At 67.8% G+C, this 45,506-nt stretch carries 35 protein-coding genes and 2 riboswitches; of the genes, 17 read left to right on the top strand and 18 right to left on the bottom strand.

The genetic code is table 11. The features are described from left to right. The first annotated feature begins 69 nt into the window (after positions 1-69). From L286_RS37455 to cobU, 5 genes are read left to right on the top strand one after another with little or no spacing between them, the layout of a single operon-like run. Positions 70-633, top strand: a complete 564-nt coding sequence (locus tag L286_RS37455; protein WP_021223582.1) for a histidine phosphatase family protein — start codon at positions 70-72, stop codon at positions 631-633. Continuing rightward, complete coding sequence (locus L286_RS37450; protein ID WP_021223581.1) at positions 630-1,340, top strand: adenosylcobinamide-GDP ribazoletransferase; 711 nt, start codon at positions 630-632, stop codon at positions 1,338-1,340. Before L286_RS37455 ends, L286_RS37450 begins: the two co-directional genes overlap by 4 nt. Further along, positions 1,337-2,314, top strand: a complete 978-nt coding sequence (locus L286_RS37445; RefSeq protein ID WP_021223580.1) for an aminotransferase class I/II-fold pyridoxal phosphate-dependent enzyme — start codon at positions 1,337-1,339, stop codon at positions 2,312-2,314. The genes L286_RS37450 and L286_RS37445 overlap by 4 nt, the downstream gene beginning before the upstream one ends. Continuing rightward, positions 2,307-3,242: an adenosylcobinamide-phosphate synthase CbiB gene (cbiB, locus tag L286_RS37440; RefSeq protein ID WP_021223579.1), complete on the top strand. Its 936-nt coding sequence runs from the start codon at positions 2,307-2,309 to the stop codon at positions 3,240-3,242. The genes L286_RS37445 and cbiB overlap by 8 nt, the downstream gene beginning before the upstream one ends. Positions 3,243-3,247: 5 nt before the next feature. Then, the gene (gene cobU / locus L286_RS37435) at positions 3,248-3,751 is read left to right on the top strand and encodes a bifunctional adenosylcobinamide kinase/adenosylcobinamide-phosphate guanylyltransferase (RefSeq protein ID WP_020819524.1); all 504 of its coding nucleotides are present in this window, start codon (positions 3,248-3,250) and stop codon (positions 3,749-3,751) included. Positions 3,752-3,784: 33 nt separating this feature from the next. Here cobU and L286_RS37430 read toward each other — a convergent pair whose 3' ends face one another. From L286_RS37430 to L286_RS37420, 3 genes are read right to left on the bottom strand one after another with little or no spacing between them, the layout of a single operon-like run. Then, entirely contained in the window at positions 3,785-5,161 is a 1,377-nt protein-coding gene (locus L286_RS37430) for an efflux transporter outer membrane subunit (RefSeq protein ID WP_025160551.1), read from the bottom strand. Beyond that, the gene (locus L286_RS37425) at positions 5,158-8,301 is read right to left on the bottom strand and encodes an efflux RND transporter permease subunit (protein WP_021223578.1); all 3,144 of its coding nucleotides are present in this window, start codon (positions 8,299-8,301) and stop codon (positions 5,158-5,160) included. The genes L286_RS37430 and L286_RS37425 overlap by 4 nt, the downstream gene beginning before the upstream one ends. 12 nt (positions 8,302-8,313) lie before the next feature. Beyond that, positions 8,314-9,444, bottom strand: coding sequence for an efflux RND transporter periplasmic adaptor subunit (locus L286_RS37420; protein WP_021223577.1), 1,131 nt, complete (start codon positions 9,442-9,444; stop codon positions 8,314-8,316). Positions 9,445-9,686: 242 nt separating this feature from the next. Here L286_RS37420 and L286_RS37415 point away from each other — a divergent pair, with 242 nt between their 5' ends. The 6 genes from L286_RS37415 to L286_RS37385 all read left to right on the top strand — a co-directional run bounded on the left by L286_RS37415 (position 9,687) and on the right by L286_RS37385 (position 17,459). Then, a complete protein-coding gene (locus L286_RS37415; RefSeq protein WP_007686066.1) occupies positions 9,687-10,415 on the top strand; it encodes a response regulator in 729 nt (242 codons plus the stop codon). 18 nt (positions 10,416-10,433) lie between these two features. Then, the gene (locus tag L286_RS37410; RefSeq protein WP_020818037.1) at positions 10,434-11,804 is read left to right on the top strand and encodes an ATP-binding protein; all 1,371 of its coding nucleotides are present in this window, start codon (positions 10,434-10,436) and stop codon (positions 11,802-11,804) included. Positions 11,805-12,266: 462 nt separating this feature from the next. After that, on the top strand, positions 12,267-14,210 hold the full coding sequence (locus L286_RS37400) for a PrkA family serine protein kinase (RefSeq protein ID WP_020818040.1): 1,944 nt from the start codon (positions 12,267-12,269) through the stop codon (positions 14,208-14,210). A gap of 19 nt (positions 14,211-14,229) precedes the next feature. Continuing rightward, positions 14,230-15,537 carry a YeaH/YhbH family protein gene (locus L286_RS37395; protein ID WP_025160842.1) on the top strand — a complete coding sequence of 436 codons (1,308 nt, stop codon included), beginning with the start codon at positions 14,230-14,232 and terminating at the stop codon, positions 15,535-15,537. 13 nt (positions 15,538-15,550) lie between these two features. Continuing rightward, positions 15,551-17,092 carry a SpoVR family protein gene (locus L286_RS37390; RefSeq protein WP_020818042.1) on the top strand — a complete coding sequence of 514 codons (1,542 nt, stop codon included), beginning with the start codon at positions 15,551-15,553 and terminating at the stop codon, positions 17,090-17,092. A 163-nt stretch (positions 17,093-17,255) separates the two neighbouring features. After that, entirely contained in the window at positions 17,256-17,459 is a 204-nt protein-coding gene (locus L286_RS37385) for a hypothetical protein (protein ID WP_013053898.1), read from the top strand. A 48-nt stretch (positions 17,460-17,507) separates the two neighbouring features. Here L286_RS37385 and cobF read toward each other — a convergent pair whose 3' ends face one another. From cobF to L286_RS37360, 5 genes are read right to left on the bottom strand one after another with little or no spacing between them, the layout of a single operon-like run. Then, on the bottom strand, positions 17,508-18,254 hold the full coding sequence (gene cobF, locus L286_RS37380) for a precorrin-6A synthase (deacetylating) (protein ID WP_020818043.1): 747 nt from the start codon (positions 18,252-18,254) through the stop codon (positions 17,508-17,510). Then, positions 18,251-19,570: a cobyrinate a,c-diamide synthase gene (locus L286_RS37375; RefSeq protein ID WP_020818044.1), complete on the bottom strand. Its 1,320-nt coding sequence runs from the start codon at positions 19,568-19,570 to the stop codon at positions 18,251-18,253. The genes cobF and L286_RS37375 overlap by 4 nt, the downstream gene beginning before the upstream one ends. Continuing rightward, complete coding sequence (cobM, locus tag L286_RS37370; protein WP_020818045.1) at positions 19,567-20,349, bottom strand: precorrin-4 C(11)-methyltransferase; 783 nt, start codon at positions 20,347-20,349, stop codon at positions 19,567-19,569. The genes L286_RS37375 and cobM overlap by 4 nt, the downstream gene beginning before the upstream one ends. Continuing rightward, the gene (locus tag L286_RS37365; RefSeq protein WP_020818046.1) at positions 20,346-20,711 is read right to left on the bottom strand and encodes a cobalamin biosynthesis protein; all 366 of its coding nucleotides are present in this window, start codon (positions 20,709-20,711) and stop codon (positions 20,346-20,348) included. The genes cobM and L286_RS37365 overlap by 4 nt, the downstream gene beginning before the upstream one ends. Continuing rightward, positions 20,708-21,916, bottom strand: a complete 1,209-nt coding sequence (locus L286_RS37360) for a bifunctional cobalt-precorrin-7 (C(5))-methyltransferase/cobalt-precorrin-6B (C(15))-methyltransferase (protein ID WP_020818047.1) — start codon at positions 21,914-21,916, stop codon at positions 20,708-20,710. Before L286_RS37360 ends, L286_RS37365 begins: the two co-directional genes overlap by 4 nt. Between L286_RS37360 and L286_RS37355 the strand changes: the two genes are divergently transcribed. Then, positions 21,915-22,664 carry a cobalt-precorrin-6A reductase gene (locus tag L286_RS37355; protein WP_020818048.1) on the top strand — a complete coding sequence of 250 codons (750 nt, stop codon included), beginning with the start codon at positions 21,915-21,917 and terminating at the stop codon, positions 22,662-22,664. The two genes, L286_RS37360 and L286_RS37355, sit on opposite strands and share 2 nt — an antisense overlap. Here the strand turns inward: L286_RS37355 and cobJ are convergent. From cobJ to L286_RS37305, 10 genes are all read right to left on the bottom strand, one after another. Further along, positions 22,640-23,389, bottom strand: coding sequence for a precorrin-3B C(17)-methyltransferase (cobJ, locus tag L286_RS37350; protein WP_007686049.1), 750 nt, complete (start codon positions 23,387-23,389; stop codon positions 22,640-22,642). The two genes, L286_RS37355 and cobJ, sit on opposite strands and share 25 nt — an antisense overlap. Beyond that, positions 23,386-24,105: a precorrin-2 C(20)-methyltransferase gene (gene cobI / locus L286_RS37345; RefSeq protein ID WP_020818049.1), complete on the bottom strand. Its 720-nt coding sequence runs from the start codon at positions 24,103-24,105 to the stop codon at positions 23,386-23,388. The genes cobJ and cobI overlap by 4 nt, the downstream gene beginning before the upstream one ends. Further along, positions 24,102-24,731 carry a precorrin-8X methylmutase gene (locus L286_RS37340; RefSeq protein ID WP_020818050.1) on the bottom strand — a complete coding sequence of 210 codons (630 nt, stop codon included), beginning with the start codon at positions 24,729-24,731 and terminating at the stop codon, positions 24,102-24,104. Before L286_RS37340 ends, cobI begins: the two co-directional genes overlap by 4 nt. Further along, positions 24,731-25,795, bottom strand: a complete 1,065-nt coding sequence (locus tag L286_RS37335) for a precorrin-3B synthase (RefSeq protein ID WP_020818051.1) — start codon at positions 25,793-25,795, stop codon at positions 24,731-24,733. The genes L286_RS37340 and L286_RS37335 overlap by 1 nt, the downstream gene beginning before the upstream one ends. Before the next feature lie 172 nt (positions 25,796-25,967). Further along, positions 25,968-26,185, bottom strand: a riboswitch (cobalamin riboswitch). 87 nt (positions 26,186-26,272) lie between these two features. Next, positions 26,273-26,902, bottom strand: a complete 630-nt coding sequence (gene bluB / locus L286_RS37330) for a 5,6-dimethylbenzimidazole synthase (RefSeq protein WP_218847698.1) — start codon at positions 26,900-26,902, stop codon at positions 26,273-26,275. Beyond that, positions 26,899-27,504, bottom strand: coding sequence for a cob(I)yrinic acid a,c-diamide adenosyltransferase (gene cobO / locus L286_RS37325; protein WP_020818052.1), 606 nt, complete (start codon positions 27,502-27,504; stop codon positions 26,899-26,901). Before cobO ends, bluB begins: the two co-directional genes overlap by 4 nt. Continuing rightward, positions 27,501-31,313 (bottom strand): cobaltochelatase subunit CobN, encoded by a 3,813-nt coding sequence (gene cobN, locus L286_RS37320; RefSeq protein WP_020818053.1) that lies wholly within the window; start codon positions 31,311-31,313, stop codon positions 27,501-27,503. The genes cobO and cobN overlap by 4 nt, the downstream gene beginning before the upstream one ends. Continuing rightward, positions 31,313-32,353 (bottom strand): cobalamin biosynthesis protein CobW, encoded by a 1,041-nt coding sequence (gene cobW / locus L286_RS37315; protein WP_020818054.1) that lies wholly within the window; start codon positions 32,351-32,353, stop codon positions 31,313-31,315. Before cobW ends, cobN begins: the two co-directional genes overlap by 1 nt. Beyond that, complete coding sequence (locus L286_RS37310; RefSeq protein WP_020818055.1) at positions 32,350-33,423, bottom strand: HoxN/HupN/NixA family nickel/cobalt transporter; 1,074 nt, start codon at positions 33,421-33,423, stop codon at positions 32,350-32,352. The genes cobW and L286_RS37310 overlap by 4 nt, the downstream gene beginning before the upstream one ends. 152 nt (positions 33,424-33,575) lie before the next feature. Continuing rightward, a riboswitch (cobalamin riboswitch) is annotated at positions 33,576-33,802 on the bottom strand. A gap of 157 nt (positions 33,803-33,959) precedes the next feature. Then, positions 33,960-34,202: a hypothetical protein gene (locus L286_RS37305; protein ID WP_013053883.1), complete on the bottom strand. Its 243-nt coding sequence runs from the start codon at positions 34,200-34,202 to the stop codon at positions 33,960-33,962. 309 nt (positions 34,203-34,511) lie between these two features. Here L286_RS37305 and L286_RS37300 point away from each other — a divergent pair, with 309 nt between their 5' ends. The 5 genes from L286_RS37300 to L286_RS37280 all read left to right on the top strand — a co-directional run. Continuing rightward, positions 34,512-37,580: a CHAT domain-containing protein gene (locus L286_RS37300; protein WP_020818056.1), complete on the top strand. Its 3,069-nt coding sequence runs from the start codon at positions 34,512-34,514 to the stop codon at positions 37,578-37,580. A 5-nt stretch (positions 37,581-37,585) separates the two neighbouring features. Beyond that, the gene (locus L286_RS37295; RefSeq protein ID WP_025160922.1) at positions 37,586-39,625 is read left to right on the top strand and encodes an adenylate/guanylate cyclase domain-containing protein; all 2,040 of its coding nucleotides are present in this window, start codon (positions 37,586-37,588) and stop codon (positions 39,623-39,625) included. Beyond that, positions 39,612-40,355, top strand: coding sequence for a hypothetical protein (locus L286_RS37290; protein ID WP_013053880.1), 744 nt, complete (start codon positions 39,612-39,614; stop codon positions 40,353-40,355). The genes L286_RS37295 and L286_RS37290 overlap by 14 nt, the downstream gene beginning before the upstream one ends. Before the next feature lie 154 nt (positions 40,356-40,509). Beyond that, positions 40,510-42,294: a ShlB/FhaC/HecB family hemolysin secretion/activation protein gene (locus L286_RS37285; RefSeq protein ID WP_152520533.1), complete on the top strand. Its 1,785-nt coding sequence runs from the start codon at positions 40,510-40,512 to the stop codon at positions 42,292-42,294. Then, positions 42,294-45,506: beta strand repeat-containing protein (locus tag L286_RS37280; protein ID WP_021223573.1), on the top strand; the 3,213-nt coding region annotated here is incomplete at its 3' end. The genes L286_RS37285 and L286_RS37280, both read left to right, overlap by 1 nt.

Raw genomic sequence — 45,506 nt, 5'->3', positions numbered from 1 at the left:
CGTGCGATCCGCCCTGGCCGCGCATGGGGGCATGGCGAGCTTTGCCGAAGCGGCCGTGGCCGGCGCGCTGTGAATGCCTTTCCGCTCCACCTGATGCGCCATGGCGCGCCGCAGCTTGCCGGACGGTTGCTCGGCCATCTGGACGCTCCGCCGGAGGCGGAGGGGATCGCCCTCTGCGTCGATCGGGCGCGGCATCTGGATTTCGCGCGAGTGGTGACGTCCGACCTCGCCAGGGCGCGGACGCCGGGCGCGGCGATCGCGGCGGAGCGGGACGTGGAGTTGGGCGTCGACCCGCGCTGGCGGGAACTGCATTTCGGGGATTGGGAGGGCGCCAACCCGGCGCGCCTTCCGGCGGAGGATATTGCCCGCTTCTGGGACGATCCGGACGGATTTCCCCCGCCTGGGGGTGAAAGCTGGACCGACCTATGCAATCGGATCGGGGACGGGCTGGCCGCGCTGGGCGAGCCGGTTCTGGTGGTCTGCCATGCCGGGGCGATCCGGGCGGCGCTGTCTGTGCTGTGCGGCTTCGACGCGCGGCGCGGCTGGGCGGTGGACCTGCCTTATGGCGCGGTGCTGAGTCTGCGGATCTGGCCCGAAGGACCGTCGGGGCAGATTACGGGCCTGATCGCATGAAGAGGCTGGTGCTGGCCCTGCAATTGATGACGCGCCTGCCTTTGCCCGCGCAGCATGTCGATGAGCGGGATTTCGCCGCCGCCGTCCGCTGGCTGCCCGCAACGGGCATCGCCGTCGGCCTGGCGGTCGCGGGCGGAGCCGGGCTGGGCATGCGGATCGACCCCTGGGCGGGCGCTCTTTTCGGCCTGCTTGCCTGGGTGGCCGTGACCGGGGCGCTGCATCTCGACGGATTGGGCGACATAGCGGATGCGGCGGGGGCGGCGCATGGCGACCGGACGCGCCTGTCCGCCGTCCTCGCCGATCCGCATGTCGGCAGCTTCGGCGTGGTCGCCATCGGTCTGCAATTGCTGGCCAAGCTGGTGCTGTTGCGGCTGTGGCTGGAGAGTTTTTCGCCATGGATGCTGGCGGCCGTGGCGATGGTGGCGCGCATCGGGCCTTTATTCTGGACGCGCTGGCTGCCCCCGCTCCACGAGGGACTGGCGAGCCGTTTTCGGGCCGGATGGCGGGCGGAGGCGTTTATCCTCTGGTCGATGCTGGCTCTGGCGGCGAGTTATCGGGCGCCCGCCCTTTTCGCGGCGGTCCCGTTGATCCCGCTTTGGGGCCTTTGGCTGCGGTCCCGGATCGGCGGCATCTCCGGGGATGGGCATGGCGCCGGCATCGAATTGCTGGAGAGCGCCCTGCTGCTGGCGATGGTGGCGGCGCGATGAGCGGTTTCGCCTGGCATGGCGGCCGCCTGGCGGAAGCCCGCGCCGTCTATGGCGGGAAGGAGTGGATCGACCTTTCGACCGGAATCAGCCCCTTCCCATGGCCGGGGGCCGATCATCTGGCCGTCGACTGGCGGCATTTGCCCGATCCGCGCGATCTGGCGGCGATGGAGGCGGCGGCCGCCGCCTGTTTCGGGGTAGATCCCGACCATCTTTGCACCCTGCCGGGCAGCGAGGCGGGATTGCGGCTGGTGGGGCGGATGCTGGACATGCCCGCTCGCTGGCTCGTCCCCAGCTATCGCACCCATGCGGAGATTTTCGCGCAAGGGGCCCCGTTGCCCGATGGGGAAGAACCGCCTCGCGAAGCGGTGGCCCTGCTGCTGGCCAACCCAAATAATCCCGACGGCCGCATCCTGCCGCCTGCGCGCCTGCTGCAATGGCTGGCCGGGCTGGAAGAGGGCGGAGGATGGCTGATCGTCGACGAAGCCTATGCCGACGCTGTTCCTTCATGCAGCCTGGCGGGCGAAGTGGGTGACGGGCGGCGGCTGATCCTGTTGCGGTCCTTCGGCAAATTCTTCGGGCTGGCCGGCGTCAGGTTGGGCTTTCTGCTTGGGCCGCGAGAGGTCGTCGCGCGGGCGCGGCGGATGCTGGGGGAATGGCCGGTTTCCGCGGCAGCCATCGCGTTCGGCGGCGCTGCCTATCGCGACCGGAGGTGGATCGACGCGACAGTGACGGCGCTGGGGGAGCGAGCGGCGCAACTGGATGGCGTGCTGGCGCGCCATGGGTTGGCGGCGCGGGGCGAATGCCCGCTGTTCCGCCTGGTGGAGGCGGAGGATGGCTGGACCCTGTTCGACAGGCTGGCCCGGCGTTCCATCCTGACGCGCCCCTTCGAGGAGGACCGGCGCTGGCTGCGGATTGGCCTGCCTGCCGATGCGGCGGCGCTCGCCTGCCTCGACCGGGCATTGGCCGATGGGTGAGCCGGCGGCCCTGGCGGCGCTGATGCTGGATGCGGCGCTTGGCTGGCCGGGTTGGCTGCACGCCCGGATCGGCCATCCGGTCGGCGGTTTCGCCCGGATCATCGGCGCGGCGGAACGGCGATGGAACCGGGAGGCGTGGAGCGGCCGCGTGCGCCGATGGACGGGACTTGCCCTGCTGTTGCTGTTGCTGGGCGTGGGCGGGGGCGTTGGTCTGGCCCTGGAATGGGCGATCCGCCGCTGGGGCGGGGGCACGGCCTGGCTATGGCTGGCGCTCGCCGCCTGGCCGGCGCTGGCGCAGAACAGCCTCTATGTCCATGTCGCGCCGGTGGTTCGCGCACTGGCGAAGGAGGAAATGGATGCGGCGCGGCAGGCGGTGGCCCGAATCGTCGGCCGCGACACGGCCGCGCTGGATGAAGCGGGCGTTGCGCGGGCCGGCATAGAAAGTCTGGCCGAAAGCTTCTGCGATGGCGTCGTGGCGCCGTTGTTCTGGCTGCTGCTGCTCGGCCTGCCGGGCATATGGGCCTATAAGGCGGTCAACACCGCCGACAGCATGATCGGGCACAAGGAGGCGCCCTACACCGATTTCGGCTGGGCGGCGGCGCGCTTCGACGATCTCTTGAACTGGGTGCCGGCGCGGCTCTCCGGCCTGATCCTGTGCGTCGCCGGGGGTGGCGGATGGGCCGTGCTGCGGCGGGATCGCCGGAAGCATGCCTCGCCCAATGCGGGATGGCCGGAGGCCGCGATGGCCGGCGCGCTCGGCATCCGGCTGGCGGGGCCGATCCGCTATGACGGCGTGCTGCACGACAAGCCATGGATCGGGACGGGCGGGGAAGCGGACGTCCGCGCGATGAAGGCGGCGCTGCGCATCTATGTGTGCGCCTGCCTGCTGCTGTGGGGCCTCGCCGCAATCTGGGAGGGTATCGGATGAAGAGAATGCTGGTGCTGGGCGGATGCCGGTCCGGCAAGAGCCGCTATGCGCAGGAACGCTGCGAGGCTGTAGGGAACGGGAGCCTGGCCTATATCGCGACCGCGCAGGCGTTCGACGCTGAGATGAAGGAGCGGATAGCGCGGCACCGGATCGAGCGTGGAAGCCGCTGGCTGACCATCGACGCGCCCATGGACCTGCCCGCCGCCCTGTCCGAAGCGGCCTGTCGGGCGGAGGCGATCCTGGTCGATTGCCTGACGCTGTGGCTGACGAATCTGATGCTTGCCGATGCGGACCTGGCCGGGGCCAGGGCCGTTCTGGCGGAGGCGTTGAGGGCCTGTCCCGTTCCTGTCGTGCTGGTGAGCAATGAAGTGGGCCTGGGCATCGTGCCGGACAACGCTCTGGCCCGGCGGTTCCGGGACGAGGCGGGGTGGCTGAACCAGCAGATGGCGGCCCTGTGCGAGGATGTCATGTTGATGGCGGCGGGGTTGCCGCTGCGGTTGAAGGGTTAAGGACAGGCAGCGCGGGTTTGCCGGCCATGGCGATCACCCTTCCCGGAAATCCGCCCCGATGACCCGGTAGAGCAGGATGCGGTTCCTGATCATCGCCAGGTTCGTCGCGATCGCGCTCTGCTGCGCATTGTAAAGGCTTCTCTGGCTGGTCAGGCTGTTGAGGAAAGTGTCTATGCCGGCGCGATAGCGTTCCTCGGCCAGCTTGTAGCTCCGCTGGCTGGCGAGGACCAGCCGCTGCTGCGCGGCCTGCTGCTCGTCTATCGTGCCTTCGCGGGCGAGCGCGTCGGACACCTCCTGAAAGGCAGTCTGGATCGCCTTTTCATATCGGGCGAGGCTGAGGTCGCGCTGCGCCTTGCTGTAGGACAGATTGCCTCTGGCCGCGCCCCCGAAGATCGGCATGCCGGCGGAGGGCGCCGCCGACCAGGCGAAGCCGTCGCCCGTGAAAAGCGACGACAGGGCCGAACTGGCTACGCCGATGGCCGCGGTCAGGCTGATCCTCGGGAACATCGCGGCCCGCGCCGCGCCGATGTCGGCATTGGCGGCCTTCAGTTGATGTTCCGCCTGCAGCACGTCCGGCCGCTGGAGCAGCACGTCGGAGGAAAGGCCCGCCGGCACCTTCGCAACGTCGGCGGTGAGTTCCTGCAACGACCGGGGCAGCAGCGCATCTTCGACCGGCGCGCCGACCAGCAGGTCCAGCGCATTCCGGTCCTGCGCCACCTGGGTGAGGTTCGCGGCAATGTCGCTGCGCGCCTGTTCCACCGTGGTTTCGGCCTGGTGGACGTCCAGCTTGCCGATCAATCCCGCGCCGTTCAGCGACCGGGTGAGGGCGAGCGTGCGTTCGGCATTGGCCAATGTCCGGCGGGAAAGGTCCAGATAATCCTGATCGGCGGCCAAGGTCGCATAGGCCGTGGCCGTTTCCGCGATCAGGGCGATGCGGGTGGCCCGCGCCCCTTCCTCGGTCGCCAGATAGGATTCCAGCGCCGACCGGGTCAGATTCTTCACCCGGCCGAACAGGTCGATCTCGAACGCGCTGAAGCCGATGTCGGCGCTGTAGCTGTTCTGGCGGGCGTCGTTCCGCCGGGTAAAGCTGGCTGCCGCCTCGCCCGTGACGGCGGGCAGCCGTTCGGCGCGCTGCACCCGGTAAAGGGCGCGGGCGGCCTCCACATTGGCGAGGGCGGCGCGCAGGTCGCGATTATTGTCGAGCGCTCGCCCGATCACTGTCTTCAGGCCGGCATCGCCGATCAGCGCGGTCCAGGGCAGGCCGGGTTTTTCCGTCGCCGTCGCAGGCGCATAGGCCGGGCCGCTGGGGAGGCTGGCGGGCACCGGGGCGGCGGGCCGGACATAGGTCGGCGCCATGTTGCAACCCGACAGGGCAGCCGCCGAAGCGAGGGCGCACAGGGCGCGCCTCATGCCGGAACCTGCGCAGCGGGGGCGGTGGGGGAGGGCGGGTTCTTGCGGTTGAAGATGCGCACGATCGTCAGGAAGAAGAGGGGGACGTAGAAGATGGCGAGCACGGTCGCGGTCAGCATGCCGCCGACCACCGCCGTGCCGATGGCGACGCGGCTCTGCGCGCCCGCGCCGCTCGCGATGGCGAGCGGGATGACGCCCGCGATGAAGGCCAGCGAGGTCATCAGGATCGGGCGGAAGCGCAGGCGGGCGGCCTCCAGCGCGGCGGACATCGCGTCCTTGCCCTGGAGGTAGGCCAGCTCCGCGAATTCGACGATCAGGATCGCGTTCTTGGCGGCGAGGCCCATGGTGGTGAGCAGGCCGACCTGGAAATAAATGTTGTTTTCCAGGCCCCGCAGCGTCACCGCCAGCACCGCGCCGATCAGGCCGAGCGGAATCACCAGCAGCACGGCGAGCGGGATCGACCAGCTTTCGTAGAGTGCGGCGAGGCAGAGGAACACGACCAGCACCGACAGGCCGTAGAGCAGCGGCGCCTGCCCGCCGGATAGCTGCTCCTGATAGGAAAGGCCGCTCCAGGCATAGCCGGTGCCGGGGGGAAGCTGTTTTTGCAGCCTGACCATCTCGTCCATCGCCTCGCCCGAGCTGGAGCCCGGAGCGGCCTGCCCCTGGATTTCATAGGCGGACTGGCCGTTGTAGCGCGACACGGTGGTCGGCCCCATCGCCCAATGGGTGGTGGCGAAGGCGGAGAAGGGGACCATTTCCCCGGTCGCGGCGGAGCGCACCTGCCAGTTGTCGAGATCGGTAGGCAAGGCGCGGAAGGGCGCGTCGGCCTGCATATAGACGCGCTTCACCCGGCCGCGGTCGACGAAATCGTTGATATAGGTGCTGCCCCAGGCGGCGCTCAGCACATTGTCGACGCTGTTTTGGGTGAGGCCCAGGACCGCGAGCTTCTCGGAGTCGATGTCGACCTTGAGCTGCGGCGTGTCCTCCAGCGTGGCGGCGCGCACGCCCGCCAGTTTCGGACTGCCGGTCGCCGCCTTCATGAGCCGGTTGCGCATTTCGAGGAAGCGTTCGCGGCTGAGGCCGCCGGTATTCAGCAGTTCGAAGGTGAAGCCGTTGGACTGGCCCAGTCCGCGAATAGAGGGCGGCGTCGTCGCCAGCGCCTTGGCGTCGCGGATCGCGGCGAGTTGCTTCGTGGCGCGGTTCGCTATCATGGTCGCGCCGTTGGCCGCGCCCTTGCGCTTGTCCCAAGGCGCGAGGCTGACGAAGCCCTGCGCGGTATTTTCCCCCTGTCCGGCGAAGCTGAAACCCTGGGTCACGAAGATGAAGTCGACATTGTCCTTCTCGTCATTGGTGAAATAATTTTGGATCTGGTCGACGGCGGCGCTGGTGCGCGATGATTTGGCGCCGGCGGGCAAGGTGACCTGGACCATCACCTGGCCCTGGTCCTCCACCGGCAGGAAGCTGGTAGGCAGGCGCACGAACAGCAGCCAGAGCAGGCCGAGCATCGCCGCATAGCCGATCCAGAAGAGGGTGCGGCGGCCGATAAAGCCGTTCAGCCGCGTCATATAGCCATCGGTGACGCGACCGAACCAGCGGTTGAACCTGCCGGTCCAGCCGCGGTCGCGATGCTCATGCGAAACCGGCTTCAGGATCGTCGCGCAGAGCGCGGGCGAAAGGATCAGCGCCACCACCACCGACAGCAGCATGGAGGAGACGATGGTGATGGAGAATTGCCGGTAGATGACGCCCGTCGACCCGCCGAAAAAGGCCATGGGCAGCAGCACGGCGGACAGGACCAGGGCGATGCCGATCAGGGCGCTGCCGATCTCCTCCATCGACTTGATCGTGGCGTCCCGCGGGGAAAGCCCTTCCTCCTCCATGATGCGTTCGACATTCTCGACCACGACGATGGCGTCGTCGACCAGCAGGCCGATGGCCAGCACCATGCCGAACAGCGTCAGCGTGTTGATCGAATAGCCGAACAGCGCCAGCACGCCGAAAGTGCCGAGCAGCACCACCGGCACGGCGATGGCGGGCACCAGCGTCGCGCGCCAGCTTTGCAGGAAGACGAACATCACCACCACGACCAGCCCGACCGCCTCGATCAGCGTCTGGACCACTTCCTCCACCGACAGCTTGATGAAGGGCGTGGTGTCGCGCGGATAGGTGACGGTATAGCCATGCGGCAGGTCGGCCGACAGTTCCTCCACCCTGGCCTTGACCAATTCGGCGGTCTTGAGCGCGTCGGCGCCGGGCGCGAGCTGCAGCGCCATGCCGGAGGCGGGATGGCCGTTCAGCCGCGCAGAGGAAGTGTAGCTTTCATTGCCCAGTTCGACCCGCGCCACGTCGGACAGGTGGACGACCGATCCGTCGCTCTGCGTCTTGACGATGATGTTGCGGAACTGCTCGGGCGTTTGCAGCCGGGCGCGGGCGGTGACGGTGGCGTTGAGCTGCTGCCCCTCCGGCGCGGGATCGGCGCCGATCTGGCCCGCCGACACCTCGACATTCTGGGCCGCGATGGCGCTTTGCACGTCGGACGGCATCAGCTTGACGGTGGCGAGCCTGTAGGGGTCCAGCCAGACGCGCATCGCATATTGCGATCCGAAGATCTGGGATGAACCGACGCCGTCCACGCGGGCGATGGCATCCTGGAAATGATTGACCAGATAGTCGGAGATGTCGGCCTGCGACGCCGCGTCCGTCCTGTCGTAGAGGCCGACGACCATCAGGAAGTCGGTCTGCGACTTGGTGACGGTCAGTCCCTGCTGCTGCACGGCGTTGGGCAGCCGGCTCAGCGCCTGCTGCACCTTGTTCTGCACCTGCACCTGCGCGGTGTCGGGATCGGTGCCCTTCTTGAAGGTGACGGTGATCCGCGCCTGGCCGTTGGCCGTCGACGAGGAGGAGAAGTACATGAGGCCGTCTATGCCGGTGAGCTGCTGCTCGATCACCTGGGTGACGCTGGTCTCCACGGTTTCGGCCGCAGCGCCGGGATAGTTGGCGCTGATGTTGACGGACGGGGGAGCGATGTCCGGATATTGGGCGATAGGCAGGGTCAGCATCGCGCCCAGGCCCGCCATCATGATGCCGATGGCGATGACCCAGGCGAAGATCGGCCGTTCGATGAAAAAGCGGCTGAGCAAGGTTCCGCCCCCTTATCTCGCGGCCCGGTCGACGGGAACGGCCTTCACCGCGTCGCCCGGCTGCACCTTGTCCGTGCCCTCGACGATCAGCCTGTCGCCCCTCCGCAATCCGTCGGTAATCAGCCATTTGTCGCCCACGGCCTGCGCGGCGGTGACGGTGCGCCGCTCCACCTTGTTCCCCTTGTCCACCACCAGGGCGGTGGCGTTGCCCTTGGGATCGCGGCTGATCCCCTGCTGCGGCACCAGGATCGCGTTCGGCACGACCGATTGCGGCGCGACCACGCGCACGAACATGCCGGGCAGCAGCAGGCCGTCCGGATTGGGAAAACGGGCGCGCAGCGTGACGGTGCCGCTGTCCGGATCGACGATCGGTTCGGCAAATTCGATGCGGCCTTCCAGCGGATAATCGGTGCCGTCGTCCAGCTTCAGCCGGATCGTGGCGCTGGCGGGCAGCGCCTTGCCCGCCGCCAGCGCGCGGCGCAACTGGAGCAGCTTGGCGCTCGACTGCGTCACGTCGACGAAGATCGGGTCGAGTTGCTGGATGATGGCGAGCGGCGTCGCCTGGCTGGCCGTCACCAGGGCGCCGGGCGTCACGGCGGACCGGCCGATCCGCCCGCCGATGGGCGCCCGGACCTGCGTGAAGTTGAGGTTGATGCCAGCCGTCTGGAGCGTGGCGCGGGCCTGTTGCACGGCGGCTGCCGCCTGGCGGGCGGTGGCGATGACGTCGTCGCGGTCCTGCGCGCTCACCGCCTCGCTCTGGCCGAGCGTGCGGTAGCGGCTGGCCCTTGCCTGGGCGGCGGCGGCGGTCGCCTGCGCGCTGGCCAGGGTGGCCTGCGCCTCATCGCGGGAGGCGCGATAGAGCGAGGGATCGATCTGGTAGAGGGGCTGGCCCGCCTTCACGGTCGAACCCTCGGTGAACAGCCGCTTCTGGATGACGCCGGCGACCTGCGGCCGGACCTCCGACATCATGGTGGATGCGGTGCGGCCGGGCAGTTCGGTGGATACTGTCACGTCCTGCGTCGCCAGCGTCACCACACCGACCTCGACCGGCCCTTTTTTGGGCGCTTCCCTCTGGCCGCAGGCGGCGACCAGGACGCAGAGCGCCAAGAGGGCGGTCCGAAGGGCGGGGAGGCGGCTGGGCATGGTCGTCGGGCGGTTCCGGAATGAAGTTGGGGGACTTCGCCCGGCGCAGGGGGAGGGAGGGGCGCGCCGGGCGAAGGTCGGCTCCAGTGGCTGGCGCCGACCTGCCCCTCATCCCTCTTCGCCCTGTCGCGTGGTAGAGCGACTTTTCATCCGGTTGGATCATTGTGTAGCGGATTGTATCGATATGTAACGACCGCAGCCCGAACGCAGACTTGGCCCGCGATTGCGGTTAGAAGGAGACGATGCCCGATATGCCGCCATCCCGCCCGTTCCGCGTGATCGTCGTCGACGATGACGAGGACATAAGGGGACTGATCGTCGGCCAGCTTGCCCAGGAACATTATGAGGTGCTGGCGGCCGGCAGCCTGAGCGAACTGCACGGAATCATGGCGGCGCGGCCGGCCGACCTCATCGTGCTGGACCTTAACCTGCCCGATGGCGACGGGCTGTCGCTGTGCCGGGAATTGCGGGCGCAGGGCAGCGGCGTCCAGATCATCATGGTGACGGCGCGGGGCAGCGCCATCGACCGGGTGCTGGGGCTGGAACTGGGCGCGGACGATTATCTGACCAAGCCGTTCGAGCCGCGCGAGCTGCTGGTTCGGGTCCGCAACCTGCTGCGGCGGTCGCGCAGCGAGGATCCGGCGCGGCAGAAGGCGGCGCGGATCGCCCGCTTCGGCTCCTGGCGGCTGGACCTCTTCCAGCGACGGCTGATCGCCAGCGACGACCGGCTGATCATGCTGTCCTCCGCCGAATTCCGCCTGCTGTCCCGCTTCATAGAGGAACCCAATGTGGTGCTCTCGCGGGAGGCGCTGGTGCCTGAACGCCGGGCGACGGCGGCGTTCGACCGATCCATCGACCTCCAGGTCAGCCGGCTGCGGCAGAAACTGGCCGACAGCCCCGGCGGCGACGGCCTGATCCTGACGGTGCGCGGCGAAGGCTATGTGCTGGCGAGCACGGTGACCTATGAATGACGGGCGGATGATCGGCGCATGATGATCCCGGTCGTGGCGCGGGCGCGCAATTTTTTCCGGTCGCTGGTGGGGCAGATATTCCTGCTGCTGACCGTCGGCATGACGATCGCCGCCGTGCTGGCGCTGCTGGTGGCGGAGCAGGCCCGGCATCTCGATTTCGAGCGCTGGCGCCTTCAGCGCGTCGTGGCCAGCGCCGTCGACATCGCGCAGCGACTGAGTCACGATCCGGTCAAGATAGAGGCGATGCTGAAGGACCAGCAGATCATGGGGGCGAGGACCGCGCCGGAAGGCGTGGCGCTGGCGGACCCGGACCCCACCCTGGCGGACGCGCTGGAGGTGCGTTTCGGACCATATTCCAACCCCGAAGCGGGGCAGGTGCCGGTCGGGCTGTGCTTCCCCGCGAGCAAGGTCGACCCCAATAATCGGGCGGCCGGCCTGATCGACGCGCCACGGCCCGATTGCTGGGTCGTCCGCTTCACCGACAGCACGGGCCAGCGGCGCTCGCTCGCCCTTTACCTGCCGCGGGTCGCCAAGCCGCCCAGCAATCTTGCCAGGCCAATCTACCTGCTGCTGATCCTGTTGTCTTCGGCGGGGCTGGCGATCGTCGTCGCGCGCTTCGTCGCCAAGCCGCTGCGACGGCTGGAGCGGGCGGCCGAAGCCTTTTCGGTGTCGGTCGATCCGGAGGAAATCCCCGAACGCGGGCCGGAGGAGGTGCGGGCCGCACTGTCGACCTTCAACCTGATGCAGCGCCGGGTGCGCGCCGGTTTTGCCGAGCGGACGCAGTTGCTCGCCGCGATCAGCCATGACCTTCAGACCCCGCTCACCCGCCTGCGGCTGCGGCTGGAACTGGTGGAGAATGAGGAGTTGCGGGCGCGGCTGTTGCAGGATCACCAGGCGATGATGACCCTGGTGCGCGAGGGGCTGGACCTGGCGGCGAGCACCGAGGCGCAGGAGGACTGGTCGATGATCGACATCGATTCCCTGCTCACCAGCATGGCGGAGGACGCGCAGGACCTGGGATCGCCCGTTCGTTTCCTGTCGGGCTGCGGCGGCACGGTCCGCGTCAAGCCCAATGCGCTGACCCGCTGCATCAGCAACCTGGTGAACAATGCGGTGAAATATGGCGGCAGCGCCGATGTCAGTTGCATGCGGCAGGGCGGGCGCGTGCTGATCGAGGTGCGGGACCATGGGCCGGGCATCGCGCCCGATCAACTGGACCAGATGTTCGAACCCTTCACCCGCGGCGTGGCGGGGCAGCCGGGCGGGCGGCCGGGCACGGGCATTGGCCTCACCATCGCCCGATCCCTGGCGCTGAGCTTCCAGGCGTCGGTGCGGCTGACCAACGCGCCGGACGGGGGGCTGGTCGCGACGATCGACATGCGGGCGTAACGGCTTCGGCTTTTTACCTTGCGGCGAGGGCGCATTCCAATCTTTCATGCTGAGAAATCTCGGCATGACAGGAGGGTTTGCGGTGGTCCCTCTCGCCCGAAGCCGATGCCTGCGGATGGAACCAACGCGGCCCTGGCGAGATTATCTCCTTTACCCTCTTCCCTCTCAAGGCCTCAGGTGACACTATGCATCAGATCGCGGCGGGGGATCGTCGCGCCGATTTGAAGACGCTGCATGGCGGCGGCGCGGCAAAGATGTTGCCGGCCGCAATATGACGGTCGTGCAAATGCCGGAAATGCTCTTGCGTAGCCGGACAAGCATCGTGCGTTCTTTTGCAAAGAAGTTTTCGGATAAAATTCGGCGCAGATTTAAATTTTTTAACCTGCCATCCTTCTATTACACTGTTTTTACGGACCATATGGGTCTATATATATTCCACGGCTACTTTAGCGGGAGTCGCCAGTGACAAAGAATGAGCTGTTTTCCAGCTTCACGCGGAAGTTCGATGATCGGCGCCAGGCCGAAATGTCCATCGAAGATTATCTGCTGGGATGTCGCAACGATCCATTGATGCACGCATCGGCGCCGGAGCGGCTGCTTGCCGCCATCGGCGAGCCTGAGATCATTGACACGTCCCGCGATCAGCGGCTGGGCCGCATCTTCATGAACCGGACGATCCGGCGCTACAAGAGCTTCACCAACTTCTACGGCATGGAAGGGACGATAGAGCATATCGTCAGCTTCCTGCGCCACGCCAGCCAGGGACTGGAGGAGCGCAAGCAGATTCTCTACCTGCTCGGCCCGGTGGGCGGCGGCAAGTCGTCGCTGGCCGAACGGCTGAAGGCGTTGATGGAGGTGCACCCCATCTATGTGCTGAAGGCGGGGGATGAAATCAGCCCGATCTTCGAAAGCCCGCTCGCCCTGTTCGACGCGGAGACGCATGGCGACTTCATAGAGGAAAATTACGCCATCCCCCGCCGTCGGCTGACCGGCATGATCAGCCCCTGGTGCCGCAAGCGCCTGGACGAATATGGCGGCGACATCTCCCAGTTCAGGGTCGTGCGCATGATGCCCTCCCGCATGCGGCAGGTCGCCATCGCCAAGACCGAGCCGGGCGACGAGAACAACCAGGACATCAGCTCGCTGGTCGGCAAGGTCGACATCCGCAAGCTGGAGATGCTCTCCCAGAACGATCCGGACGCCTACAGCTATTCCGGCGGCCTCAACCGGGCGAACCAGGGCATGCTGGAATTCGTCGAGATGTTCAAGGCGCCGATCAAGATGCTCCACCCGCTGCTCACCGCGACGCAGGAGGGCAATTATATCGGCACGGAGAATATCGGCGCCATCCCCTATACCGGCATCATCATGGCCCACAGCAATGAATCGGAATGGGCCAATTTCAAGAACAACAAGAATAACGAAGCCTTCATCGACCGCATCTACGTCATAAAAGTCCCCTACAGCCTGCAAGCCACCGAAGAACGCCATGTCTACGAAAAGCTGCTGCGGGAATCCGACCTCAACAAAGCCCCCTGCGCGCCGGGAACATTGGACATGCTGGCCCGCTTTTCGGTCCTGACCCGCCTGCGCGAGCATGAGAACAGCAATCTCTACTCCAAGATGCGCGTCTATGACGGCGAAATGCTGCGGGAAATCGACCCGCGCGCGAAAAGCCTCCAGGAATATCGCGACGCCGCGGGCGTGGACGAGGGCATGTCGGGCATCTCCACCCGCTTCGCCTTCAAGGCGCTGTCGGCCACCTTCAACCACGATACCAATGAGATCGCGGCCGACCCGGTCCACCTCATGTACGTGCTGGAGGGCATGGTCCGGCAGGAACAATTCCCCGCCGAAGTCGAATCCCGCTATCTGGAGTTCATCAAGGGCGAACTGGCCCCGCGCTACGCGGAATTCATCGGCAATGAAATCCAGAAGGCCTATCTGGAATCCTATCATGATTACGGCCAGAACCTCTTCGACCGCTACGTCGCCTATGCCGATGCGTGGATCGAGGATCTGGACTTCAAGGACCCCGACACCGGCCAGCTTCTGGACCGGGAGGTCATCAACCAGGAACTGTCCAAGACCGAAAAGCCGGCAGGCATCGCCAACCCCAAGGATTTCCGCAACGAAGTCGTGAAATTCGCCCTCCGCATGCGAGCCAGCAACGACGGCCGCAACCCGTCCTGGACCAGTTACGAGAAAATCCGCGAAGTCATCGAAAAGCGGATGTTCAGCCAGGTCGAGGATCTGCTGCCGGTCATCAGCTTCGGGTCGAAGAAGGACGGCGAAACCGCGACCAAGCATGACGAATTCGTCGCGCGCATGATCGAAAGGGGCTATACGGAGCGGCAGGTCCGGCGCCTGGTCGAATGGTATATCCGCGTGAAACAGGCCGGTTGATGGAGGCGCCAAGCCCGCCATGCACATAGTCGACAGACGGTTGAACCCAGGCGGCAAGAGCCTGGTCAACAGACAGCGCTTCCTGCGAAGGGCAAGGGCCTATGTGCAGCAGGCGGTGCGCGACAGCCTGAAGGACCGCAGCATCAAGGATCTGGACAAGGAAGGCCAGATTTCCATCCAGCGCGACGTCATCCACGAACCGACGCTGCACCGCGCCGCGCAGGGCGGCAGCCGCGAACGGGTCTTCCCCGGCAACCACGACTATATGGAAGGGGACAAGATCAAGCGCCCCGACGGCGGCGCCGGCGCGGGGTCGAAGGCGGGGCAGGGCGAGGGGAATGACGATTTCCAGTTCGCGCTCAGCCGGGAGGAATTTCTGGACCTGTTCCTGGACGATCTGGAACTGCCGGACCTGGCCAAAAGGCGGCTGATCGGCGGCGCGGTCGACGGCATCAGGCGGGCGGGCTATTCGACCGCGGGCAATCCCTCCAACCTGTCCGTCCCGCGCACCATGCAGAAGGCGATGTCGCGCCGCCTGGCGCTGCGCCGTCCCAAGGGCGCCGACCTCGCCCGGATCGAGGAGGAAATCGCCCTGATCGAGGCGCGCACCCCGCCTCTGCCCGACGACGCCACGCGGCTGGAGGCGCTGCGGGAGGAACGCTCCACCATCATCCGCCGCCGCAACCTCATCGCCTATATCGACCCCGTCGACCTGCGCTACCGCCGGTTCGAAACCGTGCCCAAGCCCGTCGCGCAAGCCGTCATGTTCTGCCTGATGGACGTTTCCGGCTCCATGACGGAGCATATGAAGGATTTGGCGAAGCGCTTCTTCGCGCTGCTGCACCTGTTCCTCTCGCGCTGCTACGAACATGTGGAGGTGGTGTTCATCCACCATACCGACCGGGCGGCGGAGGTGGACGAACAGACCTTCTTCTACAGCACGGTCACGGGCGGCACGCTGGTGTCCAGCGCGCTCGACAAGCTGATAGAGGTGGTGCAGGAACGCTTCCGGCCCGACGACTGGAACATCTATGTGGCGCAGGCGTCGGACGGCGACACCATGCAGTCGGACAATGGCCGGGTGGTCAGCCTGATGCAGCAGGAAATCCTGCCCTTCAGCCAATATTTCGCCTATCTGGAGGTCGGGCGGGAGGAATTCGCCGACATAGAATCGATCGGCACGACCACCGGCCTGTGGCAGGCCTATGCCCCGGTTTCGGAGGCGAACCGCAATTTCGTGATGCGCAAGGTGCATCACCGCCGCGAAATCTACCCCGTCTTCCGCGAACTGTTCCAGCGCAAGGGCGTGGCGGAGCGGAGTTCATGATGGGGAGGTCGGCATGACGGTCGCGCTGGCGCCCGCCCCGCTGTTCACGGGCAGCGATTGGGATTTTTCCCTCATCAACCGCATCCACGACACGATCGAGCCGATCGCGCTCCAGGAAATGAAGCTGGACATCTATCCCAACCAGATAGAGATCATCAGCGCGGAACAGATGCTGGACGCCTATTCGTCCATCGGCATGCCGCTCTTCTACAAACATTGGTCCTTCGGCAAGCAGTTCGTGACCAATGAAATGATGTACCGCAAGGGGCTTCGCGGCCTCGCCTATGAGCTGGTGATCAACTCCGATCCCTGCATCAACTATCTGATGCAGGAAAACAGCGCGACGATGCAAACATTGGTCATCGCCCATGCCGCCTTTGGACATAATCATTTCTTCAAGAATAATTATGTCTTCAAGCAATGGACCGACGCGGAAGGCATTCTCGACTATCTGGAATTCGCCAAGCGCTACATCGCCCAGTGCGAGGAACGCTACGGCCAGTTGCCGGTCGAACGGGTGCTGGACGCCGCCCATGCGCTGATGAACCAGGGCGTCCATCGCTATCCGCGCGTCCGTCCAAGGGACTTGAAGGCGGAGGCGGCGCGGGAGGCGGAACGGCAGGCCTATCGCGACCGCATCTATGACGATCTGTGGCGCACCGTGCCCACCGGCGCGAAGGCGGACGCCATCCCCAGCGACGCCCGGCGGGCCGCGCTGGGACTGCCGCAGGAAAATATCCTCTATTTCCTGGAAAAGTCCGGCCCCCGGCTGGAAAGCTGGCAGCGGGAGATTTTGCGGATCGTGCGGCTGATCGCGCAATATTTCTACCCGCAGCGCCAGACCAAGGCGATGAACGAAGGCTGCGCCACCTACACCCATTATCGCATCATGACGACGCTGCACGAACGGGGCTGGATCACCGACGGCTCCTTCATGGAATTCCTGTCATCCCATACCAATGTCGTCTACCAACCCACTTATGATTCAGGACAATTTGGCGGATTCAACCCCTATGCCCTAGGATTCGGCATCATGTCGGACATAGAACGCATCTGCCGCGAACCGACCGAGGAGGACCGGGAATGGTTCCCCGAAATCGCCGGATCGGGCGACGCGATGGAGGTGCTGAAGGATATCTGGGCCAATTACCGGGACGAAAGCTTCGTCTCGCAATTCCTCAGCCCCCATCTGATCCGGCAATGGCGGCTGTTCAAGATACTCGACAAGCAGGGCGAGTCGGAATTGCGGGTCGACGCCATCCATGACGAGCGCGGCTACCGGCGGATTCGCCGCTCCTTGGCGCGGGAATATGAGATCGGGCGGCAGGAACCGGACATTCAGGTGGTCGATGTCGACCTGGCCGGGGACCGCAAGCTGATCGTCGAACATGCGGTGCTGGACGGCGTGCAACTGGATGCGGGCGATGCCGCCATGGTGTTGCAAAATCTGGCGAATCTCTGGGGTTATGAGGTGCTGTTGAAGGAGGTCGACTCCGAAACACGCAAGGAACTGAAGAGCCACAGCGCGCAGCCCAATATGGCCTGGCTGCGCTGAACCGTTGCGCCTGGCGGACGGGAAAAGGGCGTCGGCAAGATTCCATTTTCAATCGATGACGGGAAAGGCTAAGTTGTGCGCCGGTTTTTCGTGGGCGAAGTCGGATCTGTCGCTCGAAAGGCGGTGGAGAGGACGAGCCCTGCGACAGGCAGGAGTTCGATTCATGACGAATGCTCTTACGCCAGAAGAATGTCTCGACCGGGCCAGAATGCATGACCAGTTGGCGGCGACGACCGCGGATGCTTCGGCGCGCATGATGCACCAGGCGATGGCCGCCGAGTTCCGCCGCCGGGCCGAAACGGCGTCGAGCGGCATGAGGCAGACGGCCAGCAGGCCCATCATAGAACTGATGCCCAACGTCGCCTGACGGAAGCACGCCGCGTTCCTGCGTGGGCAGGAATCCAGTTCCGACATTTCAACCGGGTCTTTGCCTGCGCAGCAGGTAAATATCCATGATCCAGCCATGCTCCTTCCGAAGCGCGGCCCGTCGCCGGACGATGTCCGCCCCGACCTCGGTCAATGCCCCGCGCATGATCGCCTCCTGCGGCAGTCCCAGATAGGCGCCCCACCAGATGTCGATCCCCTCGGCCGCCACGGCCTGGAAGGCGCAATGGCCATCCAGCATGACGGCGAGGGTGTCGGCGCAATCCGGCCAGCCTCGCTCGGCGAGGCGCCTGCCGGTGGTGATCAGCACGGGTTCGGCAAGGTCATTGAGGCAGATGCCGTGGGCGGCTGTCAGCGCCTGTATGCTGGTGATGCCGGGAATGACGCGGACCTTCACGCCCGGCAGGCGCCCTGCGATGCGCAGGCTGCTGTCATAAAGCGACGGATCGCCCCAGACGAGCAGGGCAAGCCTGCCCCCGTCCGGAAGATGCCGGGCGATCTGCTCCATCCAGAGCGCGGCGATGGCGTCGTGCCAGTCGAGCACGGCGCCGACATAATCGGTCCGGTCGGCTCGCCGGGGCATGTCGAATTCCACGATCTTCACCGCCTGCGTCAGCAGTTCGGCGCAAATGGCGCGGCGCAGGTCGACAAGGTCGGACTTGGCGGCGCCCTTGCGCGGCAGCAGGATGAGGTCGGCGTCGTTCATCGCCTTCGCCGCGGCGCGGGTGAGGTGATCGGGATTGCCCGTGCCGATGCCGATAAGGTCGATGCCGATCATGAGGAGGCTTTCGAAGAGGGCGCGATGAGGTGGAAGAAACTGCCGGTGACGCGGCCGCGATGCGATCCCGTCGAGGGAACCGCCTGACCCTCCGCGTCGGTCACATGAGCGAGTGGACTGTCCGGCTGCTCGACGATGGTGGAATAATGGAATTCATGGCCGTTCAGCATCGCTCCTGCGGGCATTCCGCCCATCGGCGCCAGCAAGCGGGCGCGGCGGTAGCCAAGATGGAGCCGCCGTTCCGCGAAGCTGGTGACGAGGCCGAGCAGGCCGGCCATGGCGTGCGCTTGTCCGTCGGCATCGATCAGCGCCTCGCCCAGCACCATATAGCCGCCGCATTCGCCATGGATCGGGCGGTCCAGCGCGTGGCGGCGCAGGCCGGAGAGGAAGCGGGCCGCCTGCGCGATCCTGCCCGCATGCAGTTCGGGATAGCCGCCGGGAAGCCAGACGGCATCGGCATCGGCCGCCGGGGCTTCGTCGGCCAGGGGGGAGAAGGGCAGGATTTCAGCGCCCGCATCGCGCCAACCGGACAGGAGATGCGCGTAAGTGAAGGAGAAGGCTTGGTCCCGGGCGATGGCGATACGCTGGCCCGGCGGCGGCAGGATCGGCATCGCCGCATGATTTTGCGGCGTGGCGAACCGCGCGGCGCGGCGGATGGCGTTCAGGTCCACATGGGTCGCGACGATGTCCGCCATGCAGTCGACAATCTGGTCGAGATCGGCCTGTTCGGCTGCCTGGACCAGACCCAGATGCCGCTCCGGAAGGCGGAGCGCGGCGGAGCGGGGGATCGCGCCCAGGACGGGGATGCCCGCCTCCTCCATCGCGGCGCGGATCAGCCGTTCGTGGCGCTGGCTGGCGACATGGTTGAGGACCGCGCCGGCCATGGAAATATCGGACCGCAGGTCGCGGAAACCGCTGGCGATGGCGGCGGCGGACTGGCTCTGGCCCGACACGTCCATGACCAGGAGGACAGGCCAGCCGAACAGCGCCGCGATGTCCGCGCTCGCCCCCGTGCCGGCTTCCCCGATAGCCGGGGCGCCGTCGAACAGGCCCATCACGCCTTCAGCGACGATCAGCTCTGCGTCGGCCCGGCCCGCAATGGCCGCCATCTGCGGTGCGGACATCGCCCAGCTATCGAGGTTGAAGGACGGGCGGCGGCTCGCCGCCTGCTGGAAGGCAGGGTCGATATAGTCGGGTCCGGACTTGAACGGCTGCACCCTGACGCCCAGCCGTGAAAAGGCCCGCAGTAGGCCGAGCGTGACGGTCGTCTTGCCCGATCCGGATCGGGGCGCCGCGATCAGAAGGCCCGGCGTCACGGCTTGTCGACGAAGGCGGAGTCGGCGCTGGCCGGTCGGAAACGGCGGTCATAGCCGGGCGCATAGAGGCTGCTTTCCGCGAAATCCTGACTGCCCAGCACCGGGCCGACCAGAATGATGGCGGTCCGTTCGGGTCCGTCCGCAGCGGCTTCGCCGATGGTGCCGAGCGTCGCCCGCACGATCCGCTGATCCGGCCAGCTTGCGCGCCACACTACGGCCGCGGGGCAATCGGCGCCATGATGCGGGATCAGGTCGCGCACCACCTGGGCCAGGTTATGGATGGAAAGATGGATGGCGAGCGTCGCGCCGGTCGCGCCGAAGGCGGAGAGGCTTTCGCCCGGCGGCATGGCGCTGGCCCGTCCAGGCGTGCGGGTGAGGATCACCGACTGGCCGAGTTCGGGCAGCGTCAGTTCGGCGCCGATGGCGGCGGCGGCGGCGGCGAAGGAGGGGACGCCGGGCGTGATGCTGAAAGGAATGCCGATCGCTTTCAGCCGCCGAAGCTGCTCGCCCATGGCCGACCAGACGGACAGGTCGCCGGAATGAAGGCGCGCAACGTCATGCCCCGCTTGATGGGCATCGACGATGATGGCGACGATCTCGTCCAGGGTGAGCGGCGCCGTGTTGACGATCCGCGCCCCCGGCGGACAATGATCGAGCAAGGCGGCGGGCACCAGCGATCCGGCATAAAGACAGACCGGAGAACTCGCGATCAGGTTGCGCCCGCGCAGGGTGATGAGGTCGGGCGCGCCGGGACCGGCGCCGATGAAATGAACGGTCATGGGGCAGGGCTTTCGGCCAGGGCGCAACTTGCAAGGCGGTCGGAGGAGAGGGCGCGGGGGGCAAGCAGGCGGCCCTTTTGCGTCAGGGCGGCGAGCGCCGTGGCTTCGGCGACGCTGCCGGCGCCATAGGCGGCCATGCTGGCGGGAGACCGGGTGGCCACGGGCTGTTCCGCCAGCCTTTCCACGCCGACGGCGATGAGGGGAAGGGCGAGCTTGCGCGCCAATGGCGCAAGCTGCTGGGTCTTGCCGTCGAGGGTTGCAAGCGCATCCACGGCGATCATGCCGCCCGTCGCCCGCTCCAGTGCCGATTCCAGCGAAGCGAGCGACGCGCCGTGGCGGAAGCCGAAACCGGCGATGATCATAGCGTCACGCTCCACTGCACCAGCGGATAGGCGGAACGCCAGCCGCGACGGCTGCCCAGGGACGCCGCCTGCGCGAGTTCGATGCGAAGCAGATCGCCGCCCTTGTCGGCATGCCATTTGGCAAGCAGCGCTTCGGATTCCAGCGTGACGGCATTGGCGACCAGGCGCGTGGGGCCGCCGGGCAGCGCGAACAATGCCGCGAGCAGGGACTGGCTCAGCCCTCCGCCGATGAAGACGGCCTCCGGACGAGTCCGGCCGGTCAGGATGTCGGGCGCCCTGCCTTCCATGACGGTCAGGCGGTCGACGCCCAGATGAAGGGCATTGGCGCGTGTCCGGCCGGCGCGGTCCGGATCGACCTCGAACGCGATGGCCTGGGTGGAGCCATGGGCGAGCAGCCATTCTATGGCGACGGAACCGCAACCTGCGCCTATGTCCCACAATGTCTCGCCGGGGCGGGGGGCCAGGGCGGTCAGGGTCAGGGCGCGGGCCGGGCGCTTGGTGATCTGGCCGTCATGGTCGAACCAGTCGTCGGGGATGCCGCTGGCGCAGGGGAGCGTCCTGCCTTCGCCCGCCACGGACAGGCCGACCGCGACGGGATGGGCGATGTCCGCAAGGTCCAGCGCTTCGGCGGTGCACTGGCGGATGCGCTCGCGGGGTCCGCCGAGCGCTTCCAGCACATGCAGGGTTGAGCCGCCGAAGCCCTGTTCCGTCAGCCAGGCGGCAAGCTGTCCCACCGCCGGGCCATCGCGCAGCAGCAATATGGCGCGGCGACCGGGCGCGAGGCCGGGGCGCAACCGCGTCAGCGGCGCGGCGTGGAGGCCGTGGCATTCCACGTCCTGGAGCGCCCAGCCCAGCCGCGCCGCGGCAAGGGAGAATGTGGAGGGGGCAGGATGCGCCGTCCATTCATCCGGCCGCAAATGCCGCGTGATGCTGCTCCCCGCGCCGAACCAGAAGGGATCGCCGGATGCAAGCAGGACGGTTGGGTCTCCACGGCGGGCGAGCAGCATCGGGACGCCGGCCGAGAACGGGACTGGCCAGGCTAGGCTTTCCGCCCTAAGGCCCGGCAGGAGCGCGAGATGGCGCGGCGATCCGGCGACGAGCGCGGCCCTCTCCAGCGCGTCGCGGGCAGCGGGCGACAGGCCATTCAGGCCGTCTTCCCCGATGCCGACGATCGTCAGCCACGGAGCGTCAGGAGTATCGGCCATGTCCAATATCCTCATTCTGGGCGGAACCACGGAAGCGAGCGCGCTGGCGGCTGCTCTGGCTGAGCGGGGCATGCACGCTGTCCTGAGCTATGCGGGGCGGACGGACAAACCACGGGCGCAGCCGGTGCCGGTGCGCGTCGGCGGTTTCGGCGGCATGGCCGGCCTCGCGCGCCATTTGCGCGAGGAAGGCGTCACCCATCTGGTGGACGCCACCCATCCCTTCGCCGCGACGATGAGCGAGCATGCCGTTGCCGCGGCGCGGGAAGCGGGGGTGAAGCATATCATGCTGACCCGCCCGCCATGGATCGCTGCGGAGGGGGACCGCTGGACCCATGTGCCTGACCTGGCAGGGGCGGTGGCGACGCTGGCGGGAGCGAGGCGGAACGTGATGCTGGCCCTGGGGCGCATGCATGTGGACGCCTTCGCCGCGCAGCCCCAGCATCATTATCTGCTGCGCTTCGTCGACATGCCCGCTGCTGCGCCGGGGTTGCCCGACCATGCCTTGGTGATCGACCGCGGTCCCTTCACGGTGGAGGGCGACATGCAGTTGATGCGCGCCCATGGCATCGATTGCGTCGTGTCGAAAAATGCGGGGGGCAGCGGCGCGCAGGCGAAGCTGGTCGCAGCGCGGACGCTCGGACTGCCGGTCGTGATGATCGGGCGTCCGGCCTGCCCGGCCGCGCTGGTGACGCATGAGGTCGCCGGGGTGCTGCAATGGCTGGGTCATGCGGCGGAACGGGGCGTATAGAGGATCGGCGGGCCGGAGCGATCGATCAGCCGGGTGCGGCTGGAACCGACGATCACCATGGTGCGCATGTCGGCCATGTCCGGCGTGGCCCGGCTCAACGGCACGACGCGCAACATTTCCTCCGGCGTGGAGACGGCGCGGGCGAAGAGGATGAGCCGGTCCTCGCCGCATTCCTCGCGCAGGATGGCCAGCGCGCGCCCGAAACCCTCCGGCCGCGAGCGGGAACGCGGATTGTAGAAGGCCATGGCGAAATCGGCCTGCGCCGCGAGGCGCAGGCGGCGCTCGATCAGCGGCCAGGGCTTCAGATTGTCGGACAGGTTGATGGCGCAGAAATCATGGCCGAGCGGCGCGCCCGCCCGCGCTGCGGCGGCGAGCATGGCGGTGATGCCGGGCAGGACGCGGATGTCGAGGTCGCGCCAACCCTCCGGCCCTGCCTCCAGTGCCTCGAACAGGGCGGAGGCCATGGCGAAGACGCCCGGATCGCCGGAGGAAACGATCGCCACCCGCTTGCCCTGGGCGGCGAGGGTCAGGGCATGGACGGCGCGGTCCAGTTCGACGCGATTGTCCGACGCGTGGAGCGTGAGGCCGGGCCTTTGCGCCACCCGCGCGACATAGGGGATATATCCGATGACGTCGGTCGCCTGCGCCAGCGCATCCGACACCTCCGGCGTGATGAGCGCATCCGCCCCTGGGCCCAGACCGGCTGCCGCGACCCAGCCGGTCATGGGCGGCGGCCCTGCCCGTGGACCAGCAGGATAGAGAAATAGGGGGCGACGCCGGTCGCCTGCGCCAGCGGGACGATGCGCTGATCCGCCATGGTCGCATATTCGACCAGCCAGGCGCTGTCCTGCTTGCCTGCCGCTTCGACGGCGCGGCGCAGCTTGGGAAGGTTGCGGCCGATCTTCATGACGACCAGGGCATGGCTGTCATGGATGCGGCGGACCAGTTCCTCTTCCGGAAGGGTCGCCATCAGCACCGTCAGCACATCGTCGCCCCAACCGATCGGCGCGCCGCTGGCGGTCCAGGCGCCGGACATGCCGGTGATGCCGGGGACGATCTTCACCGGCCCGGCGAGGCGGCTGTGCAGGTGCATGAAGCTGCCGTAGAAGAAGGGATCGCCTTCGCAGAGGACCACCACATCCTCTCCTCCTGCGGAAAGCCCGTCCAGATGCGCGGCGCAATCGGCATAGAAGGCTGAAAGCAGATCGTTGTAGCGCGGATCGGACAGCGGGATTTCCGTCGTAACCGGATATTCCATCGCGAATTCGACGGCATCGGGATGCAACATGCCCTCCACGATACCGCGGGCATGACCCGGCCTCCCCTTCTTGCGGAAATAGGCGATGTGCCGGGCGTCGCGGATCAGCCGGTCGGCCCGGACGCTCATCAGATCCCGCGCGCCCGGTCCCAGGCCCACGCCATGGATGGTCCCGCCCATCATTCCGCTGGACTCGCTATCGCATTGACCGCCGCGACCGTGATGGCGCTGCCGCCCAGGCGGCCCTCCACGATGCAGCAGGGGACGGGCTGGCTCTGCCAGAGCGCCTGCTTCGATTCCGCCGCGCCGATGAAGCCGACCGGACAGCCGATGATCGCGGCGGGACGGGGACAGGCCGGATCTTCCAGCATGTCGAGCAGGTGGAAGAGGGCCGTCGGCGCATTGCCGATCGCCACCAGCGAACCCCCCAGATGCGGCCGCCAGAGTTCGAGCGCGGCGGCGGACCGGGTGTTGGACATGCGCGCCGCCAGCGCGGGCACCTGCGGATCGTTCAGCGTGCAGAGGATCGGATTGGCGGCGGGCAGGCGCTTCAGGCTTATGCCCTCCGACACCATGCGCGCGTCGCAGAGGATCGGCGCGCCCGCCCGAAGCGCGGCGATGGCGGCGAGGGCGAAGGAGGGGGAAAAGCGGATATGGGAAGCAAGTCCGACCAGTCCCGCCGCATGGATCATGCGGACGGCGATTCGTTCCTCCTCGGTCGAGAAACGGGCAAGGTCGGCTTCGGCGCGGATGGTGCGGAAGGACTGCCGGTAGATGGCGGCTCCGTCGGTTTCGTAGCTATGGGGCATCAGGGCCTTCCGAAAAGGGCGAGGATTTGTCGGGCGGTGAGGCCGGTCTTTTCCGGCGGCGATCCGGCGCGGGCGTTGCGCGACAGGTCGAAGCGGCCCTGCCGGCCGGTAAGGACCAGCTTGGCGGTTCCCTGGCGGGCGCAGCCCTTGGCGCAGCCCGAAACATGCAGCGACCCTTCGACAAGGGGCGCGAGCCGGGAAGCGAGGCCGCGGGTCTCGACGCTTGCCTGCGGGCATGCGGGCGCGCCGGGGCAGGCATCGACGCGCAGCAGGCCGTCCGGGGGGGCGTGACCGGCGCGTTGCGCGCCGCCTTCCAGGATCAGGCCGCGCCATGGCGTCAGGCGCAGGGCGGCGACGTTCCGTTTTCGCGTCAGCGCGATGAGGCCGTCGGCGTCAATCTGGCCGAAGGGGACGGCGTGGAACGGCCCGGATGCGCTGGCCAGCACGTGGGAAAGTGCGCGGGAAGGCGCGGGCGCCATTTCAGCGGCCATCGGCAGCGGCGCGCCATGCCTGGCTGCGCGGCCCGATGCCGCGCCGCCCGTGGCAAGGAACCAGCGGGCAAGCGCGATCAGGTCGCTCGCCGCCGTTTCGACGCTGGTGGGCGAGCCCATGGGGCGTCCCTCCACCCGCAACAGCAGCGCGCCCGCCTGGCTTCGTTCGAAGCGAAAGTCAGCGGGAACCCCCGCGAGGCAGGGGGCAGGCCCCGCGTCGATGGCGATCCCGATCTTGGAGGGAAGCTGGGGCAGGTCGTCGAGATGGGCGATCAGGCGGAGCGCGATGCTTTCGCTGTCGTCGCCGGGCGTTGAATCCGGCGCGAGCAGGAAATTGCGACGCGCTTCGCGGGCCGGATCGGCATCGGCGAGGCCAAGGGCGACGAGCTGCCGGAGCAGCGGGCCGTGGCTTTGCTCCGTCACGCCGCGAAGCTGAAGCGCGGCCCGGTTGGTGAGGTCGATCAGGCCGTTGCCGTGAAGGCGGGCGGCTTCGGCAAGGGCGAAGGCCTGCGGGAGGGCGAGGCGGCCCTGCGGGGGACGGACCCGCACCAGCAGCCCGTCGCCCGCCATCATCGGGCGCCATGCCGTCGGACACCAGCCGCGAATGGCGGCGGACGATGCGCTGTGCGCGTCTGGCAACGGACTTCACCTCCCACATCGCAACGACGACCGGAGGATGCTTCCCCCAGCCGCATTCGTCGCCCGTGCGGAGAACCGAGCCGTGACCATCCCCTGGACCATGGCTAGAGCGACCCTTGCGTTCGGCAGGTCTCCTGGCTTGCGGGTCACAGCTTCGGCAGGGGCCTTCCCGGATCGCTCCAGTGGCTGGCCGCCCGCTCGGGAGGCCGTCCTTGCCTTGCTCGCCGCTCACAGTTGCAGGGACAGCCGCGGATTAGGGAGCATCCTCCCGCACCGCGTTCCCATTTAAGCCCCTTGCGGGGCACCGACGCGATCGATGGAGCGGGCATGGCCCGTTCCAAGGCTGCTCATAGGCGGAGAGGAAGGGAAAGGGAAGAGGCCTTCAATCCCCCGCATGCGGGAGGGGAATTGTCAGCGAGTCACTATCGTCGAATGCCAGTCCGTCCGATGTTCCCAGCCGCGCCTTTCCAGTTCCGGCGTCGCCTCCTCGCTGACTGGATAGCCCAGGCACAGCAGGCCAAGGCATCGCCAGTTTTCCGGAATGGCGAGCATCGCGTCCACCGTCGCACGGTCCAGTATCGACACCCACCCCATGCCGATGCCGCGAGTCCGGGCGGCGAGCCAGAGCGTGTGGATCGCCATCACGCAGCTATAGCGGCGCGCCTCCGGCATGGTGATCGCGCCCAGCCTGTGGCCGGTTTCCGTGCCTTCGTCGCAATAGACGGCGAACAGCACCGGCGCTTCGCGCAGGCCGTGCAATTTCAGGCTGCGGTAGAGCCTGTCCTCCTCCCCTTCGTACATCTTGCCCGCCTTGGCGACCTGGGCGTCGACATGGACGGCAAGACGCTCGCGCAGGGCGGGCGTTTCGACGCGGACGAAACGCCAGGGCTGCGACAGCCCGACCGACGGCGCGCTGTGAGCGAGGGCGAGGAGCCGTTCGACCTCGCTCTCCTCCAGCGGATCGGTCAGGAAATGGCGCACGTCGCGGCGCAGGTGGACCAGTTCCTCGAAGGCGGCGATGTCGAAGGCGGTGCGTGTCAGAATTCGATTCCCGGCTGGGCCTTCACGCCGCTGCGGAAGGGATGTTTGAGGAGGGTCATTTCAGTGACGAGATCGGCCGCCTCCATCAGCGCGTCGGGCGCGTTGCGGCCGGTGACGATGACATGCTTCATTTCGCCCCTGGCGGTCACGGCCTCCAACACCTCTTCGACCGGAAGATAGTCGTAGCGCAATACGATGTTGAGTTCATCGGCAAGGACCATGTCATAGGCCGGATCGGCGATCATGCGTTTCACCTCATCCCATGCTTCGCGTGCAAGGGCAATGTCCCGCGTCCGGTCCTGCGTGTTCCAGGTGAAGCCTTCGCCCATGGGCTTGAATTCGACATTGTCCGGAAACGCATCGAACACCCGTTTTTCTCCGGTGGTCATCGCGCCCTTCACGAACTGGACGACGCCCACCTTCCGGCCATGGCCGATGGCGCGGACCACCATGCCGAGCGCGGCGGTCGTCTTGCCCTTGCCCTTGCCGGTGTGGACGATCAGCAGGCCTTTTTCCTGCGTCTTGGTCGCCATGATCCTGTCATGGGCGGCCTGTTTCTTCTTCATTTTTTCGGCATGTTGTTCGGGCGTGCGCTCGATCATTGCGGGGCATCCTTGAGTTGGGAGAGAAGCATGGCGGCGCTGTTCGACCGGGGTTTCCAAAGGGCGCGGTCCAGCGCTTCGCGGAGGCGCGCGGCGGTCTCCCGCAGGGCTGCCGGATTGGCCTCCGCCATGAAGGCGCGGACCGCCTCATCCTCTATGAAAGCGGCGTGGACGGCGTCGAAATGATGATCCTTCACCGCATGGGTCGTGGCGGCGAAGGCGAAGAGATAGTCGACGGAGGCCGCGATCTCGAACGCGCCCTTGTAGCCGTGACGCATCATGCCCGCGATCCATTTGGGGTTGGTGACGCGGGCGCGGACGATGCGGCCGATCTCATCCTCCAGCGTGCGGACGACGGGGCGATCCGGGCGGCTGTGGTCGTTATGATAGCTGAGCGGCCTCCTGCCGGAGAGATGCTCGACCGCCGCGGCCAAGCCCCCTTCGAACTGATAATAATCATCGCTGTCGAGCAGGTCGTGCTCGCGATTGTCCTGGTTCTGGATCAGGGCGTCGGCCTGGGTCAGGCGCTTCGCGAAGAGGTTGCGTTCGGCATCGCCCTCCACGCCGCCGCCATAGGCATGGCCGCCCCAGTCGAGATAGACGTTCGCCAGGTCGGCGCGGTCGTGCCAGATCTTCTCGTCGATCATCGCCTGGAGGCCCGCGCCATAGGCTCCGGGCTTCGAGCCGAAGACGCGGCTGCCGGCGCGGCGATGGGCGGCTTTTTCGGAGATGCCCTCCGCGATCAACGCGGCGGTTTCAGCGCGGTGGCGGGCGGCGGCGGGGTTGTCCTCTTCCGGCTCGTCCAGCGCCATGACGGCGCGGGCGGCGCTGTCGATCAGGTCGATCTGTTCCGGGAAGGCGTCCCGGAAGAAGCCGGAGACGCGGAAGGTCACGTCGACGCGGGGACGGCCCAGTTCAGCGATCTTCATGACCTCGAAACCGATGACGCGGCCCGAAGCCCAATCCCAGCGCGGGCGGACGCCCATCAGGGCCAGCGCCTGCGCGATGTCGTCGCCGCCGGTGCGCATATTGGCGGTGCCCCAGGCGGACAGGGCGATGGCGCGGGGATAGTCGCCCTCCCGCTGGAGATAGTCCTGCACGATGAGGTCGGCGGAGCGCTGGCCGAGATTCCAGGCGGCGACGGTGGGTACGGCGCGGGTGTCGACCGAATAGAAATTGCGGCCGGTGGGAAGGACGTCCGGGCGGCCCCTGGTCGGCGCTCCGGATGGGCCGGGAGGGACGAAACGACCGTCGAGGGCTTTCAGGAGCGCGGTTTTTTCAGCTTTCCCGCAGGCGTCGACGCGGGGGGCGAGATCTTGCTCGATCACGGTGAGAACCGCTGCGGTTCTTTGTAATGCCCAGTCGTCGTCCCCGCGAAGGCGGGGATCCATCTCCTGAATGTTCCGCTTGGGGCTGCTTATGGGAGATGGGTTCCCGCTTTCGCGGGAATGACGGTCCATCAGTTCAATGGCGTAGAGTTCGAGCCGTTCCACCGTATCCCCGGTGGTACGCCAGGGGGCAGAGGTGACGTGCCGGAGCGCTTCCGGTCGACGGCCGGTCCACGGCGTCCCCATGATGCAGTCGAGCGGATCGAAGCCCAACTCAAGATCATCCGCCAAGGCGCGCAACAGTGATTGGCGGCCTTCGTCCAACCCTCTGGGGCAGCGGGCAAGGGCGATCAGCAGGTTGCGGCGGAGAGCGCCCTCCGGGCTGCGGGTGAAGACATGCAGCCCGTCGCGTATCTGCATTTCCTTAAGGTCGCACAGATAGTTGTCGATCGCCGCCAAGGCATCGTCTCCGCCTCCCTGCACCCCTGCATCCTTGTCCAACCCTTGCGAGGCGGCAAGGGCGAGAATGTCCTTGCGCAGCGTTTCCAGCCGGCGCGGGTCCATGCCGGCGGCCAGATAATATTCGTCGACCAGCGCCTCCAATTCTTTCAGCGGGCCATAGGTTTCCGCGCGGGTCAGCGGGGGCGTCAGATGATCGACGATGCAGGCGCCGATGCGGCGCTTCGCCTGGGTGCCTTCGCCGGGGTCGTTGACGATGAAGGGATAGATTTGCGGGATCGGCCCGGCGCAGATTTCGGGAAAGCAGTTTTCCGACAGCCCGATCGCCTTGCCCGGCAGCCATTCCAGATTGCCGTGCTTGCCCACATGGACGACGGCATCGGCGCCGAAAACGCCGGCCAGCCAGATATGGAAGGCAAGATAGGCATGGGGCGGCGGCAGCGCCGGGTCGTGATAGCTGCTCCTGGGATCGACATGATAGCCCCGCGAAGGCTGGACGGCGAGCGCGATATGGCCGAAGCGATGCACCGGCAGGCGGAATGCCCCGTCGCGGAAGAAGGGATCGGCCTCGGGCGCGCCCCAGCGGGACCGGACGGCTTGGCGGACCCCTTCGGGCAGGGTGGCGAAGGTCGCGTCATAGGCCTGGAGCGGCAGGGCGACTTCGCCAGGACCGTCCGGGGCGGCGTTGGTGATGCCGCCCGTCATGCGCTGCATGAGCGCGGCGCCGTCAGCAGGGGCTTCGCCGGTCCTGTAGCCCGCTTCCGACAGGGCCTTCAGAATGGCGGCGGCACTGGCGGGCGTGTCGAGGCCGACGCCGTTGCCGATGCGGCCATTTCTGTTGGGATAGTTGGCCAGGATCAGGGCGACCCGCCGTTCGTCCACTGGCGTGGTTCGCAGTTTCGACCAGTTGGCAGCCAGTTGGGATACGAAGCTGACACGATCTTGCAGAACCTGGGGCACGACGATGCCGCATTGCGTGCGCTCGTCGAACCGCGCTGCGGCCTTGAAGGCGACTGCACGGGTGAAGAGGCGGCCGTCCACTTCGGGCAGCGCGACATGCATGGCGAGGTCGCGAGGGCCAAGCCCGCGGGCGCTGGATTCCCAGGCGCCCTGGTCCACGCTGGCGAAGATCGTCTGGAGGATCGCGCAGTCCGCCTGTTCGAGGATGGAGGGCGTGCGCGGCTCGCCCGGCGCGCTGGCGGCGAAGGCGGTGGCGTTGAGGATGACGTCCGGCGGCGCTTGCGCCATCAGCCCTTGCAGGAAATCACGGGCGAAGGGTTCGCGCAAGGCGCGCACATGGACGGGAAGGACGTTGAGGCCCGCCCCCTCTAGTCCTGCGATCATGCCGTCCACGGCGTCCAGCGTGCCAGCGATCATCAGGGCGCGGTAGAAGAGGAAGAGAGCGGTCGGCTGCCCCGCCTTCCACCTGTTCCTGACCTGATCCAGCGTGGGTCGATCGCTGCCGGGCAAATAAAGGCCGGCGTCGGCCACCGGAACCGGCGCATCGGGAACGCCCGCGTCGAAGCCGGCAAGGCGGGCTGCGTTGCGCAGGAAGGCGACGGCGTTGGCTATGCCGCCCTGCCGCAGATAGTCGCGCAGGAGGTCGCAGCTCTCCGCCGCGACGGTGGACGCGGCGGAGAGTTCTGGATCGTCCTCTCGCCCATCGGCGATCGCCGCGAAGGCTATGCCCCTTTCCCGGGCGATATTCGCAATTTCTTCAATGCCATAGGGCCAATAGCTCTTGCCGCCCAGCAGGACGACGCAGACGAATTTAGCGTGGGCGACGACCTTCTCGACATAGAGATCGACCGAATAGGGGTGTTTGAGCTGGAGGAGGTTGGCGAGGCGGATTTCGGGCGCCGCCCCGCCCAGTTCCTGCGCCAGGACATGGGCGGCCCTCGCGAAACAGGCGAGTTCGCTGTCCGCCACGGTCAGCAGCACGATATCGCCCGGCGACTGGCCGAGGTCGATGGCCTCCTCGCCGTTGGAAACGGCGCCGGGCGTGGCGGTCAGCAGATGCATCAGGCGGCAGCCATCCGCGCGCCGAGTGCGGCTTCTATGGCGGCGCGGTCCATGCCGCTCTGGCCGATCACCACCAGACGGGACGTGCGCGGCTCGCCGGCCTGCCAGTGCCGGTCATAATGATGCTGGATGCGGGGGCCGACGGCTTGCAGCACGAGACGGGCCGGGCGCCCTTCAATGGCAAGGAAGCCCTTGACCCTCAGAATGTCGTGCGCGGCGATGCTCCGCGCAAGCGCCGCCAGCAGCGGTTCCGGACCGGCCAGTTCGCCCAGGTCGACGATGAAGCTCTCGAAATCGTCATGGTCATGCTCCTCCTCCCCGTCATGGTGCGAGGGGCGGTCATCGATCCGGTCCTCCGCCCCGGCGTCCAGGCCCAGCAGTATCACCGGATCGATCTCTCCCCTCGCCGTGCGGAGGATGCGCACGCCGGCGCGGATTTCCCGGGCCAGTCCCTGCTCCAGCGCAGCCAGCCGGTCCGCCGCGACGAGATCGGTCTTGTTGAGCAGGACAAGGTCGGCGCAGGCAAGCTGGTCCTCGAACAGTTCCTCGATGGGGCTGTCATGATCCAGCGTCGGGTCGGCCGCGCGGGCGGCGGCGAGCGCCGCCTCGTCATGGGCGAAGCGGCCCGCCGCCAGCGCATCGGCGTCGATCAGGGCGATCACGCCGTCGACCGTCGACCGCGTCCGGATGTCGGGCCATTGGAACGCCTTGACCAGCGGCTTGGGCAGGGCAAGGCCGCTGGTTTCGATGATGATGTGATCGGGCGGGGTAGGCCGGTCGAGCAGCTTCTGCATGGTCGGCAGGAAATCGTCGGCCACGGTGCAGCAGATGCAGCCATTGGCCAGTTCGATGATGTCCTCGTCCGGGCAGGCTTCGTCGTCGCAGCCCTGCACCAGCGCGCCGTCGACGCCGACATCGCCGAATTCGTTGATGATGAGGGCGAGGCGACGACCGCCCGCATGTTCGATGAGGTGACGGATCAGCGTGGTCTTGCCGGCGCCCAGAAAGCCGGTGATGACGGTGGCGGGGATCTTCTTCACGCGGGATTTCCCTGTGCTTGGTGGCCGGCGATGGAGGCGACCTCGATCTCGTCGAAACCTCTCCAGCGGTAGATGGCCCAGCTCAGCAGCCAGCAGGCGGCGAACAGGCCGATGATGACGAAGCCCAGGCTGTTGAAATGATCGCCAAGGTCGGCGGCCAGGGTCCATGCGCCGCCGCGGAGGCCGAGCCTGTCGCCCAGCAGCGCCGCCGCCTCGATCCCGCCGATGAGCAGCGCGACCAGCGCCGACGCCAGCGTGATGGTGATGTTGTAGTAGAGCTTGCGGATCGGCTTCACGAACGCCCATCGATAGGCGCCCATCATCAGCGCGCCGTCCGCCGTGTCGATCAACGCCATGCCCGCCGCAAAGAGCAGGGGGAAGATGAGGACGGTCGCGATGGAAAGGCCGCTGGCCGCCTGGCCGGCGGACAGGCCCAGAATGGCGACCTCCGTCGCGGTGTCGAAGCCCAGGCCGAAGAGAAAGCCGAGCGGCGCCATGTGCCAGCTTCGCGTCACCAGCCGGAAAAGCGGCCGGAAGAGGCGCGACAGAAGACCCCGGCTGCCGAGCAGCATGTCCATGTCTTCATCGACATAGGCGCCGCCCCTTCGAACATGGTTGAAGGTCTTGAGCACTGATCGCAGGATGATCAGGTTCATCGCCGCGATGGCGAAGAGGAAGGTTGCCGACACGATCGTCGCAATGGTGCCGCCAATGGCTCCAGCGGCCTCCACCCGGCTCAGCGCATTGGCGGCGAAGGCGATGAGGACAGCGGCGATCAGGACGATGCCGCTATGGCCGATGGCGAACCAGAAGCCGACGGCAAGGGGCCGCTGGCCATCCTGCATCAGCTTGCGGGTCGCATTGTCGATGGCGGCGATGTGATCGGCGTCGACGGCATGGCGAAGGCCCAGGCTCCAGGCCAGCAGCGCCGTGCCCAGCATGACGGGGTCGCCGGCGAAAATGGCGAAGGCCGCGATCCAGGCGGCCAGATTGGCGGCGAGGAGCCCGGCGAACATGCCGGCGGCGCGGCGGCGCAGGCGGCCGGACGGCGCATGGGACGATATGGTCATAGGGACGATCCCCGTCGGCGTCTGCGAACCGGACGGAAGCCGCCTGCATGCCGGACGGACGCTCTTGCGCCCGGCATGCGGACAGCAGCTCCCGCTGCGTGAAGCGTCGCTCAGACGGAGGACCGTGCCGCGGCCATCCCCTGGACCATGGCAAGAGCGACCAGACGCAGGCAGGTTTCCTGGCTCGCGGGTCACGGCTTGGCGCATGGCCTTCCCAGGCCTCGCATGACTTAGCGTCCGGCCCAGTGGCTGATCCTGCCGCATGTGCGGAGGATCGCTATGCGTCTCGCTCGCCGCTTACAGTTGCAGGGACAGCCGCGGATTCATCACCGCATTCCCTATTAAGCCCCCTGAAGGGGCACCGGCGCGATCATGAAGGCCAGCCGAAACCGGCCTTCATGGGCGTGCATAGAGGCTGGGCGAGCAAATGGGAAGAGGAGCAATGACGACTTCTTCCGTCGGGCAGGGCCAACGCGCCGCTCCCGGCGAGGCGCTGGAGGCGCAGGACTCGCAGCGCCGGGGACGACGATCCTATTTCAATGCACCTCCGCCCTCAGCCGTTCGACCAGCTTTTCGATCTCCCACGGCTCCAGCACCCAGGTTCGCGTCTTGCGACCTTCGCGATGGACCGGCTGGGTCAACAGGATGCGCGCCTGTTCCTTCGCATGGGGCTTGAAGATCGCGAAATGCTGGGCGCAATCGCGGATCGTGCCGATGATCGGCGCCTTGCCGTCCAGGTCGATCATGGTGGCGGGCTGGTCCCAGGGCATGTTCAGCATGACGTCTTCCATTCTTCTATGATCGGCGCTGCAACTCGCTTGATCACTGGCGACCATAGCGGCGGATCGGCCGCCTGTATCGCCCAAAAACAAGGGCCCAACTGTCACTTTTCTGGTTTGCTCCTGGACAGGAGGCGGGCGAACATGCCCCTGCCCGGCGCGTTTCGCCTTGCGGCGCGGCGTCGGGGGGCGTTATGACGGCCCGATCATGCAAAAGGGGGCTTTGCACGGACATATCCGGCAGGGTTTGGGGGATAGGGCTTGAGCGTTTTGGGGAAGTTGGTTCGCGGGCCTGCGGGATGGGCCGCCTTGACTCTGTCCGTGGCAGCGCACGCCCAGGCGACGGGGGACCGTCCGCTGCTGAGGGACAGTTTCCGCATCGGCAGCGAGGGCGGCGCTCTATGCCAGGCGCAGAGCGCGACCGGCGACCCCGCGACGCGAACGATGTTCGATCGCGCATGGACGCTGGTGTGCCGGGATGCCGCGCGCCCCGTCGGCCAGATCTATGCGCTGCGGCGCGGTGCGGTCACGGATGACGGGGCATTGCAGGATCGGCTTGCGGCTTCGCGCAGGGAGGCGGTCGAATGCAATGCGCCCGGCGGGGTCACCTTGCCCGGCATAGGCTCGGCGCTCATGCGCAACTGCGCGGGCGCGGTCGGCGCCTATCGCATATTGGCCGTCGAACGCGGCAAGACGATCTATGTAGCGCAGGGCTATGCCGCCTATGCAAGCGCGCTCGACCTGGGGCTGCGCTCCGTCATGGCCGGGCGGATCGTGCCGGGCCGGGTCGACATCGCGACGGTAGGGACGAACGACGCGGGTTATGCCCGACTGCAGGCGGCGACGCTGGACCCGCAGACTGTGCTGGCGGAGGGCTATCGGCGCAACGCTTCGGGCAATTATGCCGAAGCGGCGGAGTTTTTCGACAGCCTGACCGACCGGCTGGCCCGCGATCCGGATGCGGCGAAGCTGACCCCTGCGGAACGGGCGAACCGGGCGCATGAATATCTGGTCAATCGCGGCCTGCAACTGTCCAATCTGGGGCTGTTCGACCAGGCCGAGGCCGCCTTCGCTGAAGCGCGCCGGATCGTGACCGCCGATGCGGTGCAAGTCCGCCTGCGCCGCAATTTCGAGGCTATGCATCATATCAACCGGCAGGATAGCGCCGGCGCGCTGGCGATACTGGATCGCCCCCTGACGAGCGGCGCGACGGCGTCCGCCGGGGGAGACGGCGCGGTTTCCCTACCGCCGGAGGTGGCCGCCGAAATGAGCAGTGGTGCGGCGCAGGCCCGCGCCCTGGGCGTGCGGCAGGACAATATGCTGACTCCGGTCGAGCGCTCCGCGATCCTGGACGCGCAGGCGCAGCAGTTGCGCGGCACCATCCTGCGCCTGTCGGGCCAGCCGGGCCCGGCGCGGGAGGTGCTGACGAAAGCGCTGGCAAGCGCCGTCGCGATCCGGGACGGGCGGGTCACGTCCATCACCCGCCTGCGCGCCCAGCTGCTGGGCGAGATCGCCCTGACCCATGAGGCCCAGGCAGATTATGGGCAGGCCGAGCGCCAGTTGAACCAGGCACTGGCCCTGCTGGGCGCGCAATATCCCGAAACGGTGGCGCTGAACGGCGCGCGGGCGCGGCTGGGCGCCTTCCTGATCCGCCGGGGCCGCAATGAGGATGCGCTGAAAATCTATCGCGGCATCATCGCCTCCACCATGGAGAACCGCGCCACGCTGACCGGCATGGCGAACCAGCTCCAGCCCTATTTCAACCTGTTGGCGCGGGAGATTCTCACGCGGCCGGAACTGACCGCCGACCTGTTCGCAGCGTCGCAGACGCTGCTGCGGCCGGGCGCCGCCGATACGCTGGAACAGTTGAGCCGCGAACTGTCCGCCGGGGATGGCGAGGCGGCGCGGCTGTTCCGGCAGTCGGTTTCCCTCTCGCGCGACATAGAGCGGGGGCGGATCGCGCTCGCCCAGTTGCGGCAGGCGGCGCAGGGGCGCGAGGCGCTGTTGCCCGACGTCGTTCAGGCCCAGGCCGACATCGACCAACTCGCCGCCGACCAGGCCCATACGCTGGCGGCGCTGGCGGCCTATCCTCAATATCGCGCCCTCAGCCCCCAGGGGCTTACGCTGGCCGAAATGCAGGCGACGCTGAAGCCCGGCGAGGGCTATTACAAGCTGGCGCAACTGGGCGACGCGCTCTACGCGCTGTGGATCGACGGCGCGGGCGCGACCGGATACCGGCTGGCGGCCAGCGCGACCGAAGTGGCGCGCAAGGTGGCGGCGCTGCGCGAGACGATCTCGATCGACGTGAACGGCGTTCAGACCACCTACGCGCTGGACGTGCCGGCGGCGCGCAGCCTCTATCTCGACCTGTTCGGGCCGGTGGAGCAACGGCTGGCGGCGGCGCGGCACCTGATCTTCGAACCGGACGGGGCGATGCTGCAACTGCCGGTCAACCTGCTGGTCGCCGGACAGGCTGGCGTCGATGCCTATGAGGCGCGGGTGGCGCAGGGGGGAGACGAGTTCGATTTCCGCGGCATCGACTGGCTGGGCCGCGACCATGCTGTCAGCACGGCCCTGTCGGCCCGCGCCTTCCGCGATGCGCGGGCGGCGGCGCCATCCAGTGCGGCGCAGAGCTATATCGGCTTCGGCGGCAATGCGCCGCTTGCCGGGCCGATGCTGGCGGCCTCCAGCCGGGGCGGCCTGACCAGCGGAGCGGCGGACGATTGCGGCTGGTCGCCTTTGCAATGGAATCGTCCGATCCCGGCGACCGAATTGCGGGAGGCGGCGCAGGCCATCGGCGGACAGGGCAACGAACTGATCACCGGCGCGGCCTTCACCGACGAGGCGGTGATGGCGCGGGGCGATCTCGACCGTTTCCGCATCCTGCACTTCGCGACCCATGGGCTGGTGACGCCGCCCCACCCCGGATGCCCGGCGCGGCCCGCTCTGCTCACCAGCTTCGCGCCCGACCGGAAATCGGACGGCCTGTTGCAGTTCAGCGAGATTTTCGACCTGCGGCTGAATGCCGACCTGGTCGTGCTGTCCGCCTGCGACACGGCGGGCGCGGCGGGCGCGGAAACGACGCGTGCGGCCGGGCTTTCGGGCGGTGGCGGGGCGCTGGACGGGCTGGTGCGCGCCTTCATCGGCGCGGGAAGCCGCGCCGTCATCGCCAGCCACTGGCCCGCGCCAGAGGATTATCGCGCCACCGAAAGGCTGATGGGCGGCCTGTTCGCGACCCCGGCGGACCAGCCCATGGCCGAAGCGCTGCGGGCGGCGCAGGCCAGGCTGATGGACGATGCGGAGACGTCGCATCCCTTCTACTGGTCCGGCTTCGCGATCATCGGCGATGGCGCGCGTCCGTTGATCGCGCGTCGCTGACCGCCGTGCCGACGCGGGGCCTGATGCGCCGCGGCGCGCGACTGGTGCGGGACACGGGCCGCTGGCGGCTGGCCGCGACCGGCGCGCTGCTGCTGCTGGCGCTGTTCCTCGCGGGATGGGACTGGAACAGGCCCCTGGGCAGGGGGACGGCGCGGGAAATACCGACGGCAGACGCGGAAAGGGGCGTTTACGACTGGCGAGCCGCCAGCTTCGCGCCCCGCGTGGCGCAGGACCAGCGCATCCTGATGCTGGTCTATGACGACCAGACGTTGATCGCCACGCGCAAGCGGTCGCCGCTGGACCGGGGGCTGCTGGCGCGGGCGCTGCGCAACATCGACGCCATGGGGGCGAAGTCGATCGGCATCGACATCCTGTTCGACCAGCCGCAGGACGAGGATGGCGAACTGCTCTCCGTCCTGCGGGCAATGCGCACGCCGGTCTGGCTCGGCTATGCCAATCTGGGCGATAATCAGGAACAGATCATCTTCGAACAGCAGCAATTCCTGGATCGCTTCATCCGGGCGGCGCGGACCGAAAAAGTGCGCCCGGCGAGCATCCGGCTGGAAACCGATTCGGACAATGTGGCCCGAAGCTGGCCCGTTCCGACGCCGGGGCAGCCGCCCCTGCTGACGCTGGCGATGCAGCCTTCGCCCTCCTTTCGCGACTATCGCGGCGCGATCCGCTTCCGGCTGCCGGTCCGCCAGGCGGATGGATCGGAGGAGCCGGTAATCCCCAGCCTTCAGATCGACACGCTGGCCGATCCCGCCATGGCCCCGGCGCTCGCCGCCATGGTGCGCGGGCGGCATGTGCTGATCGGCGGCGACATCGTCGACATCGACCAGTTCGAGACGCCCCTGTCGGGACGGCAGGCGCGATCGACCATGATCGGGCTGGAAGTGCATGCGACGATGCTGGCGCAATTGCTGGATGGCGCGCGCCTGGCCGCGGTGCCGGAGGGGTGGCGCTGGCTGGCCGCCCTGCTGGTCGTGGGCGCGGCGGGGCTCACGAGCCTGGCGGAGTTGCGCTGGTTCGCCCTGCTGCCCGCGCTGGCCGTTCAGGCGGGGGCGATTGCGGGCGTGCCGCTGTGGTTGCAGGCGCGGGGGTGGGACACCAAGGGACTGCCCGCCGTCGGCTGGGTGCTGGGCTGGGTGCTGGCCTTCACCGCCATCGGCGTGGCGGCGCGGGCCGTGACCTCGCAGCAGCGGCGCTTCGCGCAGGCGGCGCTGGGCAAATATCTGCCCCGCGACATCGCCGCGCAGATATTGGCCGAGCCGGAGAAGCTGGCGCTGCATGGCGAAAAGCGGCAGATCTTCACCCTGTTCACCGACCTGGAGGGCTTCACCAAGCTCAGCCACGCCATCGCGCCGGAAATGGTCGCCCAATTGCTGAACCGCTATCTCGACATGCTGAGCGACGTGGTGCTGGCCCATGGCGGCACCATCGACAAGTTCGTGGGGGATGCTGTGGTCGCCTTCTGGGGCGCGCCCATCGCGCGGCCCGACGACGGGCGCAACGCCGCGCTCGCCGCCCAGGCGATGTGGCAGGCGGGGGAGGCGTTCCGCCGCGACCTGCCGCCCGGCGTGCCGCTGATCGGGCGGACACGCGTCGGGCTGCATCATGGGGAGGCGATCGTCGGCAATTTCGGGGGGGAGGGGCGCATCCAATATACCGCGCTTGGCGACAGCATGAACACCGCATCGCGGCTGGAGGCGGCGAACAAGGCGCTGGAAACCAATGTGCTGGCAAGCCGGGAGGCGATGCTGCTGTCCGGGCTGGACTGGTGGCGGCCGATGGGACGGGTGCGGCTGCGCGGGCGGTCGACGCCGGTCGACCTGTTCGAGCCGGCGCCGGAGTTTCCAGCCGAGGAGCGGGCGGTACTGGCGCGGATATTGGCCGCTTTCGATGGCGAGGACGCCGCGGCGCAAGACGCGGCGCGGGAACGCCTCAAAGCGATGGTTAACCGTCATCCGGATGATGCGGCCATGGCCAATCTGCTATATCGTTATGAGTATATCGGGGAAGGAGGAAGCTATGGTCTGGGGTAGATTTGCCGCGAAATGCGCATTGGCCGGATGCGTTGCCGGGCTGGGGGCGCAGGCTGCGGCGGAGACCATGGTGGTCCGCGCCACCGGCCCTTCGGCAGCGACCTACAAGCCGGGGAGCAAGCTGGCCGACGGCGGATCGATCGCGCTGAAGGCGGGCGATGTGGTGACTCTTCTGGACGCCAGGGGCACCCGGACGCTGAGGGGACCGGGCAGTTTCAACGTCGCCGCCGCCAATGCCGCGCCCGCCAACAGCGTGATGCTTTCCGCCCTGCTGGACACCAAGCGGGTGCGCCGGGCGCGGACCGGGGCCGTGCGCGGCAGCGTGGGCGAAGCGCCGCCGGCTGCGCCCCGCCGGCCCAATCTCTGGATGGTGGATGTCGCGCAGTCCGGAACGCTCTGCATCGCCGATCCCGCGTCCGTGCGGCTGTGGCGCGCAGATGCCTCCAAGCCCGCGACGATAGGGATCAGCGGCGAGGGCGTGCAGGCGACGGCGAGCTTCAGGATGGGGGAATCGGTTGCCCCCTGGCCGGTCGCGGCGCCCGTGCGGGAGGGCGCTGCCTATCGCCTGAGCGACGGGTCGCGCGCCGCCGATGTGCGGTTCGCGCTGATCGACCCCGCATCCCTGGGTCTGGACGGCGTGGCATCCGGCCTGATCGCGCATCAATGCATGGCGCAGCTCGACCTGCTGGTGGAAACGGCGACGCTGTCCGATAGAGCGGCGCGGAATTGATTGTCGGGGCGCGTCGGCGCTGTTAACCGGCGGCTGGGTTGCGGGGAAGGGGCGAAGGACAAAAAGTCCGCGCCTGAAGACAGGGAGTGAGGCAGCCGTGAGGGAAAGGCTGCCTTCGGCGCTTTGGGGACGTCTAATGGGGAAGAAGGGGCAGATGCGGGCTTCCGCTTTGGGGGGATCGGCGGCCGTGGCGCTGGCGCTGACGGCGCCCATGGCGGCGGCGCAGGTCGCGCCGCGCGCGCCGACGCGCGAGGAACTGACCCGCGGGCAACTGACAGACGAAGCGGCAGCGCAGGCCAGCCGCCTTACCGTCGTCGGCGGGATCGAGCGCGCGCCCTGTCCGCTCGCCGATCCGCGCTATGCCGGCGTTCAGGTCGATTTCGCCGATGTGCGGTTCGATGGGCTGCGCGTCGTCGATCCCGCGGCCCTGGAGGATAGCTGGCGCGAATATGCGGGGCGCGAGGTGCCCATCGCCACCCTGTGCGAAGTGCGCGACCGGGCCGCGACCATGCTGCGGCAGATGGGCTATCTGGCGGCCGTGCAGGTTCCGCCCCAGCGCATCGAAAAGGGCGGCACCGTCCGTTTCGACATCTTCATGGCGCGGCTGGTGGCGATAGAGGTGCGCGGCGACGCGGGCAATGGCGAAAGGCTGATCGCCGGGCATATGGAGGCGTTGAAGGGCCAGCCGGTCTTCAACGTGCGGGACGCGGAACGGCACCTGCTGCTGGCCCGCGACCTTCCGGGCTATGACGTGCGGCTGGCGCTGCGCCCGGCGGGGACGGCGCCGGGCGAAGTGGCGGGCGAGGTGCAGGTGGTGCGCCAGCGCGTCGAGTTGGACGTCAACGTCCAGAATTACGGCAGCAACGCCGTCGGCCGCTTCGGCGGGCTGGCGCGGGTGCGGTTCAACGACATGACCGGGATGGGCGACAGCACGCTGTTCAGCATCTTCAACACCGTCCAGCCGAGCGAGCAGACCGTGCTCCAGGTCGGGCACGGCATGGCGCTAGGCAACGACGGGCTGCGCCTGTCGGGCGACCTCACCTATGCCTGGAGCAAGCCGGGGATAGGCGGCTTGCCGCTGTCGTCCGAAACGATGATCGCGACTGCGGCGCTCGCCTATCCGCTGGCGCGGCGGCAGGTGCATACGCTGCTGGCGACGGGCGGGCTGGACATCGTCAACCAGGATCTGCGCTTCGGCGCCGCCACGCCCCGGGTGCCGCTGTCGCGCGACCGCCTGCGCGTGCTGTTCCTGCGGCTGGAGGGCGAACTGGTCGATCCGGACAGCATCGTCAGCACCATCGGCTATTCGGGGATGGAGCCGAAATGGCGGCTGGGCGGCATGCTGGAAATGCGTCAGGGCATCGATGGGCTGGGCGCGAGCGACGCCTGCGGAGCGGCTTTCGTCAACTGCGCCTCTCCCCGCACGCCGATCAGCCAGCTGGATGGCGATCCGTCCGCCTTCGTGCTGCGGGCCAGTGCGCAGGCGGAATATCGGCCGACGCCGAATGTCACCTTCGCCCTGGCCCCAAGGGCGCAATACAGCCCGGACGTGCTGCTTTCCTATGAGCAGATGAGCGCGGGCAACTATACCGCGGGGCGCGGCTACGATCCCGGCGTCATCACCGGCGACAGCGGCGTGGGCGTCGCGGCGGAGCTGCGTTACGGGCGGATCGCGCCGCGGGAACCGGGCGCCGTCGCCCTCCAGCCCTTCGTCTTCTTCGACGCGGCTTGGATGTGGCATCGCAGCGCCAATTTCGTCGGGCTCGACCCGCAGAAACTCTATTCGGCGGGCGGCGGCCTGCGCGCGACCTGGGACAATCATGCCCGGCTCGACCTGACCCTTGCGACGCCGCTGCGCAAGGCCGATTTCCAGACCGAAAAGGGCGGCACGCGGCTGCTCCTTTCCCTGACCACGCAAATCCTGCCGTGGAGGCGTTGATGACCAGGAAGCATGGCGCATTCTCGCTCTGGACCCTGCTGGGCCGCACAAGCGCGGTGGCGCTCGCGGTCGGGCTGGGGGCCGGCGCCGCAATCGGCCAGAAGGCGTTTCAGGGCAGCTATTCGACAAGTCCCGATGTCTTCATCTCGCAGGGCGCATTGCCGAACACGGACACGGTCTCGCTGAACTCGGCCCAGGCGGTGATCGACTGGACGCCCGACGATCGCGGCCCGGCCAGCGCCGGCACGATCGACTTCCTGCCCCAGGGCAGCACGGTCACGTTCAGCTCGTTCAGCGACTTCACGGTGCTGAACCGCATCCTGCCGCTGGACGGCAACGGACTGCCGGTATCGCGGGTGATCGCGTTCAACGGCACGGTGCAGAGCCGGATCGGCGGCAACCCGCCCATCACCGGGGGGGCGGTGTGGTTCTATTCGCCCGGCGGCATCATCGCGGGCGCGAACAGCGTCTTCAACGTCGGATCGCTGGTGCTGACCACCAACGCGATCGACATCAGCAACGGCCTTGACAGGAACAATATCCGTTTCGCGGGCCCGGCGGGCAGCACATCGTCTGTCGAGCTGCTTGCGGGAGCGCAGATCAACGCGCTTTCGTCCGGCAGCTATGTCGCGCTGGTCGCGCCCCGCGTGGTGCAGGGCGGCACCGTCACCGTCAACGGATCGACCGCCTATGTGGGCGCCGAAGCGGCCGACATCAGGATCAATAACGGGCTGTTCGACATAGCGATCACCGCCGGCACCACGGACGCCGACGGCGTGGTGCACAGCGGCACGACGACAGGCCCTGAATCGGTCGACGGCAACGACATGCAGCGCGTGTTCATGGTCGCGGTGCCGAAGAACAACGCACTCACCATGCTGCTGTCGGGCAATGTCGGGTACACGCCCGCGACGGCGGTCACGCCGGACGGCAGCGCCGTTGTGCTCTCGGCGGGTTCCGACATCGCTCACGACACCGGCGGGAACCTGGTCGCGACGCGCAACGCCACGACGACGGCGGAGGCGGGATTCAGCATCGGATCGGGCGACTGGCAGAACGACCTGACCGGAACTGCGACCGGCGACATCGTCATCCGCCCAACCGCGACCGCGCATTTCCTGGGCAATGTCGCGCTGTCCGCAGAGCGCGGCATCACCCTGAGGGCCGACCAGTCGGCCGCGATCGCCGCCGACAAGGACATGATCCTGACCGCCGGAAGCGGCGCTGCGGGCGGTCGCATCGACCTGCTGGCCTTCGGCGGCAGCGGCGCGGCCCTGACCAACGGACAGATAGACGTCGCCGGCAATCTGAGGCTGAACGCCAGCGGGGATGGCGAGGCGGGCGTCAGCGCGACTCCCCTGGTCGGCGGGGATGCCAGCGGCGGCACGATCAATCTGATCGCCACCGGCGGATCGATCGCGGCGGCCAGCGTGGTCGCCAATGCCGTGGGCTATGCCGGCTATGGCAGCGACAGGTCCGGCGATGCCGCGGGCGGGGCGATCACCCTGTCGGCGCTGACCGCCGCCGGCCCTTCCGGCACCGAGGGGGGGAGCCTCAGCTTCGGCAGCACGACGCTCGATGCGTCGGCGGGCACGGCCTTCCAGGTTTCGGTGCCGCCGGTCGATGGCGGCAACGCCATTGGCGGCACTATCGCGCTCAACGGCGCGGCCGGCGCCGTCATCGCGGGCGGCCTCGATCTCGGCGCCGTTAGCGCCACGGCGCAGGCGACCGGCGGCATCGCCAGCACCGGCGCGGCAGGCGATGCGACCGGCGGCGACATCCGCGTCGCCATATCCGGCGGCACGCATGAATGGGCGAGCTTCTTCGCCGACACCAGCACCGCGCCGGGCCATGCGACGGAGGGCGGCAGCTATGGCGCGGCCGTCCCCGGCGCCAACGGCATCGACATCGACGTCGGGGGCACGGGCAGCCTCAATATCCTGACATCCGTTTCGCTCTATGCCGACGCGCGCGCCTTTGGCGGCGGCGCGTCGGGCGGCGCGCTGCGGGCCGGGCGGATCAACATCGCCGCGCATGACGGCGGCAGCTTCGCGATCGCGGAGGATCTGTTCGCCACCGCCGATGCATATGGTTTCGCCGCCTATCCGGGATCGACTTTCCTGACGCCGGGAACGGCCGACGCCCTGGGCGGCGTCATCGGCATCGGCGCGGCGGGCGGCAGCTTCAGCGCGGCGGAACTCCATGTCAGCGCCAGCGGCTTTGCCGGCGATGCGCCGGGCGTCGCCGGGACAGGGACCGGCGGCAGCGTGACGCTGTTCGCCAGCGCGTCGGGCGGGCGGCGCGGCAGCTTTTCGCTCGGCGATTGCACGGGTTCGTGCAGCATCCATGCCGATGGCGGCGGCGGTGCGGGCGCCAACGGTTCGAACGGGACGGGCGGATCGGTCCTGCTCTATGCCAGCGATGCCGATTTCTCGGCGCTCGGCGAGCTTTCGCTGCACGCGCACGGCATAGGCGGCGGCACGGCCTATGACGATGCCGCAGGGCGCGGCGGCGACGGGCTGGGCGGCAGCGTCACGGTGGAAGGCCGCCTCGGCGCCGCAGGAAGCGGCGATCTCCGCTTCGGCAATCTGCTTCTTTCGGCGGAGGGCGCCTCCGCGCCTTCCAGCGAGGGCATAAGCTTCAACGGCGGCGATGCCGGCAACGGGACGGGCGGATCGGCCAATGTCATCCTGTCCGGCGGCAGCCTGACCGCCGATCTGGTGGATGCAGGCGCGGATGGATTTGGGGGCGCCGCCGGTGAAAACTGCCCGGATTGCGAAGGGGGCGGCACGACATCGTTCCGCGCCGGCAATGGGCGGGGCGGATCGGCGGGCTTCCTGATCTCCGGCGGAACGGCCACCTTGGGCGCATTGGCGCTCAGCGCGCAGGGCGTCGGGGGCGAGGCGGAAGGGGCGAGCAGCCCGCAATCGGCAGCCGCGATCGCCGGGGCCGGTTTCGGCGGCGACGCGCTGCTCGAATCGCGCGGCGGGACGCTGGACCTGACGACGCTCGCCATCGACGCGAGCGGCGTCGGAGGTGCGGGCTATCCTGTCTTTCAGGCCGACGGGGCCGATGGCGGCGCCGGAACGGGCGGCGCAGCGGGATTGCTGATGACCGCCGGAAGCAGCGGGCAGGTCGCGATCACCGGCTCGGCCATCGTCCGGGCATCGGGCACGGGCGGCGCCGGCGCCGTGGCGGAGTCCGGCGGCCCC

It is taken from the genome of Sphingobium sp. HDIP04 (genome assembly GCF_000445085.1).
GTDB classification, from domain to species: domain Bacteria; phylum Pseudomonadota; class Alphaproteobacteria; order Sphingomonadales; family Sphingomonadaceae; genus Sphingobium; species Sphingobium indicum.
The sequence above is the reverse complement of the archived record's forward strand: the minus strand, read 5'-3'. Positions and strand labels throughout refer to the sequence as shown.

Bases quoted from the DNA above. Each gene is read 5' to 3' on its own strand.
- L286_RS37415 (WP_007686066.1), top strand. From the start codon at position 9,687: ATGCCCGATATGCCGCCATCCCGCCCGTTCCGCGTGATCGTCGTCGAC.
- L286_RS37340 (WP_020818050.1), bottom strand. From the start codon at position 24,731: ATGCCCCATAGCTACGAAACCGACGGAGCCGCCATCTACCGGCAGTCC.
- cobF (WP_020818043.1), bottom strand. From the start codon at position 18,254: ATGATCGGCATCGACCTTATCGGCATCGGCACGGGCAATCCCGATCAC.
- L286_RS37395 (WP_025160842.1), top strand. From the start codon at position 14,230: ATGCACATAGTCGACAGACGGTTGAACCCAGGCGGCAAGAGCCTGGTC.
- L286_RS37385 (WP_013053898.1), top strand. From the start codon at position 17,256: ATGACGAATGCTCTTACGCCAGAAGAATGTCTCGACCGGGCCAGAATG.
- cobO (WP_020818052.1), bottom strand. From the start codon at position 27,504: ATGATCGAGCGCACGCCCGAACAACATGCCGAAAAAATGAAGAAGAAA.
- L286_RS37420 (WP_021223577.1), bottom strand. From the start codon at position 9,444: ATGCCCAGCCGCCTCCCCGCCCTTCGGACCGCCCTCTTGGCGCTCTGC.
- L286_RS37290 (WP_013053880.1), top strand. From the start codon at position 39,612: ATGGTCTGGGGTAGATTTGCCGCGAAATGCGCATTGGCCGGATGCGTT.
- L286_RS37390 (WP_020818042.1), top strand. From the start codon at position 15,551: ATGACGGTCGCGCTGGCGCCCGCCCCGCTGTTCACGGGCAGCGATTGG.
- L286_RS37285 (WP_152520533.1), top strand. From the start codon at position 40,510: ATGCGGGCTTCCGCTTTGGGGGGATCGGCGGCCGTGGCGCTGGCGCTG.
- L286_RS37430 (WP_025160551.1), bottom strand. From the start codon at position 5,161: ATGAGGCGCGCCCTGTGCGCCCTCGCTTCGGCGGCTGCCCTGTCGGGT.
- cobM (WP_020818045.1), bottom strand. From the start codon at position 20,349: ATGACCGTTCATTTCATCGGCGCCGGTCCCGGCGCGCCCGACCTCATC.
- L286_RS37360 (WP_020818047.1), bottom strand. From the start codon at position 21,916: ATGGCCGATACTCCTGACGCTCCGTGGCTGACGATCGTCGGCATCGGG.
- cobI (WP_020818049.1), bottom strand. From the start codon at position 24,105: ATGATGGGCGGGACCATCCATGGCGTGGGCCTGGGACCGGGCGCGCGG.
- L286_RS37365 (WP_020818046.1), bottom strand. From the start codon at position 20,711: ATGATCATCGCCGGTTTCGGCTTCCGCCACGGCGCGTCGCTCGCTTCG.
- cobU (WP_020819524.1), top strand. From the start codon at position 3,248: ATGCTGGTGCTGGGCGGATGCCGGTCCGGCAAGAGCCGCTATGCGCAG.
- cbiB (WP_021223579.1), top strand. From the start codon at position 2,307: ATGGGTGAGCCGGCGGCCCTGGCGGCGCTGATGCTGGATGCGGCGCTT.
- L286_RS37450 (WP_021223581.1), top strand. From the start codon at position 630: ATGAAGAGGCTGGTGCTGGCCCTGCAATTGATGACGCGCCTGCCTTTG.
- L286_RS37355 (WP_020818048.1), top strand. From the start codon at position 21,915: ATGTCCAATATCCTCATTCTGGGCGGAACCACGGAAGCGAGCGCGCTG.
- L286_RS37335 (WP_020818051.1), bottom strand. From the start codon at position 25,795: ATGATGGCGGGCGACGGGCTGCTGGTGCGGGTCCGTCCCCCGCAGGGC.
- L286_RS37305 (WP_013053883.1), bottom strand. From the start codon at position 34,202: ATGCTGAACATGCCCTGGGACCAGCCCGCCACCATGATCGACCTGGAC.
- cobJ (WP_007686049.1), bottom strand. From the start codon at position 23,389: ATGACCGGCTGGGTCGCGGCAGCCGGTCTGGGCCCAGGGGCGGATGCG.
- L286_RS37310 (WP_020818055.1), bottom strand. From the start codon at position 33,423: ATGACCATATCGTCCCATGCGCCGTCCGGCCGCCTGCGCCGCCGCGCC.
- L286_RS37445 (WP_021223580.1), top strand. From the start codon at position 1,337: ATGAGCGGTTTCGCCTGGCATGGCGGCCGCCTGGCGGAAGCCCGCGCC.
- L286_RS37410 (WP_020818037.1), top strand. From the start codon at position 10,434: ATGATGATCCCGGTCGTGGCGCGGGCGCGCAATTTTTTCCGGTCGCTG.
- cobN (WP_020818053.1), bottom strand. From the start codon at position 31,313: ATGCATCTGCTGACCGCCACGCCCGGCGCCGTTTCCAACGGCGAGGAG.